This is a genomic window from Paraburkholderia graminis C4D1M, from assembly GCF_000172415.1.
In the GTDB taxonomy this organism is placed as follows: domain Bacteria; phylum Pseudomonadota; class Gammaproteobacteria; order Burkholderiales; family Burkholderiaceae; genus Paraburkholderia; species Paraburkholderia graminis.
Map to the genome: position 1 here is coordinate 1 of NZ_ABLD01000009.1, position 55,062 is coordinate 55,062.

Below are 55,062 nucleotides of genomic sequence, written 5' to 3' on the forward strand. Positions count from 1 at the left end.
TTCCGCCAGATTGCAGACAACGCGCGTTTCGTCCTTCGAGCCGAACACGGTTGCGTGAAACGCGGGCACGAGCGGCGCGCCCTGGCCGCCTGCGGCGACGTCGCGGCTGCGGAAATCGGCGATCACGTCGATATGCATCATTTCCGCGAGCAGCGCCGGGTTATTGATCTGCCGCGTATAGCCCTTTTCCGGCCGATGCCGCACCGTCTGCCCATGCACGCCGATCGCGCGTACCTCGGCGGCGGACACGTGGCAGCCGCGCAGCAGCTCGTGACAGCACACGGTATATCGCGTGGCGAGCGCGTTGGCGGCGAGCGCCTCGCGTTCGATCTCGTTTTCGCCCGGCTGTTGCAGCGCGAACAGCGCCTCGCGCAGGCCCGCCGCGAAACCGACGAACGCCTCGGCCAGCACCACGGGCGGCTTCCCGTCGGCGAACCGGACGGCCACGCCGTCCACGCCGTCCATGCTCGTGCCTGACATCAATCCAAAGTAGACGCCGTCTGCGGGCTCTTGCGCCACGTTGCTGCTCCTGTCGATGATGAGTTGCGGGTTCATTGCCGCCAGTCGGCCGCTGTTTCTGCCGCCTGTTGGCGAAGGTTGTAGCAGATTATCGGCGCAAGCGCGGTCGAAGATGAAGCGCGTCGCCATGCTTCGCTGGTCGTCCGGCTGCGAATGCCACGCGTATACAGGCGCTCGAGCCCGCTTCAGTGGGCGCGGCGGCGCGCATCTATGGGACAATCTGTTTTTTTCGCGACTTCAAGTTTCCAGCATGAGCACCGAGTCCAACAAGCCGAACCCCGCCGCCCCCGCTTTCCCGATCACCGACGAAGTCCGTCACGCGCTCGCCATTACCAAGCGCGGCGTCGACGAATTGCTGATCGAGGAAGAATTCGCGCAAAAACTCGCGAAGAGCGCGGCTACCGGCACGCCGCTGCGCATCAAGCTCGGGCTCGATCCGACCGCGCCGGACATCCACATCGGCCACACGGTCGTGCTGAACAAGATGCGCCAGTTGCAGGACCTCGGTCACACGGTGATTTTTCTGATCGGCGACTTCACGTCGCTGATCGGCGATCCGTCGGGCCGCAACGCCACGCGCCCGCCGCTCACGCGCGAGCAGATCGAATCGAACGCGAAGACGTATTTCGAGCAGGCTGCGCTCGTGCTCGATCGCGAGAAGACCGAGATCCGCTACAACAGCGAATGGTCGATGCCGCTCGGCGCCGACGGCATGATCAAGCTCGCGTCTCGCTACACGGTGGCGCGCATTCTCGAGCGAGAAGATTTCACCAAGCGTTTCCAGAGCGGCGTGCCGATTTCGATCCACGAATTCCTGTACCCGTTGATGCAGGGCTACGACTCGGTTGCGCTCAACGCCGACCTCGAACTCGGCGGCACCGATCAGAAGTTCAACCTGCTCGTTGGTCGCGAACTGCAGAAGCAGTACGGCCAGGAGCAGCAATGCATTCTGACGATGCCGCTGCTGGAAGGCCTCGACGGCGTCGAGAAAATGTCGAAGTCGAAGAACAACTACATCGGCATCAGCGAAAAGCCGACAGACATGTTCGGCAAGCTGATGAGCATTTCCGACACGCTGATGTGGCGTTACTTCGAACTGCTGTCGTTCCGTCCGATGGACGAGATCGCGGCGTTCAAGCGTGAAGCCGAGGCAGGCCGCAATCCGCGCGATTTCAAGGTCATGCTGGGCCAGGAAATCGTCGCGCGTTTTCATTCGCCGGCCGACGCCGAGCGCGCGCTCGAAGACTTCAACCACCGCGCGAAGGGCGGTGTGCCGGACGATATTCCGGCGGTCGCGCTCGCCGGCGCGCCGCTCGCGATCGGCCAGTTGCTCAAGCAGGCGAACCTCGTGCCGTCGACGAGCGAAGCGCTGCGCAATATCGAGCAGGGCGGCGTGAAAATCGACGGCGCGACCGTCTCGGACAAGGGCTTGAAAGTCGAGGCGGGCGAGTACGTCGTGCAGGTCGGCAAGCGCCGCTTTGCGCGCGTCACGCTGACCGCCTGACTATGACCGTGCGTGCGATGAATCGTAGCGCACAGCCGGAGCCCGTCCGATGATCGCGTTGATCCAACGGGTGCGGCGCGCCGAGGTGCGTGTCGTGGAGGGCGGCAACGAGCGCGTGACCGGCGCCATCGGCGCGGGCCTGCTCGCGCTTGTCTGCGCGGAGCGCGGCGACACGCAAGCCGCGGCCGACCGGCTGCTGGCGAAGGTGCTCGGCTACCGCGTGTTCAGCGACGCCGCCGGCAAGATGAATCTGTCAGTGCAAAACGTGGACGGCGCGGGGCGTGCGGGCGGCTTGCTGCTGGTGTCGCAGTTCACGCTGGCCGCGGACACGAACAGCGGGCTGCGTCCGAGCTTCACGCCCGCCGCGCCGCCGGACGAGGGCAAGCGTCTGTTCGACTATTTCGTGTCGGCGGCGCGCGCGAAACATCCCATCGTCGCGACCGGCGAATTTGGCGCGGACATGCAGGTGTCGCTCGTCAACGACGGCCCCGTCACCTTCTGGCTGCAAACCAACGCCTGAACGTCGCGCGGTTCTTGCGACAATAGCGGCCTGGCACAACCGGCGAACAGCGCCCACTTCGATCCCATGACCACGCAGATCCTGTTTATCCGGCACGGCGAGACCGACTGGAATCGCATCAAGCGCATTCAAGGGCATATCGACATTCCGCTCGCCGAAGCGGGTCTCGCACAGGCGCAGAAACTGGCTCGCCGTATCGCCGATGACGTGAAGCACGGCGCGCGGCTCGACGCGATTTATTCGAGCGATCTGCAACGCGCGCGGCAAACCGCGCAGCCTATCGCCGACGCGCTCGGCTTGCCCGTGCAGTTGCGCGAAGGCTTGCGTGAGCGTTCGTACGGCGCATTCCAGGGCCACGACAGCGACGAAATCGCCGCGCGTTTTCCCGACGAATACGCGCATTGGCAGACTCGCGATCCTGGCTTTGCGCCGCCCGAAGGCGAATCGCTGCGCGTGTTCTACCATCGCGTGTTGCATGCAATTGAGCCGCTTGTGGCCGCGCATCCGGGTGGCCGGATCGCCTGCGTCGCGCATGGCGGCGTGCTCGATTGCGTGCGCCGCTTCGCGTGCGGCTTGCCGCTCGATGCGCCGCGCGACTACCCGCTGTTGAACACGGGCGTGAACGTGGTCGATTACGACGACGGGCGCGCGACGGTGGTGTCGTGGGGCGATGTATCGCATCTCGACGCACCGAGCGCCGACGACAGTTTCAAGAAGGTGCCGGAACCGGGGCGGTAATCAGGCGTTGGATGCGTCGGGCGGTGCGCGTTGCGCCGCCTGCGCGCAGGGCCATGCCGCACGCTGAACTGAACTCAGCCCTCACGCGGCTAAGCCGCACATCAACTGAACTCCCACACCCAATCCGCACTCAACTCGCAGCCGAGTCCCACAAGCCAGGCAGCCCGCTCGACGCTTCCGGCGCCGCAAGCCCGAAGTGCCGGTAAGTGAGCAGTGTCGCCACGCGGCCGCGCGGCGTGCGCTGCAGGAAGCCTTGCTGGATCAGATACGGCTCGAGCACGTCTTCGATCGTGTCACGTTCCTCGCCGATCGCCGCCGCCAGGTTGTCGACGCCGACCGGTCCGCCGTCGAACTTGTGCAGGATCGCTTCGAGCAGCTTGCGGTCCATCAGATCGAAGCCGACCGCGTCGACGTCGAGCATGCGCAGCGCCGCGTCGGCCACTTCCGCGGTGATGTTGCCGTCGGCCTTGACCTCAGCGAAATCGCGCACGCGCCGCAGCAGCCGGTTGGCGATACGCGGCGTGCCGCGCGCGCGCTTCGCAATTTCAAATGCGCCGTCCGGATGAATCTGCGCATTCAGCAGCGAAGCCGAACGCGTGACGATGCGCGCAAGTTCCTCGGCGTTATAAAACTCGAGCCGCGCAACGATGCCGAAGCGATCGCGCAGCGGATTCGTCAGCATGCCCGCGCGGGTGGTCGCGCCGACCAGCGTGAACGGCTGCAAGTCCAGCTTCACGCTGCGCGCGGCTGGCCCTTCGCCGATCATGATGTCGATTTGATAATCCTCGAGCGCGGGGTACAGGATTTCCTCGACGACCGGCGAGAGCCGGTGAATTTCGTCGATGAACAGTACGTCGTTGGCTTCGAGATTGGTGAGCAGCGCGGCGAGGTCGCCCGCGCGTTCGAGCACTGGTCCGGACGTCTGCCGCAGATTCACGCCCATTTCGCGCGCGATGATATGCGCGAGCGTGGTTTTGCCAAGACCCGGCGGCCCGAACAGCAATACGTGATCGAGCGATTCCGAGCGGCGCTTCGCGGCCTCGATAAAGATTTCGAGCTGGCCGCGCACCTTTTCCTGCCCGACATATTCTTCGAGCTGACGAGGGCGCAACGCGCGTTCGAACGCTTCCTCGTTCGGCGAGACGGGCGTGGCCGCGATGATGCGCTCGGCGGCGAGTTTGTCGGTTTCGATCATCCGGTCATTGTACCGCGCGAGGAGCGCGGCGAAACCCGGCCGAATGGCCAGGGTGCGCGGCTTCGCAAACTGTGGAAAGCTTGCTGCATCGGTCGTGCGGCCCGCGCACTGTGAAAAAGCCTCAGGCCTTCGACAAGGCCTTCAACGCAAGCTTGATGCCTTCGGACACGCCCGTGCCGGCCGGCACGTTTTTGACTGCGGCGAGGGCTTCCTTCTCCGAGTAGCCCAACGCGAGCAGCGCATTGAGAATGTCCGACGCGTGACCGGATGCGGACACCGTGCCGGCCATCGCGCCCAGGTCGGCGCCGAGCTTGCCCTTCAACTCGAGCAGCAAGCGCTCGGCCGTCTTCTTGCCGATGCCCGGCACGCGCGTGAGGCGCGCGGCGTCCTGCAGCGTGACCGTCTGCGAGAGCTCGTGCACGCTCATGCCGGAGAGCACGGCGAGCGCCATGCGTGCGCCGATGCCGGAGATCTTCAGCAGCTCGCGGAAGGTCGAACGTTCCTCGGCGGTGCCGAAGCCGTACAACAGGTGCGCATCTTCGCGCACGATCATTTGCGTGAGCAGCACGACGCGCTCGCCAGTGGACGGCAGGTTGTAGAACGTGCTCATCGGCACGTCGACTTCATAACCGACGCCGTTGCAATCGACGAGCAGATGCGGCGGGTTTTTTTCCAGCAGAACGCCGGCAATGCGACCGATCATGGCGAGTTCGAACTTGTGAGAAAGGGCGAGTGTAGCGCAGCGCGTGCCGCGCACCTATCCCACCAGACGCCCGCGTCTGACCCGCAGCCCTTTCTTTGCAAGCGATGGCGCGATGCCGCCGAGCGTGCTCAACGTCGTGCCGCCGTGCGCGTGACAGATCGCCATGCCGAGCGCGTCGGCGGCGTCGGTGCCCGGCACGCCGGAAAGATTGAGCAGGCGCACGACCATCTGCTGCATCTGCTCCTTGGTCGCGCGGCCGTAGCCGACCACCGCCTGCTTCAACTGCAGCGCGGTGTATTCGGCAACCGGCACGCCGCCCGCGACGAGGCCGCAAATGGCCGCGCCGCGCGCCTGACCGAGCAGCAAGGTGGACTGCGGATTGACGTTGACGAACACTTTTTCGATCGCCGATTGATCCGGCGAGTGCTGGCGAATCAGCGTCGAAATGCCTTCGAAAATAGTGCCGAGGCGCGACGGCAGATCGGTGTCGGCGGTCTTGATAACGCCGCTCGCGACGTAGCTGAGCGTGTGTCCGCTTTGGTCGATCACGCCGAAGCCCGTCACGCGCAAGCCGGGGTCGATGCCAAGAATTCTCATGAAGTGCCGCACATGCGGTTAAAGCCAGGTGCCTGCGATACTACAACAGACGCGCCGCACGGCGGCCCGCAAAAGGCGGCGCGGGCGGAATAAAAACTGCTGCGTCTGTCGGAAGGAGGTGATCGGATATGCAGCGCTATGGAAACAGAAGCGGGACATCCGGCGTCGTGGCCTACGAAATCGGCGATAACTTTGTCGCTGCCCGCTTTAACTCGGGCACGACGTATTGGTACTCGAAAAAAAGCGTCGGCGTCAAACACGTCGCGGCGCTCAAGCGGCTCGCGAAACAGGGCGAGGGTCTCGGCACCTACATCAGTCAGCATCCGGAAGTGAGGGACGGCTACGAGCGCAAGGACCCACCGGACTGATCACCTATGACGCCTCACGAACGCCGACGGCCCAACGCTGACCGCCGCAGGAGCACCAAAACAAAACGGCCCGGCGGAAAATTCCACCGGGCCGTTCTATCGTCTCTTACCCTGGACACGGCAAAACAACACGCCGCCGCTCAAGCCAATATCAATGCCGGAAGTGACGCACGCCGGTCAGCACCATCGCGATGTTGTGCTCGTCCGCGGCGCTGACCACTTCGTCGTCGCGCATCGAGCCGCCCGGCTGGATCACGCACGTCGCGCCCGCTGCCACGACCACGTCGAGGCCGTCGCGGAACGGGAAGAACGCATCCGACGCCACCGCCGAACCGGTCAGGGCCAAGCCCGCGTTCTGCGCCTTGATGCTGGCGATGCGCGCCGAATCCACGCGGCTCATCTGACCCGCGCCGACGCCGAGCGTCATGCCGTTGCCGCAGAACACGATCGCGTTCGACTTCACGTACTTGGCGACGCGCCAGGCGAACAGCAGATCGTCCATCTCCTTCGGCGTGGGATGACGCTTCGTCACCACGCGCAATTCGCGCGGCTGCACGTTTTTCGAATCGAGCGATTGAACCAGCAGGCCGCCGCCCACGCGCTTCAGATCGAACGCGTTATGGCCTTCGCCCAGCGCGATTTCCAGCAGACGCACGTTCTGCTTCGCTGCGAAAACCTGGCGCGCTTCGGCGCTGAACGACGGCGCGATCAGCACTTCGACAAACTGCTTGGCCACTGCTTGCGCGGCGGTTTCGTCCACTTCGCGATTGAACGCGATGATGCCGCCGAACGCCGAAGTCGGATCGGTCTGGAACGCCTTCGAATACGCTTCGTTCGCGTCCGCGCCCACCGCCACGCCGCACGGATTCGCGTGCTTGACGATCACGCAGGCCGGCACGTCGAAGGTCTTCACGCATTCCCACGCCGCGTCCGAATCCGCGATGTTGTTGTACGACAGTTCCTTACCCTGCAACTGGTTGTAGTTCGCCAGCGCGCCGGCCGGCACCGACAGATCGCGATAGAACGCAGCGCTCTGATGCGGATTTTCGCCGTAGCGCAAGTCCTGCACCTTGTCGAAGGCGAGGTTGAACGTAGCCGGATAAGCGTTGCGCGACGAGTGTTGCAGTTCGTCGGTGAGGCTCGTCAGATAGTTGGTGATCGCGCCGTCGTATTGCGCGGTGTGCGCGAACACCTTGGTCGCGAGACGGAAGTTCGTCTTGTACGAGACCGCGTTGCTGTTCGCGCGCATTTCGTCGAGCACGACCGCGTAATCAGCGGGATCGACCACCACGGTCACGTCGCGATGATTCTTCGCGGCCGAGCGCAGCATGGTCGGTCCGCCGATGTCGATGTTTTCGATCGCGTCTTCCAGCGAGCACTCTTCCTTCGACACCGTCTGCACGAACGGGTACAGGTTCACGACCAGCAGGTCGATGGTCGGAATGTCGTGCTTCTCGAGCGCCGCCATGTGTTCCGGCAGATCGCGGCGCGCGAGAATGCCGCCGTGCACCTTCGGATGCAGCGTTTTCACGCGCCCGTCCAGCATTTCCGGGAAGCCCGTGTAGTCGGCGACTTCGGTGACGGACAGACCCGCGTCCGCGAGCAGTTTCGCGGTGCCGCCGGTCGACAGGATCTTGACGCCGAGGTCCGACAGCGACTTGGCGAAGTCGACAATGCCGGACTTGTCGGAAACGGAGATGAGCGCTTGCTTGATCATGATGAAGACGAAAAGCCGAAGGGAAACGTGGCAGGGCGCGAGAAAACTAGAACCCGCTACAACAGACCATGCTGTTGCAGCTTCTTGCGCAGCGTATTGCGGTTGATGCCGAGATACTCGGCGGCCAGCGACTGATTGCCGCCGGCCTGCTCGAGCACCACTTCGAGCAGGGGTTTTTCAACGCACGAAATCACCATGTCATAGACGTCGTGCGGATTCGAGCCGTCGAGATCCTGGAAGTAGATGCCCAGGCTGTCGCGGACAGATTGTTCGATATTGTTCTTGCTCATGCAGCTAGTCGGTCGGTGTGGTTCTCGCCCTGGTTGTCGAGCCCGGCATCGCCGGGTGATTCGTCGACGTAGACGAGGCGGTCGGAGATCGCCTTCTGCGCGTCGAAAAATTCGTTGACGGCGAGGAGTTGTTCGCGCGTGCTGTCCAGCGTATTCATGCGATGCCGGAACAGGTTGGCGCCGGAAAGGCCGCGAGTGTACCAGCCGATGTGCTTGCGCGCAGTGCGAACGCCCGTAAATTCGCCGTAGAAACCGTAGTGATCTTGCAGGTGCTCGTTCATGACCTGCTGGATTTCGTCGATGCGCGGCGGCGGCAGCAACTCGCCCGTTTGCAGGAAATGCTCGATCTCGCGGAACAGCCACGGACGCCCCTGCGCCGCGCGGCCGATCATGATCGCGTCGGCGCCCGTCACGGCGAGCACATGGCGCGCTTTTTCCGGCGACGAAATGTCGCCGTTGGCCACGACCGGAATGCGCACCGCCGCCTTGACCGCGGCGATGGTCTCGTACTCGGCGTCGCCGTGATACAGGTCGGCGCGCGTGCGGCCGTGCACGGTCAGCATGGAGATGCCGGCGGCCTCGGCGAGACGCGCGACGTTCAGCGCGTTTTTGTTCTCGCGATTCCAGCCCGTGCGGATTTTCAGCGTGACCGGCACCGCGTCGGGACCGACGCCCACTGCCGCGACCACCGCCTCGACGATGCGCTGCACGAGCGGCTCGTTTTGCAGCAGCGCCGAACCGGCCGCGACGTTGCAGACCTTCTTGGCCGGACAGCCCATGTTGATGTCGATGATCTGCGCGCCGTTCGCGACGTTGTAGCGGGCGGCTTCGGCCATCATGTCGGGGTCGGCGCCGGCGATCTGCACGGCGATCGGCTCGACTTCGCCCGCGTGGTTCGCGCGGCGCATGGTTTTCTCGCTCTTCCACAGTTGCGCGTTCGACGCGACCATTTCCGACACCGCATAGCCCGCGCCGAGCCGTTTGCAAAGCTGGCGGAACGGACGATCGGTGACGCCGGCCATGGGCGCGACGAACAGGTTGTTACGCAGATTGTGCGAGCCGATGGTGGGCATGACGTGGACGCGCGCGCCGCCGATTGTTCGATTCGTCAATCGGAGCATTCGCGAAATGCGAGGGAAAACCGCCATTTTAGCGTTAACAGATAGCCCGCACTTCAATTGCGGGCGTCGTAACCCATTAAATCTTCTATGAAAGTGGCCGGCGTCATAGAGTCGGCGCCGCTCGCGCGAGGGTTCGCGCGAGGGTTCTTGGTTAAGTGGCCCGCGCTTGTCAGCGGCGCTGTCCGAACATCATTTGACGCGCGAGCGCGGTCTTCACCGGCGGCACGAATTCCAACGCGGTGAGCGCAAGCCCGCGCATGATCGCGAGCGGCGCGAAGTCGACGGTGAAAAGGCGCGCGAGCGTGTCGGTGGCGCCGATCGTCAAGCGCCGGTCGAGCGCGCGACGCTGCGCGAAAGTGGCGAGCGCAAGCGTCGTCGGGCCTTCCGCCGACAATGCGTCGGCGAGCGCGTGCGCGTCGCGCAAACCCAGATTGAGCCCTTGGCCCGCAACCGGATGCAGCGTCTGCGCGGCATTGCCGATGGCGACGACCCGGCCGCTCACCTGCGTATCGACGGCGTTCAACCCGAGCGGGAACGACGCCCGTCCCTTGATGTGCGTGAAGCGTCCCATGCGTCCGCCGAATGCGGCGCCGAGTTCGCGCAGGAATTCGTCGTCGGGAAGCTGCGCGCGGCGCGCGGCTTCTTCGGGCGCGCAGCACCAGACGAGCGCGTAGTCGGCGCCGCGCACGCCGCCCATCGGCAGCAAGGCAATCGGGCCTTCCGGCGTGAAGCGTTCCCACGCGACATGCGGTTGCGGCGTCGACACGCTCACCGTGCCGACCAGCGCCGTTTGCCCGTAGTCGCGTGTGCCGGGTTTATCGGCGCCTTTGTCCGCGCCATTTGTGGCGCTGTCTCCCTCGCGCTTTCCAGCCTTCTGCGCACCCCGCTGATCACCGAACAAACCGCCTTCCGCGCTCACCAGAATGCGCGTGCGCAGCCGGCGCGTGACGCCCGCGGTTTCGATCGGCAGCGTGACGCCGTCGTGTTCCTGAACCGGCGCCGCGGCGGACGTCGAACGGAACCAGTGGACTCGCGTTGCATGCACCGCTTCGGCCAGGCCGTGCACGATCGAGCCGTAGCGCAGCACGTAGCCGAGCGCCGGCAGTCCGTGCTCGCCGTGATCGATCAGCGTGCGGCCGAAGTGTCCGCGCTGCGAGACATGGATGCGCTGGATCGCGGTTGCGTCGGCGGGCCAGCGCAGCGGTTCGAGGATCATGCGGCTGCCGTGCGAGACGGCGATCGCGCGCGGGTCCGCGATCGAATCTTCGGGCTCGCGTGCGTCGATCAGCGCGATCTTCAGCTCGCGCGTCGCGCTGCGGCGCGCGAGCCAGCCGGCAAGCGCGAGTCCGACCGGCCCCGCGCCGACGATCGTCACGTCGAAATCGAAATGCTGATTGAGCGCCGCGGGCTTCAGGATGACCGTGGACGGAGAAGCATCGTTCATGGCCGGTTACGTCCTTGTCTGCTGAGCCGCGCGGGCTTCCTGCATCAGCGCCTCGATTTCGTCGGCGGCCACCGGCACGTCGCGGGTAATCAGTTCGCAGCCCGTTGGCGTGACGATCGCGTCGTCCTCGATGCGGATGCCGATGTTCCAGTAGCGCTCGGGCACGCCTTCGGCCGGCCGGATGTACAGGCCGGGCTCGATAGTCAGCGTCATCGACGCCTGCAGTGTGCGCCACGGCAGCACGCCTGCCTCGTCGCGCGGCGCGCCGCGCTCGCGGTAGTCGCCGACATCGTGCACGTCCATGCCGAGCCAGTGGCCGGTGCGGTGCATGTAGAAGGGCGCGTAGGCGCGCTCGGCGATTACGTCGTCGACGGAAGCGAACTTCGCACGGTCGACGATGCCCGTGTCCAGCAAGCCTTGCGACAGCACGCGCACGGCCGCCTGATGCGGGTCGTCGAAGGTCGCGCCGGCGCGCGTCGCGTCGACGGCGGCCTGCTGCGCGGCCAGCACGATGTCATACAGCTCGCGCTGCGCCGGCGTGAAGCGGCCGCTCGCCGGGAAAGTGCGCGTGATGTCGGACGCGTAGCCGTCGAGTTCGCAGGCCGCGTCGATCAGAATCAGGTCGCCGTCCTGCGCAATCGCGTTGCCGGCCGGGTAGTGCAGCACGCACGCATTCGCGCCCGCGGCGACGATCGACGTGTAAGCGGGCGCCTGCGCGCCGAACTTGCGGAAGGTGTAGAGCAGCTCCGCTTCGAGTTCGTACTCGCGCACGCCGGGACGGCACGCGGCCATCGCCCGGCGGTGCGCCTGCGCGGAAATTTGTCCGGCGCGGCGCATGATGGCGAGCTCGTGGTCGTCCTTGATGAGCCGCATCTCGTCGAGTAACGGCAGCAGATCGCGCGCGGCCGTGGGCGCCGCGACGCCGCTGCGGCCCTGCGTCCGCACGGCTTCGAGCCAGCCGCGCACCTGGCCGTCGAGTTCGTCCGACATGCCGAGCGCGTAGTGCAGCGACGGCTTGTCCGCGAGAAGCCGCGGCAGGTGTGCGTCGATTTCGTCGAAGGGAAACGCGGCGTCAAACCCGAACGCGACACGCGCGCCGTCGGGCCCGAAACGGAAACCTTCCCAGATCTCGCGCTCGACGTTTTTCTCGCGGCAGAACAGGATCGACGCGGGCTCGCCGGGAGCGGCGCTTGCGTCGAGCACGAGCAGCGCCTCCGGTTCGGTGAAGCCGGTCAGGTAGTAGAAGTAGCTGTCGTGCCGGTAGGGGTAGTCGGCGTCCCGGTTGCGCAGCGCTTCGGGCGCGGTCGGCACGATGGCGACGCCGCCGCCCGCTGCACGCAGCGCGGCGAGTACGCGCTCGCGGCGCGTGCGGTAGACGTCGATGGCGATGGTGGGTTCGGTCGGCTGGTTCATCGTGCGATTGTAGCGCCCAATGCGCGGACGAATTTGCGCCGGCGCGTTGGGGCGGCGCGTTGCGCGGGCGCGCGGGATTGGTCGGGGCCAAACCGCCCCTTGGCCATTCAGCCAGCTAGACGGCGCGCGCGCGGCGCGGCAATGTTGCAATCCATCCACAGCGACTGAGCGTGCGGCTCGCGAAGCGGGCGCGGGGCGCTCGCGCACGCCGCTCAGCACTTATACTTTCGCCGGATTCAGAAAAAGGCAGATGGCAATGATGAAACTCATCGGTTCGCTCGCCAGCCCGTTCGTGCGCAAAGCGCGCATCGTGCTGGCCGACAAGAAGATCGACTACGAGCTGGTGCCCGAGAACGTCTGGGCGCCGGACACCCGCATTCATACCTTCAATCCGCTCGGCAAGGTGCCGTGCCTTGTGATGGAAGACGGCGAAGCGGTGTTCGACTCACGCGTGATCTGTGAGTACGTGGACACGCTGTCGCCGGTCGGCAAGCTGATTCCGCAATCGGGACGCGAGCGCATCGAGGTGCGCTGCTGGGAAGCGCTCGCCGACGGTCTCCTCGACGCCGCCGTGCTGATTCGCCTCGAAAGCACGCAGCGCACGCCGGAGCAGCGCGTCGACGCCTGGGTGGCGCGCCAGCAGCGCAAGATCGACGAAGCGCTCGTCGCGATGTCGCAAGGGCTCGCGGCCAAGCCGTGGTGCGCGGGCAATCACTACACGCTCGCCGATATTGCGGTGGGCTGCGCGTTGGGCTATCTGGATTTCCGCATGCCGGAGCTGAACTGGCGCGATGCGCATCCGAATCTCGACAAGCATTTTCAGAAGCTTTCGCTGCGCCAATCGTTTATCGATACTGCGCCGGCCAACTGAGCAGCTAAATAAAAGCGAAGTTGCTAACGGGTAAGGCAAGTTTGCAAAATTGCGTTAATCGTACTTTCAAAGTCATGAATTAAAGCTTTCAGTTGTGGTAAAAAAGCGCCTGCCCTCAGGCGCTTTTTTTCGTCTGTCGCGTGGGCAATGGTCATGCAGTCAACATATCCGGCGTTTTCGCGCCGATATGCGCCGTTGCAAATGGGCGGCGAGTCCATCGCGCCGTCGAACGAATAACACCACAAAGAGACTTTCATAATGAAACCGTATCGCCTTGTTATTGCCGCTTCCGTCTGCTCGCTGTTTGCCGCGTGTTCCAGCGTCAGCAACCTGGACCCGTCTTCGCTGATTCAGTCCGGCCAACTGGCCACGCAGGCCGCCACGCTGTCGGACGCCGACGTGCGCGCGCTCACCGACAAATCGTGCGCGCAACTCGACAGCGAAAACACAATTGCGCCGGCCAACAGCAAATACCAGAAGCGCCTGAACAAGATCGCCGCGCAACTGGGCGACAACATCAACGGCACGCCGGTGAATTACAAGGTGTATGTGACGAAGGACGTCAATGCCTGGGCGATGGCGAACGGCTGCGTGCGCGTCTACAGCGGCCTGATGGACATGATGAACGACAACGAAGTGCGCGGCGTGGTCGGCCATGAAATGGGCCACGTGGCGCTTGGCCACACGAAGAAGGCGATGCAGGTCGCGTATGCGACGTCGGCGGTGCGTTCGGTGGCGTCGTCGGCGGGTGGCGTTGCAGGCGCGCTGTCCGGCTCGCAATTGGGCGAGTTTTCGGAAAAGCTGATTAACGCGCAATTCTCGCAAACGCAGGAAAGCGCCGCCGACGATTATTCGTTCGATTTGCAGAAAAAGAAGAATCTCGATCCGTCGGGTCTCGTCACGGCGTTCAACAAACTCGCGCAAATGGACGGCGGTAAATCGAGCATGCTGAGTTCGCATCCGGCATCGCCGGCGCGTGCGCAGCATATTCAGCAGCGCATTGCGTCGAATCAGTAAGCCTGGTTTGAGCGGATGAAAAAACGCGCGCTGGCGGTTATGCCGCAGCGCGCGTTTTTTATTGCTGTGCTTTTTATGGCTCTTTTATCGCTTACTGCCCGCCATTTCCCGCGTCACCGTTTTTGCGACGCCTGATGCCCGGCCCGAACGCAAAGCCGAATGCCAGCAGCAATAACGAAACCGCGAGCACCGTGTTATTGCCGCTCGTCACATACGGCGTGCGGCCGGCTGTGCCTTGCACGGTGACGTCGAGCGAGCCGATCGTGTAGGGCGCGAGCTTGCCAAGCACCTTGCCGTTGGCGTCGATGGCGGCCGTCGTGCCGGTGTTGGTCGCGCGCAGCATCGGCCGGCCGGTTTCCAGCGAACGCATGCGCGCAATCTGCAGATGCTGCTCGAGCGCGATCGTGTCGCCGAACCACGCGAGATTCGTCGAGTTGATCAGCACGCCCGGCGGCGTATCGCTTTCGCGGATCGTCCGCGCAATCTCTTCGCCGAAAATGTCCTCGTAGCAGATGTCGACCGCGACCGGCTGGTTATGCACGACGAACGGCTTCTGCACGGGGCCGCCGCGCGCGAAATCGCCGAGTGGAATATTCATCAGATTGACGAACCAGCGAAAGCCCCACGGCACGAATTCGCCGAACGGCACGAGGTGATGCTTGTCGTAGCGGTAAATATCGCGCGTGCCGGGCGTGACGCCGAACAGGCTGTTCGTGTAGTCGACCACGCGGCCCTCGGGCGTGACCGAGCCGCCGACAGCGCCGAACAGGATCGCGCTGCCCGTCAAATCGGCGAAGCTGCGCACCGCCGACGCAAACGGCACCGGCAGTTGCTGCGCGAGCACCGGAATAGCGGTTTCCGGCGTGACGATCAGATCGGCCGGCTTCGAGGTGATCATCTGCTGATACTGGTCGATGGCGGCGCGCACACCCGCTTCCTCGAACTTCATGTCCTGCTTGACGTCGCCTTGCAGCAGACGCACGGTCAGCGGCGCGTTGGCCGGCACCGTCCACTTCGCGAGCGGCAGCAGCAGGCCGGCCGCGATCAACGCGACTGCGATACCGGCCGGCACCGCGACACTCGCCGCGTTTGCGCTGCCGCGCGTGTCGCCGCTGCTTGCCGACGTTTCGCGAGACGCCCGCGAACGGCGCAGCAACGCGAGCAACGCCTGCACGATCAGCGCGGCCACGAGTGCGAGCATCCAGCCGACGCCGTACACACCCGCGAGCGGCGCGAATCCGGCGAACGGGCCGTCGACTTGCGCATAGCCGCTCGCGAGCCACGGAAAGCCGGTGAACACCGTGCCGCGCAGCCATTCGCCGATAGCCCATGCACTCGCGAAGGCGAGCGCGCCATGCCACGTCGGCGAAAACGGCATGTCGACCGCGGACTTGCCGTTGCGCGCGTGACCCGCGCAAAACGACCAGACGCCCGCGGCAAGAGCGGGATACAGCGCGAGGTAGAGCGAAAACAGCACGAGCGCAGCGCCGGCGAGCGGCGCGGGCATGCCGCCGAAATCATGCATGCTGACGTAGAGCCACCACACGCCGCTCACGAAGTTGCCGAAGCCGAACGCGCCGCCCGTCAGCGCGGCGCTTTTCCAGCCGGTCGTGCGCGTCAGCCAGCCGAAGAGGAACACGAAGATTGCCAGTTCGAGCCAGCCGCCGTGCGGCGTCGGCGCGAACGACAACGTGTTGGCCGCGCCGGCCGCGAGCGCGACGAGGTAATGCCAGCGAGGCAGCGCACGCACGCCCGTCGGTCGCGCGGCGGTCGTGTTCACGCCGCGGCGCGAGGAGGAAGTGATCGGGTCGGCCATTGTTGCGCGGTCGGCGAGAGGAGTGACAAGTTGGAAAGGCTCGGGCGAAGGCCGAAGGTCGGCAGGCGGGCAGGACCGCTCAGGTCTGCACGTGCTGCGCTTCGCGCTCGCGCTGACCGGCAAGCGGATCGCGCCGCACGAGCAGCATGTGAATCTGGCGTGCGTCGCCGCGCAGAATTTCGAAGATCAGATCGTCGATGCGAACCTTCTCGCCCCGGTGCGGCACGCGCCCGAAATAATGCGTGACGAGCCCGCCGATCGTATCCACTTCTTCGTCTGAATAATGCGTGCCGAAGGCCTCGTTGAACTGCTCGATCTCGGTCAGCGCGCGCACGCGAAAGCGTCCGTCCGGCGACGCGATGATGTTGCCGCTTTCCTCGTCGAAATCGTATTCGTCCTCGATGTCGCCGACGATCTGCTCCAGCACGTCTTCAATCGTAATCAGGCCGGCCACGCCGCCGTATTCGTCGACGACCACCGCGAGGTGATTGCGATTCACGCGAAAGTCGTGGAGCAGCACATTCAACCGCTTCGATTCGGGGATGAACACCGCGGGCCGCAGCATGCCGCGCACGTCGAACTCTTCCTCGGCGTAGTAGCGCAGCAGGTCTTTTGCGAGCAGCACGCCGATCACGTTGTCGCGATTGCCTTCGTACACCGGATAGCGCGAGTGCGCTTTTTCCAGCACGTAAGGGATGAATTCGGCGGGGTTGTCCGCGATGTTGATCGCGTCCATCTGCGCGCGCGGCACCATGATGTCGCGTGCGCTCAGTTCGGAGACCTGGAATACGCCTTCGATCATCGACAGCGAGTCGGCGTCGATCAGGTTGCGCTCGTGCGCGTCCTGCAGGATTTCCAGAAGTTCGGCGCGCGAGTCGGGCTCGGGCGAGATGAAGTCGGTCAGACGCTCGAGCAGCGAGCGCTTTTCGTGCGGTTTGTCGGTTTGGCGTCGACTGGGATACGTGTCGTTCATGGTAGTGCGCCCGGCAAGACTGGGCGCGCTGTTGCAGAGCATTAAGGATACACCAGGCACATGGCAGGACCGTGTCCCACCCGGCCGGGCGATGAATGAAACCGGGCTGACAGGGTCCGACGCAAGCGGCGGGCCGTGGGTCAATCCTAACTGATTACGCGGTGAAAAGCGTCCTGGAGAAAAAACCCGGGCGCTTCACGGAACAATCGCGGAACATTCGCGAAACGAACGGCGGAGCGAAGGGCGCTTTCTTTCATGCGATTTCGCGCGTGCTCGTTTGCTCGTGATTGCGGCGAAAAGAGTGCATCGCAGGTTCGATGGCGCGGCTATTCGCCAGTTGCGGTCTGCGCGTTGCGTCCGCATGTGGCGCTTCGGCGTACGCGCTCACAGCTTCGTCTGCGGCTGTGTGCGAAGCTCGCCGCCGCTTGAGTCGCCGCTTGAGTCGCCGCTTGAGTCGCCGTTCGCCTCCGTCCCATCACTCGCAGCCTGGCAGCGCGCGAGCAGCGCTTCCAGCGCGCGATCCGGCATGCCGCTTTCGCGCAGCGCGTGAACCGTGCGGCTCACGTACTCGAGCGTCGTGCCGTAGCGGCCGCGCGCGCAGCCGAGCACCGTTTTGACGACCTCGTCGCCGAGCTTGCCGGTGTACGTCGGCACGTCGCGGCGCATCACGAACGCAAGTGCGTCGACGCGCCGGCCGTCGGCGAGCACACAGGGCAGCCACGCGGGCCGGTAGGAACCCATCGGCATTTCGCGGCGCCACAGCGCCTCGAGATGCGGCATCGCGCCTTCTGCCGCGAGACGAAACGCGATGCCCGTACACGAGCCGCCGCGATCGAGCGCGAGCACAAGCCCCGGCTGCTCCGGCGTGCCGCGATTCACGCGCGACCACAAATACAGCCCGCGGTGATAGCCGTGCACCTTCGAGCGCGTGGCTTCGACAGTGGGCAGTCCAGGGTTCCAGATCAGCGAGCCATAGCCGAAGAGCCACAAGTCGCTTTGCCGGTCCCAGTCACGCAGCGTGCATTCCAGCGACGCGCGCAGTTCTTCGTCGGTCAGCAGCCGCGACTCGCCGAGCGCGGGCGGATAGTCCGGGCAGGGCGGCCGGGCGTCAGTGTCGGCGTCGGAAGGAAAGGAACTCACGGTTCGGTTCGGGCAGCGTGCAGTGGTTAAAGGTTAGCGGCTAACAGTCAAGGGTCAACGGTCAACGGTAGGGGTCGGGAAAGCCGAGCTTGCCGAGAATCTCGGTTTCGAGCGCTTCCATTTCCTCGGCTTCTTCTTCGACTTCGTGGTCGTAGCCTTGCGCATGCAGCGTACCGTGCACGAGCAGATGCGCGTAATGGGCGACGAGCGGCTTGCCCTGCTCGGCGGCTTCCTTTTCGACAACCGGACAGCAGAGGATCAGATCGCCAGTGACGGGATCGTCCTCCGACTCCGCGTATGCAAACGTCAGCACGTTCGTCGAATAGTCCTTGCCGCGATACGTGCGATTCAGCGTGCGGCCTTCCTCGGCGTCGACGAAACGCACGGTCAGCTCGCCGTCGGCGAAAAGCGCGGCCTTGATCCAGCCGGCCACCGTCGCGCGCGGCAGCACGGCCTTGTGTTCGGGCCACGCCTTCGCGGCCGGGAATTGCAGATTCAGCGTCAGTTTCGGGGCGCGGCTCATGCTTGTTCGATGTCTTATCAGGCGAGGTGTTGCGCGCTGCGCTGTGCGTCGGGCCGCATCAACGCGAATCCGCGGGGCTGGCGGTCTTCTGCGAATGCGCGTCGTAGGCCTCGACGATTCGCGCGACGAGCGGATGGCGCACCACGTCCGCGCTGGTAAAGCGCGTGAGCGCAATGCCGCGCACGTCCGACAGCACCTGCTGCGCCTCGATGAGCCCGCTCTTGTGGCCGCGCGGCAAGTCGACCTGCGTCGTGTCGCCGGTCACCACGGCCTTCGAGCCGAAGCCGATCCGCGTGAGAAACATCTTCATCTGCTCGGGCGTGGTGTTCTGCGCCTCATCGAGAATGATGAACGCGTGATTCAGCGTGCGCCCGCGCATGTACGCGAGCGGCGCGATCTCGATCATCTGCCGCTCGAACATCTTCGCGGTCTTGTCGAAGCCGAGCAGATCGTACAGCGCGTCGTACAGCGGACGCAGGTACGGATCGACCTTCTGCGCGAGATCGCCCGGCAGAAAGCCGAGCCGCTCGCCGGCTTCGACGGCCGGCCGCGTCAGCACGATGCGCTTGACCTGATCGCGCTCGAGCGCGTCCACGGCGCAGGCCACCGCCAGATACGTCTTGCCGGTGCCCGCCGGGCCGATGCCGAAGGTGACGTCGTGCGAGACGATCTGCTTCAGATAGTCGCGCTGCGCCGGCGTGCGGCCGCGCAGATCGGCGCGCCGGGTGTAGAGCTTCGGACCGAGTTCCTCGGCGTCGTCTTCGAGAAGATCGGCGGGCTGGTCGAACGGATGGTCGGGGTTGCCCGGAAAGCCAGGCTCGCCGGCTTCGTCGCCATTGCCGTTGCCGTTCGTGCGATGCCGCGCCGGGTGGCGCACTTCGACGAGCGCGAGCTGGATGTCGTCGACCGACAGCGGATCGCGCGCGTTGTTGTAGAAGTTTTCGAGCGCGGTGAGCGCGAGTTTCGCGCCGCGCCCGCGGATCGTGATGCGGTGTCCGCGGCGTTGCAGCGTCACGTCGAGCGCCTGCTCGATCTGCCGCAGGTTTTCGTCGAGCGGTCCGCAGAGGTTGGCGAGCCGCGCGTTGTCGTCGCGCGGAGCGGTGAATTCCAGATGCGGCTGAGTGGTTTTCAAGGCGATGAGTCGATCCTGTCGGTTTCAGTACGCGGGCGGCGGCGGCCGGCTTGCAGTTTTACGTTCGCGTGGCGCCGCGCGCGTGGCGTCAATGGTCGGTCATTGGTCAGTCAATGGGTGGCGGCGCTCGCACCGTTTTCTGCATTGTCGTGCACCAGCACAAGCTCGCCACGCAGCGAATGTGGGTACGCTTTGACGATTTTCACGTCGACCATCTGACCGGTCAGCCGAGCATGCGAAGCCAGCGGCGCCGGGAAATTCACCACGCGGTTGTTCTCCGTGCGGCCCGCGAGCTCGTTCGGGTCCTTGCGCGCCGGACGCTCGACCAGAATACGCTCCACCTTGCCGACCATCGAATCGCTGATGCGCTGGACGTTTTCCTCGATCGTGGCTTGCAGGTGTTGCAGGCGCTTCAGCTTCACTTCGCGCGGCGTGTCGTCGTGCAGGTTCGCAGCCGGCGTGCCCGGACGCGGACTGTAGATGAATGAGAAGCTCGTGTCGTACTTCATCTCGTGCACGAGCGCCATCATCTTGTCGAAATCTTCTTCGGTCTCGCCGGGAAATCCGACGATCATGTCAGTGGACAGCGACAGGTCCGGGCGAATCGCCCGCAGCTTGCGGATCACCGACTTGTACTCGAGCACCGTGTAGCCGCGCTTCATCGCCATCAGAATGCGGTCCGAACCGTGTTGCACCGGCAGATGCAGGTGGCTCACGAGCTTCGGCACCTTCGCGTAGGTGTCGATCAGACGCTGCGTAAATTCCTTCGGGTGCGACGTGGTATAGCGAATCCGTTCGATGCCCGGAATATCGGCGACGTATTCGATCAGCGTCGCAAAGTCGGCGATTTCCGACGAGCCGACGGTCAGCGCGCCGCGATAGGCGTTCACGTTCTGACCCAGCAAAGTGACTTCGCGCACGCCCTGATCGGCGAGACCGGCAATTTCCGTCAGAACGTCGTCAAGCGGACGGGAGACTTCTTCGCCGCGCGTGTAGGGCACGACGCAGTAGCTGCAGTACTTGCTGCAACCCTCCATGATCGACACGAAAGCGCTCGGGCCTTCCACGCGCGCGGGCGGCAGATGGTCGAACTTTTCGATTTCGGGAAACGAGATGTCGACCTGCGCGCGGCCGCTTTCGCGGCGCTTGTCGATCATTTGCGGCAGACGGTGCAGCGTTTGCGGGCCGAACACCAGATCGACATAAGGCGCGCGCGCGACGATGGACGCGCCTTCCTGGCTCGCCACGCAGCCGCCCACGCCGATGATCAGGTTGGGATTGGCTTCCTTCAGCTCGCGTACGCGGCCGAGGTCGGAGAACACTTTTTCCTGGGCTTTTTCGCGCACCGAGCAGGTGTTGAACAGAATCACGTCGGCGTCTTCGGGCGTGTCGGTCTTGACGAGGCCCTCAGCCGCGCCGAGTACGTCGACCATCTTGTCGGAGTCGTACTCGTTCATCTGGCAGCCAAAGGTCTTTACATAAACTTTCTTGGTCATCGAATTTCGCCGGTCGCAGTGGTTAACCTGGGGGCGCTGTATAAAGGGTCGAGGAGAGGCGAAAACGTGCGCGATGTCCGTGGGACGGGGCTTCTGGTCGCCGTCGGCTGGGCTTTAGCCGCAGCCCGCGCGCGCTTGCCGCGTAACGCAATATTATAGCCCTTCGCCGGATAGGGCCTCGCGGCTGATATCGGTCTCCGGCGCCTCCAGCGCTGCGGGCGGCAAGCCGAGCAGGCCTTCCAGTTCGTCCGATACCTGCGCGAAGCGCTCGCTCAGAAAATCCAGCAGCACGCGCACGCGCGGCGCCATGAAGCGGTTGCGGTGGTAGAGCGCGTGCAGCGGCGCGTCCGGATAGCGCCATTCGGGCAGCAGGATTTTCAGGCCGTCCGCGCGCAGATCCGCTTCCACGTCCCACATCGACTTGATCACGATGCCGTAGCCGCGCAGCGCCCATTCGCGGGCGACGGCGCCGTCGTTGGTCTCGCGCGCGGTTTCGAGCGGCACCGTGTAGTTCTGCACTTCGTCACCGCGCGTGAACCGCCATTCGTTGGCCGGCCCCGAGCCGGTGTTGAGTACGATGCAGTCGAAATTGGCGAGATCGTGCGGATCTTCGGGCTCGCCTTTGCGCGAGATGTATTCCGGCGACGCGCACAGCACGCGCCGGTTCGGCGCGAGCTTGCGGGCGACGAGCGAGCTGTCTTGCGGCACGCCGAAGCGGATCGCGAGGTCGATGTCCTCCTGCACGAGATTCGACAGCGAGTCCGACAGCGTGAGCGCGAACGTCACTTCAGGGTAGAGCGCGTTGAATTCGTCGAGCCAATGCATCAGCAGATTGCGGCCGAAGTCCGAAGTCGCCGACACGCGCACCTTGCCGCGCACCACGCCTTGTCCAGCCTGGAGCGCGGCTTTCGCGTCGTCCAGCGATTGCAGCGCCTGGCGGCAGCAGTTCAGATAGAGACGGCCTTCGTCGGTGAGCCTCAACTGGCGGGTCGTGCGTTCGAAAAGCCGCGCCTTCAGGCCGGCTTCGAGCTTGGCGAGGCGCGCGCTCGCGGCGGCGGGCGTGAGACCCATTTTGCGGCCCGCCGCGGACAAGCTGCCTTGCTGCGCGGCCTCGACAAAGAGGCGAATGTCGCCGAGATTATCCATCGCTCGCTTCAAATGGCGTTTGAAAATGCTTCAAATGCTACGCCAATTATCAAATGGCCGCCGCGCGCCGACAATTCGTTTCTCGAAAACTCATGTGGCGCTGAGCGCCGCCGGAAATCATGCAACTGGATCACGCGACCATCGTCACGGCCGATCTCGACGCGGCCCGCCGTTTCTTCGTCGATATTGCCGGCTTGACGCAAGGCGCGCGTCCGCCGTTTTCCGTCGACGGCTACTGGCTCTACGCCGACGGCCGGCCGGTCGTGCATCTGGTCGAGGCGAGCGCACCGGACCCGTCGCTACGCGCGGCGCCGCGCATCGACCATATCGCCTTCCGTCTGGAAAGCGCCGCCGAATGGCAGGCGCTGCTCGCGCGCCTGCGCGCATCCGGCGTCGTCTATCGGACGGCGCAAGTCCCGCCGATGGCCCCGCAAGAAGCCGCCATGCAGATTTTCGTGGCGCTCGCGCCGGGCGTCGCCATCGAGTTCGTGACGGCGCTGCATCACGCTCAACCGTAAAACCAACCGTAAAACTTCGAACCTGCAAGCTGGAGAACAACAATGCCGATTCCACTACTCGCGCTGGCGATCAGCGCCTTCGCGATCGGGACCACCGAGTTCGTCATCATGGGCCTGCTGCCCGAAGTCGCGCGCGATCTTGCCGTGTCGATTCCATCGGCGGGACTGCTCGTGAGCGGCTATGCGCTCGGCGTCGCCGTGGGCGCGCCGCTGCTTGCGGTCGTCACGAGCAGAATGCCGCGCAAGCTCGCGCTGCAGTTGCTGATGGGCGTGTTTATCGTCGGCAATACACTGTGCGCGATTGCGTCGAGCTATTCGGTGCTGATGATCGCGCGCGTCGTGACCTCGTTCGCGCACGGCTCGTTCTTCGGCATCGGCGCGGTGGTGGCGGCGTCGCTCGTGCCGTCGGAAAAGCGCGCGAGCGCGATTGCGCTGATGTTCACCGGCCTCACGCTCGCGAACGTGCTCGGCGTGCCGTTCGGCACGTTCGTCGGCCAGGAGTTCGGCTGGCGCGTCGCCTTCTGGATTGTCAGCGCGTTCGGCGTGCTGTCGCTGGCGGGCGTGACGGCGCTCGTGCCGAATCGCCACGATTCCGCCCCGGCCGGTCTCGGCCATGAAGTGCGCGTGCTGAAGGACCCGCAAGTCTGGACCGCGCTCGCGATGACCGTGCTCGGCTTCGGCGGCGTGTTCGTCGTGTTCACGTACATCGCGCCGATTCTCGAGCAGGTGAGCGGCTTCTCGCCGCGCGCCGTCACGCTGATTCTCGTGCTGTTCGGCGTGGGATTGACGATCGGCAACACCGTGGGCGGCAAGCTAGCGGACCGCGCGCTGATGCCTTCGCTGATGGCCATTCTCGCGGCGCTTGCCGTCGTGATGGCGCTGTTCGCCCGCACCAGCCATTCGCAGGTGGCCGCGGCGGTCACCGTGTTCGTGTGGGGCATCGCCGCGTTCGCGACCGTGCCGCCGTTGCAGATGCGCGTGGTCGAGAAGGCGGCCAAGGCGCCGAATCTCGCGTCGACGCTGAACATCGGCGCGTTCAACGTCGGCAATGCGGGCGGCGCGTGGCTCGGCGGTCTCGTGATCGACCACGGCCATTCGCTCGATACGTTGCCGTGGGTCGCGGCGGCGGTGAGCTTGAGTGCGTTGCTGCTGACGTGGTTCGCATCGCGCATGGACACGCCGGCATCCGATGAAGCGCGAAGCGGCGTGCAGGTGCGCGAGCGGGCGTGAGTCCTGGCGAGGCGTGCACGCGGAGGCCGTTGCACGCCATCACAGCCGCAATCGCAATCGCGACCACAACCAAACGCGCACTGCGCTCCGCATATGAAAAATGCGCACAAGCTTTGCGAAAAGCGTCCTCCGCAATACTGATAACAGTGTGAAGATAACTTCGTTGGGCGCTGCGGGGCGCGATGCTATCTTGCTTCCACTAACTGTTTGCCCGCCGCCCGGCGGCGCTTCTGGAGGCAATCATGCATTCCCCGCTTGCTCTGGTCCGCGATCCCACGGCCGATACCGATGCGCCGCCGCGTGCCGCTGAACCTTTCGACGCGCTCGAACATCTCGTCGGCGTGAATCTCGCGCGTTTGCGCGCGGAACGTCAGTTGTCGCTCGACGCATTGGCCCGCGCGTCCGGCGTATCGCGCGCGATGCTCGCGCAAATCGAATCGGCGCGCAGCGTGCCGTCCATCAAGGTGCTGTGCAAGGTGGCCGCCGCGTTGAAGGTGTCGGTCGCGGCCTTCCTGCGACGTCACGCGACGAACGGTTTCGAGCACTTGCCGGCGGAGCGTTCGTCGCGCATCGTCAGTTCCAACGGACGCTATTCGGCTCGCCCGCTCTATCCCGACAACGAGCCGACCGCCGCCGAATTTCACGAGCTGCGCATCGCGCCGTTGCACACGGAAGCGGGCGTGCGCCGCGCGCCTGGCACGACGGTCAATCTCGTCGTCAGCGAGGGCACGCTCGAGGTCAGCGTGCACGATCAGCGCCAGTTGCTGGCAACGGGCGACGCGATCGTGTTCGACGCCGATCAGCCGCATAGTCTGCGCAATCCCGGCGACACCGAAGCGCGCGCGTTTCGAGTGACGCTGAAGGCCGAGACGCCGCCGCGCTGGGACGTGCCGGCGCAGCACGACACGTCGCGCGAGGCTGCGCCCGTTTGATCGAATGCGCCGCATAGGCGCCGCCCGGGCGCGAAACCCGTCCGGGCAGTAGGGGTTGCGCTGCGGTTCGCGCGCGACTGTTGTATGCTTGGCCCGCCGGTTCGTCCGGCAATCAGTGCGTCTTCAGGGCGGGGCGAAATTCCCCACCGGCGGTATGCCGGCAGCGCGAAAGCGCAGGCCGGCGAGCCCGCGAGCGCCCGCAATAGCGCGGTTTTCAATCGACCGAAAGCCGCCGCGGGGTCAGCAGATCTGGTGAGAAGCCAGAGCCGACGGTCACAGTCCGGATGGAAGAAGATGTGCAGATAGTCATGTTCGTTTCCGTGGCGCCGCTCGCATGTCGGAGTGGTGCGCGAACGCCGCCTGCATCGTGAGGCGGCGCTGCACGGCGCGTCTTTGTCTGTTTGCAATGCCCTGAAACGTTTCTCGCCCAACTTTTGCGATGAGCGTTTCAACCATGTCCTTTGCTACTTTTCCCGCTCCTTCGACGCTTGCGCACGACGCATTCGCCGATCTCCCGCTGCTCTCCACCGAAGCCGTTCCGCCGCGTATCGCCGCCGCCTTGCAAGCCATGCGCGAAGGCCGCGCCGTCGTGCTGCAAGACGACGACGACCGCGAGAACGAGGCCGATCTGATCGTCTCCGCCGAGCGTCTTTCCGTCGAAACCATGGCGCTGCTGATTCGCGAATGCAGCGGCATCGTGTGCCTGTGTCTGACCGACGACAAGGTCCGCGCGCTCGAACTTCCGCCGATGGCCGTCAATAACGAAAGCCGTCACGGCACCGCGTTCACGGTGTCGATCGAAGCGCGCGAGGGCGTGACGACCGGCGTGTCGGCACTCGACCGGCTGACGACGATCTGCGCGGCGATTGCCGATAACGCGAAGCCTGCCGACATCGTGAGCCCCGGCCATGTGTTCCCCTTGCGCGCGATGCCGGGCGGCGTCCTCGCGCGTCGCGGACATACCGAAGGCACCGTGGACCTCGCGATTCTGGCGGGGCTCAAGCCCGCTGGCGTGCTCTGTGAATTGATGAACGCCGACGGCACGATGACGCGCGGCGCCGACGTCGAACGCTTTGCCGCAAAACACAATCTGCCGATGCTGACGATTGCGGAGCTGGCCGAGTTTCGCCTGGCGCTGACGCAGGCGCGCGAATGCGTCGAAGAGGCTTGAATTCAAGGTGAATTCAAGGCGGTGAGCGGCGTGGCGCGTGAAGTGGGCGGTTCTCTGAACCGCTACGACTGCACGTCGCCGAACTCGCCGCGCACACCTGCGTCGATTAACGCCGGCAATTCGTCCATGTGCTGCATGATCCGCGTGATGCCCATGTTGCGCAGCGCGTCCGCGTAGCCGTCGGGAATATGGCTCGCGCCGACAAACGCGATCGTCTTCATTCCCGCCGCGCGCGCCGCGTTCAAGCCCGCCACGCTGTCTTCCACGACGATGCATCGCGATGGATCGACGCCGAGCGTCTGCGCGGCGAACAGGTACACGTCAGGGAACGGCTTCGGCCGCGCGACCTGTTCCGCGCTGAACACGCGATCGCCGAAAATCTGCTGCAATCCGGCGCGCCGCAGCGATGCGGCGACGCGCGACATGCGGCTGTTCGACACCACGGCGGCCGGCAGCGTCACACGCTGCAGCGCGTCGCGCACACCGTTGATCGGACTAAGCGACGCAGCGAGCGCGAGTTCGACGTTGTGCTCGATCGTGTTCAGAAAATCGGCCGGCAGCGTGATGCCGAACGTGGTCTCGATGCCTTCGAGAAAGCGCGAGGTTTGCTGGCCAAACGCCGTCTTGACGATAGGCTCGAAGTCGAGGCCCGGAAACGTAGTCGAGAGCGTCTCGTACATGACGCGGTCGGCGATGACTTCACTGTCGACGAGTACGCCGTCGCAGTCGCAGATAAGGTGGTCGATCATGCGTGGAGGAACCGGAAAGCGGTGGCGCGCGCAGACGCCATAGCCACGAATAGCCGGCTCATGCGCGCGGTGTGAAAGCGCCATGATACGTGCTTCGGCGGCGCTTTCACTCCATCGCATCGCATTGCGTTGCTCGCGATTCGCGAGCGCGCCGCGCTCAACGCGCGTGCAGATACAGATAAAGCCCCGCCGCGACCGCGCCGCCGACGAGCGGACCGCACACGGGAATCCACGCGTAGCGCCAGTCGCTGTCGCGCTTGCCGGGGATCGGCAGCAGCGCATGCATCAGACGCGGCGACAGATCGCGCGCGGGACTCATCGCGTAACCCGTCGGTCCGCCGAGAGAAATGCCGATGCCGAGCACGAGCAGTCCGACCGGCAGCGCGTCCAGCGCGCCGAGCCCGACTTGCGGCGAAGCGAGATACAGCACGCCGAGAATCAGCACGAACGTGGCGATCATCTCTGTCAGCAGGTTGTGCGGCACGCTGCGAATCGCGGGCGCGGTGCAGAACACGCCGAGCTTGACGTCGGCGTCGCCTTCCTTCGCGAAGTGCTGCCGATACGCGACCCACACGAGCAGTGCGCCCGCCATGCCGCCGAGCATTTGCGCGGCCACATAACCGGGCACCTTGGCCCACGCGAACTTGCCCGCGAGCGCGAGGCTGATCGTCACGACCGGATTCAGGTGCGCGCCGCTGTACGAGGCCGTCACGTAGACCGCGATGAACACGGCCATCGCCCAGCCCATGACGATCACGATCAGGTCCGCGCCTTTGCCCTTGGTGCGTGCAAGCAGCACGTTGGCGACAGCGCCGTCGCCGAGCAGCACGACCAGTGCCGTGCCGATGAATTCCGCAATGTAAGGAGACATCGTTGGTTATCCGAAATATTGTTGTTAGGGAAGCCGCGAGGCGGGCGGCTTCGTTGCGGCTTTATCTCAGGTTGGCGTTAGCCCTGCAGAACGTTCACTCGTGAATAGCGCCGCGCGCAAGCTCAGGAGCTGGAGGGCGCATCGGCCCAGGCTTTGGCGGCGCGAATCGCGCGCTGCCAGCCGTCGAGGCATTCCTTCACGTCCTCTTTGCCGAGCGCGGGCGTAAAGCGTCGATCGAGCTTCCACTGGCTTTGCAGTTCGCCGACATCTTTCCAGTAGCCGACGGCGAGCCCCGCGAGATACGCGGCGCCGAGCGCCGTGGTTTCCGACACCTTGGGACGCACCGCGTCGACGCCGAGAATGTCGGCCTGGAATTGCATCAGCAGATTGTTCGCGCATGCGCCGCCGTCCACGCGCAATTCGCCGATGCGAATGCCGGAGTCGGCCTCCATCGCCTTCAGCACGTCGAGCGATTGATACGCAATCGAATCGAGCGCCGCGCGCGCGATATGCGCGGACGTCGTGCCGCGCGTCACGCCGAACAGCGTGCCGCGAGCCCGCGCATTCCAGTGCGGCGCACCCAGGCCGGCGAACGCGGGCACCAGATACACGCCGTCGCAATGCGGCACGCCGCGCGCGAGCGTTTCGATTTCAGCCGCGTTCTTGATGATGCCGAGACCGTCGCGCAGCCATTGCACGACCGCGCCGCCGATGAAGATGCTGCCTTCGAGCGCGTAGTTGATCTGATCGCCGATCTGCCACGCAATCGTCGTGACGAGATTGTTCTTCGATTCGATTGGCTTGTCGCCGGTGTTCATCACGAGAAAGCAGCCGGTGCCGTAGGTGTTTTTCACCATGCCCGACTCCGTGCACATCTGGCCGAACAGCGCCGCATGCTGGTCGCCGGCGATGCCCGCGAGCGGAATCTTCGACGCGAACACCGTGGTCTTGGTCGGCCCATACACTTCCGACGAAGGACGCACTTCCGGCAGCATGCTGCGCGGAATGTCGAGCGCGTCGAGCAATTCGTCGTCCCATTTCAGCGTGTGGATATTGAAGAGCATGGTGCGCGATGCATTCGTCACGTCGGTGACGTGCAGGCCGCCCTTGGTGAAATTCCACACGAGCCAGCTATCCACCGTGCCGAATGCGAGGCGGCCTTGCTTCGCCTTGTCGCGCGCGCCTTCCACGTTGTCGAGAATCCAGCGAATCTTGGTCGCCGAGAAATACGAGTCGATCGGCAACCCGGTCTTCGCACGCACGCGGGCTTCGAGTCCCTGCTCCTTGAGCTGGTCGCAGAAGTCGGCGGTGCGGCGGTCCTGCCAGACGATCGCGTTGTAGATCGGATGCCCGGTTTCGCGGTCCCACACGATCGTCGTTTCGCGCTGATTCGTGATGCCGATGGCGGCAATCGACGTGCCGTTCATGCCGGCGCGCGTGACGGCTTCGGCGGCGACGCCCGCCTGCGTCGACCAGATTTCCTGCGGATCGTGCTCGACCCAGCCCGGCCGCGGATATATCTGCTCAAACTCCTTTTGCGCCGTCGACACGACATTGCCGAGGCGGTCGAACAGCATCGCACGCGAACTGGTGGTGCCCTGGTCAAGCGCGAGGATGTACTGATCCTGCATTGTCTCTTCTCCATGCATTTTATGAGTCGCCGTGACAGCTCGAATAGCTTAAGCGGTTCAAGCAGCTCGAGCAGTTCAGGCTGCGTGCCGGCGACGGGAACGGCTTGTCGTTTCCAGCGCGCCGCAACGGAGTCCGCGCGTGCGCGTGGCCGAACGAGCCGAAGGGTAAAGCGGTTGTGTTCGGTCTTGTTCGGTTTTCTTGTTACGCGCGCTGTCGCTCGGGTTCGTGTGCGAACCATGCGTCGATGTCGCGCGTGATCGCGTCGAGCGTGCCCGGCTCGACGTGAAGGCCGAGTTTCGAGCGGCGCCAGAGAACGTCCTGCGCGCTGCGCGCCCATTCGACGTCGCGCAGATAAGACAGCTCGGCCTCGTAAAGACCCGGCGCGAACGCGTGGCCGAGATCGGCGAGCGAATGCGCATGGCCGATCACCTTCGTCACACGCGTGCCGTAAGCGCGCGCGAGGCGATGCGCGAGATCGTCGGGCAACCATGCGTAATGCTGCTTCAGCTCGGCGAGGAAGCGCTCGAAGTTCGCGTGCGCAATATCGCCGCCTGGCAACGACGCGCCGGCCGTCCACGACGGCGCACCTTTGCCGAGCGCGGCCGCGAGTTTGTCGACGGCTTCTTCCGCGAGCTTGCGGAACGTCGTGATCTTGCCGCCGAACACCGATAGCAGCGGCGCTTCGCCCGCGGGCGCGTCGAGTTCGAGCGAGTAGTCGCGCGTGACGGCCGACGGATTGTCGGCGCCTTCTTCTTCGAGTAGCGGCCGCACGCCCGAGTAAGTCCAGCGCACATCGGCCGGCGAGATCTTCTGCCTGAAATAGCGATTGATCGAGTCGCACAGGTACTGCGTCTCGTCGGCGGTGATCGCGACCTGCGCGGGGTCGCCGCGATATTCGATGTCGGTCGTGCCGATCAGCGTGTAGTCGTGCTCGTACGGGATCGCGAAGATGATCCGCTTGTCCGGGTTCTGGAAAATGTACGCGTGGTCGTGCTCGAACAGCCGCCGCGTGACGATGTGGCTGCCTTTGACGAGCCGCACGCTGTGCGACGCCGCGCGGCCCAGCGCGCCTTGCAGCAGTTCGCCGACCCACGGGCCGGCGGCGTTGGCGATCGACGCGGCACGCACGTCGAGGGTCGTGCCGTCCGCGCGCCTGAGTTGCGCGCGCCATTCGCCGCCGGCGCGCACCGCGCTCAGCAGCTTCGTGCGCGTGAGAATCTTCGCGCCGTGCTCGGCAGCGTCGAGCGCGTTGAGCACGACGAGGCGCGCGTCGTTGACCCAGCCGTCCGAGTACACGAAGCCGCGCTTGATCGATTCGACGAGCGGCGCGCCGGCCGGATGATCGCGCATCACGATGCCGCGCGAGCCGGGAAGCAGCTCGCGCCGTGCGAGGTGATCGTAAAGAAAGAGGCCCGCGCGGATCAGCCAAGCCGGGCGCAGATCGGGCATGTGCGGCATCACGAAGCGCAGCGGCCACATGATGTGCGGCGCGGCGCGCAGCAAGGTCTCGCGTTCCTGCAATGCTTTGCGCACGAGCCCGAACTCGCGGTACTCGAGGTAGCGCAAGCCGCCGTGAATCAGCTTGGTGCTCGCGGACGATGTATGCGCCGCCAGGTCGTCCTGTTCGCAAAGCAGCACGGACAGTCCGCGGCCGGACGCGTCGCGCGCGATGCCCGCGCCGTTGATCCCGCCGCCCACGACGAGCAAATCGTATTTCGTGCCTTGCGTCACCTGCTGCGTCTCCTGCGGCGTATGGGAAGCGGTCTGAAAATCGACCGAACGGCTCGTGTTCGTTTTCGAACTTTAATGAACATATTCGAAAAAGTAAAGTTCGTGGTGCCTGAGCGCGACTCTATCGAATGGCTAGGGTAGTGGCGCGACGCGCGGCCACGGACGATACTCTTGGCACTGGCCATTTCTGGGTGAATTTCATGCGTGGACTTTTCATGGCGGGCGCCGCTGCGTTGCTCGCAGGGTGCGTCGCTTCGCCGAGCCTCACTGGAACGATGGGCGCACCGTCGTTCGTTTCATTGCAGCAGATGTGCAGCGCGCAGACTGTCGATTACGGCAACGACGCGCAGGGCGTGTATGCGACGCTGTTCGATGCGTATGTGGCGAACCGGCGTGGGCGCTTGTCGAAGGACGATTACTGCGCGTTCCAGGCGTCGATTGCGCAGCGCTACACGAGCCAGGGCGCAAGTGCGGACCCGCAGCTTCGTAATCAGTGGGTCGCGTTCTTTACCGAGCAGCGCGCGCGAGCGATCAGTTGGCGCGCGGCGGTGGACCCGACTTTGCGGAGTGGTTGAAGGCGCGGTGGGTCGCGTTGGGTTGTGTTGCGTTAGCGAACCAGGGCCGCAGGGCGCAAGTTTTGAAGCGTGCCAAATCGAAGCGGGCGCCGTTAAAGGCGCCCGCGTGGACACAAGCATAAAAGACGAAAGCGCTCGGCGGTCAGCCGCCGCGGCATTGCGTTGCCGCCAGCCGCGCGCGGCGATCGCCGTTCACCGTTCGGCCACAACCGGCGTCGAGCCCGACGATGCGCGGGTCGTTTTCAGGAAAGTCGTTTAATCGCTCGAAGTGCGCTATCGCCGGATTCCGTTACACGCCATTGTTCATTGCCCGAGGCGAGCCGCTCCAGTTGCACGAGCTGGCGTTCGAGGAGGGCGTCGAGTTCTTCTCGCTCCATGTCGACTTGATTGGGAGCGTCCTTGACGAGCAACAACGTGGCGAATTCGTGCGGACTCAGCATCGTTTCTCTCCATGTCAAGCAAACGCGGACAGCCTCGACGGCGACTGGCATCGAATGGCAGGGCCATTGCCAGGTGGTCCGCAAAAAATCGGGCGGGAGGTACGGCTTACGACAGTTTTGACTTCGCACCGGCGGCACGCGAGAGCGCAACGAACGCCGGGAACTGGAGTGTAGTCAAGCGAACGTTAAACACCAAACCGGCCCCTGCAAATTTTCCCTTTGACAATCAGGCGTCGCAGAGGCGGTTCGCGGCGGCGGGCAGATCCATGATTTCACTTGAAGTTCGGCGTGCACTGCAACATGCCGGCCAGCGCCGGGTCACGCGGCCACATACACCTGGCAATTGGCCGTATTGAGCGTTTCGACCATGTCGGCGGGCGGCGCGGCATCGGTGAAAAGTGCGTCGATCTGGTCGAGATGGCCCTGACGGACCAGCGCCGGGCGGCCGAACTTGGAGCTGTCGGCGGCCAGAAATACGGTGCGCGCGTGCTGGATGATGGCTTCGGCGACGCGCACTTCGCGGGTGTCGAAATCGCGCAAGGTGCCGTCGGTCTCGATGCTCGAGGTGCCGATGATCGCGAAGTCGACCTTGAACTGACGGATGAAGTCGATCGCCAGTTCGCCGACGATGCCCTTGTCCCACGGTCGCACGATGCCGCCCGTGACGAGCACTTCGCAATCGGGATAGCCGCTCATCATGCTGGCGACGTTCAGATTGTTAGTGATCACGCGCAGGCCGCGGTGCCGGTTGAGCGCGCGCGCGACTTCCTCTGTGGTCGTGCCGAGATTGATGAAGAGCGACGCCTGATCGGGAATGTGCGTGGCGACTAACGCGGCGATGCGCCGTTTCTCGTCGTGGAACATGCGCTGACGCGCGGTGTACGAGACGTTCTCGGAACTGGTCGGCAAACTCGCGCCGCCGTGATAGCGGCGCAGCAGGTTCATGTCGGCGAGCCAGTTGACGTCGCGGCGGATCGTCTGCGGCGTCACGTCGAAGTGGGACGCGAGGTCGTCCACGGTCACGAAGCCGTCGCGTTGCACCCACTCCAGCAGTTCCTGTTGCCGGGCGTTCAGCGTGAGGCGGGGATCTCGGGTCATGGTCTCGGGTCGTGAGTTTGTTATGGCGTCTGCCCGCGGCGGCGCGGGCAGGGCGGGAACGAGCGTGCGCGTATTGTAAGACCATCGCGGGGCGCGTCCGCCAACTCAGAGGATCGTCGCTATCTCCACGCCGTCATTCGCGAGCCGCCGTTACTCGCATTTCGCGAAGCAAGGCGAGCTTGCCGAGCCGGCTTTTTTGCCGGGCGCTGCAATCGCGCTTGCCTCACTGAAACTTTCGTCTATCGTGGAATTGGAACTGCGGCCAATCGGCACGGTCTGTGCTGGGTTGTCTGCAGACTTGCGAAACAGAGGCTAAGATGCAGACACAAGGGGTTAACTCTAATTCACGGCGCTGTATCCGACACGGCGAACCGCAACGCGAGGCAGCGCAATAGCAGCGGTTGCGAGCATGCTCCACGAGTCGATACAGCTTTCGGAGCAAGACACGATGCACACAGAGCTGAACCATGTCATGCCCTGGCGAATCGAGGACATCGACCTCACTCGGATCGACCGCCAGAAAGCCGTCGCAAATGAAGACCTGTTGTTGCTGCTGTGCGCCGCTTCGTTTATTGAAAGCGGTACTGATCTTTACACCAGTAATCTCAGCCAGTTCTTTAACGACGATCCCGAAGTTTCCGCGTGGCTCAACAACGAATGGGAGCCCGAGGAAATGCAGCACGGCCGCGCGCTCAAGACGTATATCGCGTACGTGTGGCCCGAATACGACTGGGACACCGCGTTCCGCAACTTCATGGACGAGTATTCGCTGACCTGTTCCGTCGAAGATTTCGAAAAGACTCGCGCGCTGGAAATGGTGGCGCGCTGCGTCGTTGAAACAGGCACCGCGACGCTGTATCGCGCGATCGGCGAGTGTTCGGACGAACCGGTTCTCAAGCAGATCACGGACAACATTCGCACGGACGAAGTCCGCCATTACAAGCACTTTTTCAAGTACTTCAAGAAGTACAACAAGATCGAGGGCAATGGCCGGCTCGCGGTGCTCGGCGCACTAATGCGCCGCGTGATGGAGATCAAGAACGAAGATTCGGAGATCGCCTTGCGTCACGTGTTCGCGATTCGTTATCCGGAACGCGTGCGCGATCAGGCGTATAACCGCGAGCGCGCCGCGCGCATCAACGCGCTCGTGCGGCGCAATCTGTCGGCGGACATGTGCGTGAAGATGCTGCTCAAACCGCTCGATTTGCCCGCGAAGATTCAACCCGGCGTGCACTATCCGCTCGCGAAGATCACGCAGCATGTGTTCTTTCGGTGAGGGCGTAGCAGGTTAGTGACGCATTGCTTAGGTCACGCGCGCAAACGCGCCGTCAAAGAAATGGCCCGCTCGATGCGGGCCATCTGCTTTTCGAGGCATGATGACGAATGCTTGCCTCTTAACCGGACCTTTGCGATGAGCGATTCCTCTCAGCCACAGCGCGCACTCGATCAGACTGCATTCGACGAATGGCCCGACTCGATTCGCGCGCTCTTCGACGGCTCGTCGCTCGCGAGCAAGACCGGCTTCACCGCGTCGCTCCTGACCGTCGACGTGAATCAGCACATTCGCACGTCACTGCTCGGCATCGGCGAGTTATACGCGCCCGATTCGCGCACGCTGTGCATCGCGCTGTGGCCGCAGGCGCGGGCGGCGCGCGCGATCGCACGGAGCGGGCGCGCGGCCTTGAGCTTCGTCTTCGACGACGTGTTCTACCAGGTGCAGTTGCTCGCCGCACCACTGCCTTCCGCGGACGGCGACGACAGCGGTCTCGTCTATATGAACTGCTCTATCGAGTCGGCGGAAACGCAAAGCGTGCAGTATGCGCGCCTGACGAGCGGCATCACGTTCGAGCTGGATGTTGGGAGAGAGAAGGTGCTCGACCGATGGGAACGGCAGGTCGAGCATTTGAAGCGAGCCGCGTCGTCGGGTGGGTGACTTGCGGCTCGCGTTCGTGTTGCGGCTGGGTTGTGGCTAAGCTTGGTTAGCGACCGCGCTGACCGCTGCGCGCCGGATTGCCACCGCGCGGCGAGTCGTTGCGTGACTTTGCGCCGCCGAGCAATGCGCCCGGACTGCCACCCTGAGGTTTGCGCGGCGCGTGCTGCGCGGCGCTACCTTCATGAGCAATCGCGCGCGGACGATCGTCCTGACGCTGACCGTCGCGGCGCGGCTGGCCGCCGTTGCCGGCCGGCTTCGCGCCTTGCGGCTTCGGCTGCTGCTGAGCGTTCGCCGGACGTTGCCCCGAGCGTTGCGCTGGCTTTGCCGCGCCGCCGTTGCCGCCCTTCGGCGCGCCTTGACCCTGGCGCGGCGAACGTCCGCCGCCACCGCCGCCGCCTTGGCCGCGGCGCAGAATCGGCTCCGGCTTCGCAGTCGGGTCCGGTTCGAAACCGGCGATCACTTCCTGCGGCACCGGACGCTTGATCAGCTTCTCGATGTCCTTCAGCAACTGCAATTCGTCGACGCACACGAGCGACACCGCTTCGCCCGTCGCGCCCGCGCGGCCCGTACGGCCGATGCGGTGCACGTAATCTTCCGGCACATTCGGCAAGTCGAAATTGACGACGTGCGGCAACTGATCGATGTCGATGCCGCGCGCGGCGATGTCGGTCGCCACCAGAACCTGCAGCGTGCCGTCCTTGAACTCGGCCAACGCGCGCGTGCGCGCCGACTGGCTCTTGTTGCCGTGAATGGCGAGCGCGCTGATGCCGTCCTTCGTCAACTGCTCGGCAAGGCGATTCGCGCCGTGCTTGGTGCGCGTGAACACCAGCACCTGAAACCAGTTGTGCTGCTTGATCAGGTGCGTGAGCAACTCGCGCTTCTTGTCGCGATCCACCGGGTGGATTTTTTGCGCGACGGTTTCCGCCGTCGTATTGCGGCGCGCGACTTCGATCAGCGCCGGCGAGTCGAGCAGGTTGTCGGCGAGCGTCTTGATCTCGTCGGAGAACGTGGCCGAGAACAGCAGGTTCTGCCGCTTCGGAGGCAGCTTCGCGAGCACGCGCTTGATATCGTGGATGAAGCCCATGTCGAGCATGCGGTCCGCTTCGTCGAGCACGAGAATCTCGAGATGCGACAGGTCGATGGTCTTCTGCTGCATGTGGTCGAGCAAACGGCCCGGCGTTGCGACGACGATGTCCACGCCGCTTCTCAATGCACCGATCTGCGGATTAATGCCGACGCCACCGAACATCACGGTCGACTTCAGCTTCAGATATTTGCCATAGGCACGCACGCTTTCTTCAACCTGCGCGGCGAGTTCGCGCGTGGGCGTGAGAATGAGCGCGCGCACGGCGCGCTTGCCCGACGCCGACGTGTTCGCCGGCATGGAGTTCAGACGCTGAAGGATCGGCAGCGTAAAGCCGGCCGTCTTGCCGGTGCCGGTTTGCGCGCCGGCCAGCAGATCGCCGCCGTTGAGCACAGCCGGAATCGCCTGAGTCTGGATAGGAGTCGGAGTGGTGTAGCCGAGTTCGTGTACAGCGCGGACCAACGGTTCGGACAAGCCGAGGGAATCAAAAGACATAAATGCTCTTTGCAATGCAGTTTCGCGAACGGCGCATGTGAGCGCCGGCGGGGCACGAATGCGGCTTCAATGCCGCACGTACGCGCCGCCTGGCGTGATCGAGATCAAGGCCGAGGCCCAGTTCCGTTCGCAGGGAAATCGGCGGCACGCTCGAGATGCGTGCCGGATGCTTCAACGCGCTATGCAGACACGTTGACTGGCCTTAAGTTGCATTTCGCCGCCGTGGACGTCACGCGACATAGCGCGCGACGCTGACGAATTGACACAGACTGCCCGCCAGTACGAACAGGTGCCAGATACCATGTCCGTGCCGGATGCGCTCGTCGTTGATGAAGAAGTAGATACCGGCGCTGTAGATGACCCCGCCGGCCACGAGCCAGGCAGTGCCCGCAGCCGGTAATGCTTCCAGCAGCGGGCGGACGGCAACGAGCGCGAGCCATCCCATCAGGACATACAGCACCATCGAAACGCTGCGGGTGCGTCGCCCGAGCGTCAGTTCCTGCACGATGCCAAGAGCGGCAAGCCCCCAGCTCACGCCGAACAGCGACCAGCCCCACGGCCCACGCAACGTGACAAGCGTGAACGGAGTATAGCTTCCGGCGATCAGCAGATAGATCGCCGAGTGGTCGCATTTCTGCAGCACCGCCTTGACGCGCGGGTTGCGCACGCTGTGGTAGAGCGTCGAGATAGCATACAGCACGAACAGCATCGCACCGTACACGCTGAAGCTGACCACCTTGTACGCGTCGCCTTCGACCGCGCCCATCGTCACGAGCGTCACCAGCCCCGCCACCGACAGCACGGCGCCGACGAGGTGGGTAATGCTGTTCAAACGCTCACCGACATGCACGGTCTTTTCTCCTGCACGGTTTCATTGGGGCAAAAGTTGCCGCGGTAACTACCCCATGATACCGGTCATCAAAAAACGAAGGGCGCGGCCGCGAATCTCGCAGGCCGCGCCCTTGATGCTACAAACGCTGCTTAGTCGAGCGGCGCCGAACGCAGATCGGACACTTGCTGCGGCGACACGGCCGTGCCGTGGTTGCCCCACGACATACGGATGTACGTCACGACCGCTGCGACTTCCTGATTCGACAGCGACTGTGCGAACGGCGGCATGCCGTACGGATGCGGGTTCGCGTCCGTGCTCGGCGGATAACCGCCGTTCAGCACCATGCGGATCGGGTTGACCGCCGACGGCATCTGGATCGACTGGTTGTTCGCGAGCGGCGGGAAGGCCGGCGGCATGCCGAGACCATTGTCCGCGTGGCACTTCGCGCAGTTGTCAGCGTAGATCTTCTGACCTTGCTTCAACAGTTCGCCGCCGAACTTTTCGGACGTTTCGAGCTGCATCGGCTCAGGTGCTTCGCTCTTCTGCGGAATCGTCTTCAGGTACGTGGCCATTGCGTTGATGTCCGCATCGCTCATGTACTGCAGGCTGTTGTGGACCACTTCCGCCATCGGGCCGAACACTGCGCCGCGGTTCGACACGCCGGTTTTCAGCAGATCGGCGATGTCTTTCGTTTCCCAGTCGCCGAGACCCGCTTCCTTGTTCGACGTGAGCGACGGCGCGTACCAGTTCTGCAGCGGGATCAGACCGCCGGCGAAAGCCGCCGAGCTGACCGGGCCGCCCATTGCGTTGATCGACGTGTGGCACATGCCGCAATGGCCGAGACCTTCGATCAGATACGCGCCGCGGTTCCACTCGACCGACTTGGTCGGGTCCGGCTTGTACTCGCCTTCACGGAAGAACAGCGTGCGCCAGCCGATCAGCATGTTGCGCTGGTTGAACGGGAACTTGAGTTCGTGCGGACGGCTCGGCACGGCAACCGGCGGCACCGAACGCAGATACGCGTAGATCGCGTCCGAGTCGGCGCGCGTGACCTTCGTGTAGCTCGTGAACGGGAAGCCCGGATAGAGCAGGCTGCCGTCTTTCGAGCGGCCCGTGTGCATGGCGCGATAGAAGTCGTCCTGCGTCCACTTGCCGATGCCGTACTGGTCGTCAGGCGTGATGTTCGGCGTGAACATCGTGCCGAACGGCGTGGCCATGGGCAGACCGCCCGCGAATTGCTTGCCGCCGCGCACCGTGTGGCAGGCGATACAGTCGCCGGCGCGGGCGAGGTACTCGCCCTTCTTGACGAGCGCGGCCTGGTCGGCCGGCGTTGCCGCCACGGCCGAGCCGTTATGCAGATTGTCGCCGCCCGACCACAGGACGGGGACGAGTGCAGCAGCCGCGACAACGACAACTGCCGAGAGGGCGAACAAAGACTTGCGTTTCATTTGAGTGTCTCTCCCGGTGCCTTATTGCGGTTCGCTGCCGCAGGCAAGCGGAGTCTTCATCGAGCGGGCCGGAGCCGGCACGGGGTTTTGTGGAGCCTGTTGCGTGGAAAGCCACGCAGCGACCGCGTTGACGTCTTCGTCGGTGAGACGCGTGGCGATGGTGTGCATGCAATCAGGTGCGATTGCGTGGCGCGTGCCCGAACGCCATGCGCCGAGCTGCGCGCTGATGTAGTCGGAGTGCAGACCGACCAGACCCGGAATGGCCGGCTCCATGCCGGTCAGGCTCTTGCCGTGGCAAGCCGCGCAAGCCGGAATCTGCTTCGACGCGTCGCCGTTCAGCACGATCTGCTGGCCGCGCGCGAGCGTGGTGGACGAAACCGTCGGCTTGGCCGGCGCCGGATACGGCGGGCGCTGCTTCGAGAAGTACGTGGCGATCTGATGCAGATAGTCGTCGGAGAGATACGTGACGAGGTAGTTCATGGGCGGATACTTGCGGCGCCCTTCGCGGAAATTCTGCAACTGGTTGTACAGATAGTCGGCCGGCTTGCCCGCGAGGCGCGGGAAGTAGTCGTTGTCCGTGCCTTGACCGTGTGTGCCGTGGCAGGCCGTGCAACCTTGCACGCGCGCTTCCATCGTATCGGGGGCCTTCGGTTGAGTCTGCGCTTTCGCAGCGCTATAGACACCCGCGGAGCCGATCAGCAGAAGGGCAAGCAACGGGCGGAAAATGCGTCTTGAAGACACGCGTAACTCCATCAAAATCGGGGACCTGACCGAACTTCGAGCGGCTCGGTGTGAAGGGCAGCCGGCGCTGCGGCGACGCAGCATTCTATCATCGAAGGGTGATGATGACTATTTGCCGCACGCGCGACGCTTGCGGGTGTCACAGGCGTGCGACAGTTTGACGCGCATTGCCGGGCCCGAGCATGTTCATGCACGCCTTCCGACTTTTTACTGCGTCGTCCACGGTTGCAAGCGCTGTACCCGGCGAACTTTTACGCGCGATGTTGAACCCACGCGCACGCGGACCATCGAAGCGTACACTTCCGGGCGCGCCGGGCTGCGCGTTCGATCTGTTCGCGCGGCGCGAGCGGTCTGCTGCATTCCGCTCCAGCCCTGCCGGCCACTGCCGTTTTCCTGTTCACCGCTATCGGCCTTACATGAAGCTAATCCATCTTATTCGTCCGGCGCGGCTTTCATTCGCGTTCGGCGCCGCGGCGCTCTTGCTGACGTCCACGGCATTCGCGCATGCGCATCTCGTTTCCAGCGAGCCGGCTGCCAACGCCGAAGTCGCCGCACCCGCCGAGGTCACGCTGCACTTTACGGAGCCGCTCGAACCGGCGTTCAGCAAGATCGCGCTCGCCGATGCCAATGGCAAGCCGGCCGCATCGGCTGCGTCGCAAGTCGATAAACAGGATGCGCGCGTCATGCATCTGCCGCTGCCGCAGTTGGGCGCGGGCCACTACGCGGTGCATTGGACCGCGGTTGCCACCGACGGTCATCGCACGCAAGGCGACTTTGCGTTCACTGTCAAATGAGCATCGACGGACTGTGGATCGGGCAGGTCGCGATGGCCGCGCTCATGAATGTCGCGTTTGCGTTTGCCGTCGGTTCGGCGTTGCTCGGCGCGTGGCTGGCGGACGATGCCAAGGCGAAGATCTCGCCCGCGCAACCCGCGTGGTTGCGCGCGCAACGGTCGTTGCTGACGGCGAGCGTCGTGCTGGTGCTCGCGGATCTCGGCTGGCTGCTGTATCAGGCGGCGTCGATGAGCGGCGTGGCATTGCCCGCCGCGTTCGGCATGGTGCCGACCGTGCTTTCGCAAACGCATGTCGGCTATGGCTGGAGCGTTGCCTTCGCCGGCGCGCTGATTTTGCTCGGCACGGCCATGACGAGTCACGGCGGCATGCTGCGCAATGCGCTGCTGTGGCTCGCGGTGATCGTTATCGCGGCGGGCAAGGCGTCGCTCGGACATGCGGCGGACGCCGGCCTCGCGTCGGCGGCCATCGCGATGCAAACGCTGCACGTGCTCGTGACGACCGTCTGGGGCGGCCTCGCGATCACGGCCGGGCTTGTCGCGTTGCCGGCGCTGGGCGCGTCGACGGCGCGCGGCGTGCTGATCCGCACGGCGACGCAGGTGTCGAATGTGTCGCTGGTCGCGGTCGGGTTTGTCATCCTGTCCGGCATCTTCAATGCGGTGCGGGGTTCGGGCGGGTCGTTGCTGGCGATCGAGTCGAGCTCGTGGGGCCATGTGCTGATTCTCAAGCTCACGCTCGTCGGACTGGCGCTGGTGCTTGGCGGACTGAACCGCTTCCTCGCGCTGCCGCGCTTGCGCCGCACGGCATCGACGATGGACGCGCATACCTTCGTCAACGTGCTTTACCTGGAAGCACTTGCGTTGATCGGCGTTCTTGTCGCGGCCGCCGTGCTGTCGCATAGCGTGCCGGCGTTTGCGGCGCTTGGGTGAGGGGTGGTTGGGTGGGTTTGGATGGGGCAAGGCGGCGGTGACTGTGCGCCTTGCCGCGTCACCTCGGGCGACGCGTAGTTCGCACGCGTCGCGTAGACAAGCGGCGGTGCGCCTTGCCGCGTCACCTCAGACAACGCGCAGTCCACACGCGTCGCGTAAAAAACGCCGCGCAGTTTTGACGCGCGGCGCAGTAGACACGGCCGCTCATCTCAGCAAGCGAATCCGCTAGTACCCGCCAATCCGCTACTGCCCCGCAGCCGACAACCGCCTCTCCACTTGCGCCGGCTCCAGCGTTTCCTCGGGAAACATCTCCTGCATCAGTTCGCCCGTATCGGTGAACCATTGGCAGATCAGCCAGTTGCCTGACGCGAACAGCACGGGACCGCTCCATGTGACGGTCATCGGCGATCCGCCCGATTTCAGCCTCAGCACATCGCCGACGCCGTACACCGGCCTGGTGAGCCGGGCCGTTCTGGCGATGCGCGTCGATAGCATGTTCAGCATGTGGCCGCCCGATCGATTCATTCGAGGCCCAGCCGATGCCCGACGATCGGCGCGCTAAAGAGCGCGATCGCGCAGCCTGCCGCTTTTCCTTCGAGTTCGGCTGCGGCCGCGTGCGCGCCGTAGACATGCGCCAGCACGTCGAAAAGCTGCGGAATGCAATAGATGACGGCGGCGGCGATGAACCATTTTTCGAGCGCCGCGATGCGCCAGCCGCGTTCATACGCGACGGCCGCGCCGATGATGCGCAGCACGCCGAACAGCGCGAGCGCGCCGACGGCCGCCTGTTCGCGCAGCAGATAGTCCGGAATGAATTCGCCCATGAAAGCCCCCGATGCATTTTGTTGTCGAGTGCATTTGAGCAAGGACCACGCCATGTGACTGTCTGATGCCGAACAAAGGGCGCGAGCGCCTTTGTCGACGGGGCTTTGCGGGGCGCAGAGGCAAGCGGCGCGAGCGTCTTGCGAGCGCTGCTGGAGCCGGTTTGGTCCCGGACGTTACGTTACTGAGACGGCCGCGCGTCACGTCGCCGTAACGTGTGGCTGCATCGCGCGAATCGCCCGGCTGTCGACGCACAAAAGAGAGCGCCGCCCGCAGGCGGCGCTAGTCAGTTAGTCAGTTAGTCAGCAAACCGGCTCAGTCAGCAAAGCTCCGCTCACCACTCCGCGACGCTGCCGTCCGCGTGACGCCAGACCGGATTGCGCCAGCGATGCCCGACCTTCGCCATCTCGCGCACCTTCTCTTCGTTCACCTCGATACCGAGACCCGGACCTTGCGGAATCGACACGAAGCCGTCTTCGTATTTGAAGACTTCCGGGTTCCTGATGTAGTCGAGCAGGTCATTGCCCTGGTTGTAGTGAATGCCGAGGCTCTGTTCCTGGATGAACGCGTTGTAGCTCACCGCGTCGATCTGCAGGCAGGTGGCGAGCGCGATCGGACCGAGCGGGCAGTGCAGCGCGAGCGCGACGTCGTAGGCTTCCGCCATCGACGCGATCTTGCGGCACTCCGTGATCCCGCCCGCGTGCGAGGCGTCCGGCTGGATGATGTCGACGTAGCCGCCCGACAGGATGTGCTTGAAGTCCCAGCGCGAATACAGACGCTCGCCCAATGCAATCGGCGTGTTGGTCTGGTTGACGATGTCGCGCAGCGCTTCCGCGTTTTCCGACAGCACCGGCTCTTCGATGAAGAGCAGCTTGTACGGGTCGAGCTCTTTCGCGAGCACTTTGGCCATCGGCTTGTGCACGCGGCCGTGGAAATCCACGCCGATGCCAATGTCCGGTCCCACCGCCTCGCGCACCGCGGCCACGTTGTTGATGACGCCTTGCACCTTGTCGAAGGTGTCGATGATCTGCAGTTCTTCCGAGCCGTTCATCTTCACGGCCTTGAAGCCGCGCTCGACCACGGCGCGCGCGTTGTTCGCAACGTCGCTCGGACGGTCGCCGCCGATCCACGAATACACCTTGATCCTGTCGCGCACCTGGCCGCCGAGCAGCGCGTGAATCGGCACGCCATGATGCTTGCCCTTGATGTCCCACAGCGCCTGATCGACGCCGGCGATCGCGCTCATCGTGATCGGACCGCCGCGATAAAAGCCCGCGCGGTACATGACCTGCCAGTGGTCTTCGATCAGAAGCGGGTCTTTGCCGATCAGATAGTCCGACAGTTCTTCGACGGCCGCGGCCACCGTATGCGCGCGGCCCTCGACCACCGGCTCGCCCCAGCCGACGATGCCTTCGTCCGTCTCGATCTTGAGGAAGCACCAGCGCGGCGGAACGATGAACGTTTCAAGCTTGGTGATTTTCATGGCGTGCGTCTCCACTCATTGCGAAATATTCGAGGGTTTCCATGCTACCGCACAATCGCGCTAAAGTACTATTAATAGTACTATTCGCCACATATTGAGCGGCGCCGCCGCCGGGAGAAAGCTATTCAGCACGATCTGCATGGGCGCGTCGCGCATTTGCTGGGCACGGCGATTTTGCGTGGCGACTACGCGCCCGAATCGATCCTGCCGCGCGAGGCGGAGTTAATGGGCACTTTGGGCGTGAGTCGCACTGTGTTGCGCGAGGCGCTGCGCACGCTGACGTCGAAAGGGCTGATCGAATCGCGGCCGCGCGTGGGCACGCGCGTGCGGCCGAGGCACGCGTGGAATCTGCTCGATGTCGATGTGCTCGACTGGTATTCGCGCGTCGCCGAGCCGATGCAATTCGCGCTCAAGCTGCAGGAAATGCGCGAGATGATCGAGCCGTATGCCGCCGGTCTCGCGGCGGCTTCGCACGCGGATGACACGTTCGGCGCGCTGGCCGCCGCCCACGCGGCGATGGCCGCGGCGCGCAATGTCGACGAATGGGTAAGGGCGGATCTGCAGTTTCACCTGAGCGTGCTGATCGCGTGCAGCAACGAATTGCTGATTCCGCTCGGCACACTGATCGAACGTACGCTCGAGGCGCAGCTTCGGCTGAATGCGAAGCGCGCGGAGGTTTTCAATGCGTCGCTCGCGGAACATACGGCCGTGTTCGAGGCGATTCGCGAGCGCGACGCCGCCGCCGCGCGCGACGCGATGGCGCGCCTGCTCGGCGTGACGCGCGGGCGCATCGAGGCGTGATCGCGCCGGTTCCCGGATGGCTCGCTTACTTGGCTTCCGGGCCCGTCGTGGCCGCGCCCGACGACGGCGCCAGTTCATAACAGCCCGGCACTTTCTTGCTCGCCTCGGAGGCTTGCGAATCGATGCACTTGAAGGCGCTCTGGTCGCGCTGCACGAAGATCGTATCGGCCGGGCCGCCGTCGGCGCGAGGCGTATTGACGACGGCGACGATCCTGTAGCCGTTCTGCAGAAGCGTCGACAAGGTGGTCTGGCTTGCGCGCCACTGGTTGTCGGTCGGAGTTTGCGCCTGAGCCGCGCTCACGGAAGCGGCGCCCCAAAGCGCGATCGATGCGATGGCCACGGCGCGCGCGGCGGTGCGGAACGTCATCAACAATCCTCCTTGAAGTTGCGAGTGTCGGTGCCTGAATGAAAAATAGACAGCCAGAAACGAAAAAGCCGCTGGACCTTGTGGGTCAGCGGCTTTTTCTTGCAACTGGTGGCGAATCAGGGACTCGAACCCCGGACCTGCGGATTATGATTCCGTCGCTCTAACCAACTGAGCTAATTCGCCGAAAGAAGCGAGATTATGAGGATAGCGCCTGGGGCTGTCAACCCCCGGCGCGCAACTTTTTAAACTGCCGCCTCATGAGCCCGCAAGCGCGGGCCTGCGGGGCGGCGGGTCCCGGTCAATCCTTCGCGTAAATGTCCGAGTCTTTCGTTTCGCGGACGAACAGCATGCCGATCACAAACGTGATGAGCGCGATCACGATCGGATACCACAAGCCCGAGTAGATGTTGCCCTTCGCCGCGACGATCGCGAACGCGGTGGCCGGCAGGAAGCCGCCGAACCAGCCATTGCCGATGTGATACGGCAGCGACATCGACGTATAGCGGATACGCGTCGGGAACATCTCCACCAGCATTGCCGCGATCGGTCCGTAGACCATCGTCACGTAGATCACGAGGATCGTCAGGATCACCACGCTCATCGGCCAGTTGATCTGCGACGAGTCGGCCTTCGGCGGATAGCCCGCGGACTTCAGCGTCGTGGCGAGCGTCTTGTCGAACGTCTTGCCCTGTTCCTTGGCGTCGGCGGCCTTGCCGTCATACGTGTTCACCACCGTATCGCCGACCTTGATCTGCGCCGCCGTGCCCGCCGGCGCCGCGACGTTCTCGTAGTTCAGGCCGGCCTTCGAAAGCGCACTCTTCGCGATGTCGCAGGAACTCGTGAACTTCGACGTGCCGACCGGGTTGAACTGGAACGAGCATTCGTCGGGATTCGCGATCACGACGATCGGCGCCTTGGCCGTAGCCGTTTCCAGCGCCGGGTTCACGTAGTGCGTGAGCGCCTTGAAGAGCGGGAAGTACGTCAGCGCGGCGATCAGCAGCCCGGCCATGATGATCGGCTTGCGGCCGATGCGGTCCGACAGCGAGCCGAAGAACAGGAAGAACGGCGTGCCGATCAGCAGCGCGATGGCGATCATGATGTTGGCCGTTGCGCCGTCGACCTTCAGCGTCTGCGTCAGGAAGAACAGGCTGTAGAACTGGCCCGTGTACCACACCACGGCCTGGCCGGCGGTCAGGCCGATCAGCGCGAGAATCACGATCTTCAGGTTCTTCCACTGGCCGAACGCTTCGGTAAGCGGCGCCTTCGACGTCTTGCCTTCGGCCTTGATGCGCTCGAACACCGGCGATTCATGCAGTTGCAGGCGAATCCACACCGAAATGGCCAGCAGCACGATCGACGCGATGAACGGAATGCGCCAGCCCCATGCGCCGAACGCGTCTTCGCCCATCGCCGTACGCACGCCGAGAATCACGAGCAACGAGAGGAAGAGGCCGAGCGTGGCCGTCGTCTGAATCCAGGCAGTGTAGAAGCCGCGGCGTCCCGGCGGCGCATGTTCCGCCACGTAGGTCGCGGCGCCGCCGTACTCGCCGCCGAGCGCCAGGCCCTGCAGCATCCGCATCGCGATGAAGATGACCGGCGATGCGATGCCGATCGCCGCATAGCCGGGCAAGAAGCCGACGAGGAACGTCGACACGCCCATGATCACGATCGTGACGAGGAACGTGTACTTGCGGCCGACCATATCGCCGAGCCGCCCGAACACCACCGCGCCGAACGGCCGGACCGCGAAACCCGCGGCGAAGCTGAGCAGCGTGAAAATGAAGCCGGCAGTCGGATTGACGCCGGAGAAAAAGCTCTTGCTGATGAAGGCGGCCAGCGAGCCGGCCAGATAAAAGTCGTACCACTCGAAAACCGTACCTAGCGACGATGCGAAGATCACCCGCTTCTCATCGCGCGTCATGGGCACGGGCGAAATGTGTCCGCCTACGGTAGCCATATGTCGTCTCCAATATTGATATGCACGCGGTGCGCCGGCCCGCGGCGTTCCGTGCAACCGATTATTGGAGTGAAAACTTACGGCCTACTGACGTGAATGGTTGCGCCGATGGCTTGCTGACCCGCGACGAAGGTTCGTGAAAATAGGTCAATTCTGGTTCAACGCCGTGCAATATGCTGTGAACGCCGGACAACTTGGCTTTGGCGGCTTGTGGCTGTCAGCCCGCGTTAGGGTAAGTCCTGCCCCGCTCGAGCACATGCAAACTGACACGCACCAGCGTTCCCGCGAGCCGCGGCGCGGTTTGATAGACGTTGTCGTCGATCGTCAGCTCGCCGCCGTGCATCGTCGCGATTTCGCGGACGATCGCAAGCCCGAGGCCGCTGCCGTCGCCTTCGCGGCCGAGAATCCGGTAAAAGCGCTCGACGACCCGCGAACGTTCGGCGGCTGGAATGCCGATGCCAGTGTCTTCCACTTCGAGATGCACGAGCCGCGCGGCGGCGTCGCGCCTCACTCTCACGGTGATGCGGCCGCCCTCCGGCGTGTAGCGGATCGCGTTGTCGATCAGGTTCGACAACATCTCGCGCAGCATTACCGGATTGCCGTCGACCTCGATGGGTTCTTCCGGCGCCTCGTAGCCCAAATCCATCTGCTTGGCGAGCGCGGCCTGCACCCAGTCGCGCACGGCATTGCGCGCGACTTCCGTCACTTCCACCGGCGTGAAGATCTGTCCGGACATGCGGTTTTCGGCGCGCGCGAGCGCAAGCAGTTGCGTGACGAGCCGCGCCGCGTGCTCCGAGCTTGTCGCGATCTGCTCGAGCGAGCGATGCACTTCCGCCGACGCGTCTTGCCGCAGCGCGAGCTCAGCCTGAGTGCGCAGGCCGGCGAGCGGCGTTTTCATCTGATGCGCGGCGTCGGCGATAAAGCGCTTTTGCAATTCCATGTTCTGCTCAAGACGCGTCAGCAGATCATTGAACGACGTGACGAGCGGCTCGATCTCCGGCGGCGCGCGACGCGCCTCGAGCGGCGACAGATCGTCGGGCCGACGCGCGCGGATGTGCGCCTGCAGCGCGTGCAGCGGCGCGAGGCCGCGCGAAAGGCCGAACCACACGAGCAGGATCGCGAGCGGCAGGATCACGAACTGCGGCAGGATCACGCCTTTGATGATGTCGTTGGCGAGCTGGCTGCGTTTGTCGAGCGTCTCGGCGACCTGCACGAGCACCGGCTCTGCGCCGGGCGTCTGCGGGAATTCGACCGTCGTATAGGCCACGCGGATGTCGTTGCCGCGCAGCATGTCGTCCCGGAAAGCGACAAGGCCCGGTTGCGGCCGGTCGTCTTCGTGCGGCAGCGGCATGTCGCGCTCGCCCGCCACCAGCTCGCCCCGCGTGCCGAGCACCTGATAGAAAACACTGTCGACGTTGTCCGTCCGCAAAAAGTCGCGCGTGGAATCGGGCAGCGTCAGCTCGGCCACGCCGTTGACCGGATGAATCTGCCGAGCGAGCACGTAGGCGTCGGTTTCCAGCGCGCGGTCGAACGGCCCGTTCGCGATCGACTTGGCGACCAGATAAGTGACGGCCAGGCTCATCGGCCAGAGCAGCAGCAAAGGCGCGAGCATCCAGTCGAGAATTTCGCCGAATAGCGAGCGCGGGCGCGCCTCGGCGGCGGCTTCGGTTTCGTCGGGCGGGGCGAACGGATTGGCGTAGCGCTCGTCGCGCGCCTCGTCGAGGTCCGCCGGGCGGGCCGTCGCGCGATCTGCGCGTGCGGACATGATGTGCTCTATTTGTAGTGGTGACTCGCCGGCATTCCGCCGGCCGGCGTTGACGGCGATGGTGCCGGTTCGGGCGCGGCGGGTGTGGTTGCCGCCGCATTCGCGCCGGCATTCGCACTCGCATTCGCACTGGCATTCGCGGGCGCGACCGCTTTCTCGAGGCAGTAGCCGAGCCCTCGCACGGTGATGATGCGCACGCCGCTCGGCTCGATTTTCTTGCGCAGCCGGTGCACGTAGACCTCGATTGCGTTGTTGCTGACTTCCTCGCCCCATTCGCAAAGATGGTCGACGAGCTGTTCCTTCGAAACCAGCCGGCCGATCCGTTGCAGCAGCACTTCGAGAAGACCCAGCTCGCGCGCCGACAGGTCGATCACCTGATCGTTGATATAGGCGATCCGGCCCACCTGATCGAAGCCCAGCGAACCGTGCCGCACGATCGTCGGACCGCCGCCCGCGCCGCGCCGCGTGAGCGCGCGCACACGCGCTTCGAGTTCGTTGAGGGCAAACGGTTTGGCCATGTAGTCGTCGGCGCCGAGGTCGAGGCCCTTGACGCGCTCGTCGACGCTGTCCGCGGCAGTCAGAATCAGCACCGGCAGGTTCGAATTGCGCGCGCGCAGGCGGCGCAGCACCTCGAGCCCGGACATGCGCGGCAGGCCGAGATCGAGAATCAGCAGGTCGAAACTTTGCATCGACAGCGCGGTGTCGGCCTCGACGCCGCTCTTCACGTGATCCACGGCATAGGCCGATTGGCGGAGTGATCGAACCAGACCGTCCGCGAGTATGCTGTCGTCTTCGGCAATCAGAATTCGCATGATGCGCCAGCTCAGGGCCTTGGCCGGCACCTCGGGTGTCCCCGCGGCGCGCAGCGGTCTCCGAATCATTGTGGGTGGTTGGGCGGCGCGACAGTAAAAATGCGCGTTCGCATCAGAATCACGCTTGCCAAAACCACTGTTTTTTTATACAGTGTCTGAGTTTCGTGTGCTGTCCTTCAAAACTGGACGACACATCTGCCTCAGACGCCGTTCATCATAGCAAAGGACGATTCATGGAAGAAAGCAAGAAAGGCTCGGCTGGACTGACTGCTGAAAAGAGCAAGGCACTCGCTGCCGCCCTCGCGCAGATCGAAAAGCAGTTCGGCAAAGGGTCGGTCATGCGGCTCGGCGCAGGTGAGGTAGTCGAAGACATCCAGGTCGTTTCCACCGGATCGCTCGGCCTCGACATCGCGTTGGGCGTCGGCGGTTTGCCGCGTGGCCGCGTGGTCGAAATCTATGGTCCGGAGTCGTCGGGTAAGACCACGCTGACGCTGCAAGTCATCGCCGAAATGCAGAAGATCGGCGGCACGGCAGCGTTTATCGACGCGGAACACGCGCTGGACATTCAATACGCGGGCAAGCTCGGCGTGAACGTGAACGACCTGCTGGTGTCGCAGCCGGACACGGGCGAGCAGGCGCTGGAAATCGCCGACGCACTGGTGCGCTCGGGCTCGATCGACATGATCGTGATCGACTCGGTCGCGGCGCTCGTGCCGAAGGCTGAAATCGAAGGCGAAATGGGCGACTCGCTGCCGGGTCTGCAAGCGCGTCTTATGTCGCAAGCGCTGCGCAAGCTCACCGGCACGATCAAGCGCACCAACTGCCTCGTGATCTTCATCAACCAGATCCGCATGAAGATCGGCGTGATGTTCGGCAATCCGGAAACCACCACCGGCGGTAATGCGCTCAAGTTCTATGCGTCGGTGCGTCTCGACATTCGCCGCATTGGCTCGATCAAGAAGAACGACGAAGTGATCGGCAATGAAACGCGCGTCAAGGTGGTCAAGAACAAGGTTTCGCCACCGTTCCGCGAAGCGATCTTCGACATTCTGTACGGCGAGGGTATTTCGCGTCAGGGCGAAATTATCGACTTGGGCGTGCAGGCCAAAATCGTCGACAAGGCCGGTGCGTGGTACAGCTATAGCGGTGAGCGTATCGGCCAGGGCAAGGACAATGCGCGTGAATTCCTGCGCGAAAATCCGGATATCGCTCGTGAGATCGAGAACCGCATCCGCGAATCGCTGGGTGTGAATGCAATGGCCGAGGCAGTGACCGGCGCAGGCGCAGAAGTCGCGGACGAAGAGTAACCACTACGTGATACGCAAGGGCCGGCCATTGTCCAATTCTGGACGCAACGTGGGCGGCCCGCGTAATGACGGGAGCGATTCGCCCGAACGTTCGGCGCATGCGGATCTATCCGAAACATCGGATCGCTTTGATCCGTTCGATCGGCCTGAACCGTTCGACGCACACGATCGCGCCGCAGGCCGTGGCCTGCGGCGCGCGCTGTTGCCAGGTCAGCCCGACCAGTCCGCTGAGGCTACCTACACGCGCTCGAGTGAGTCGCGCGGCTCACGCAACTCGCGTAACAACTCACGCAGCTCGCTTCGTTCGCATGGGTCAAGCGGCTCACGCAGCACATCTGCCTCAGACCAAACACCCGGCGACGCAGATCCCGCCCCAAGCGAAGCAAAAAAATCCCAACGCCCAGCACGTTCGCTCAAAGGACGCGCGCTCGGCTACCTATCGCGCCGCGAATATAGCCGCAGTGAACTTGCACGCAAGCTGAAGCCCTTCGTCGAAGAAAGCGATTCGCTCGATACGCTGCTCGACACGCTCGAATCCGAAAACTGGCTATCCGATTCCCGCTTCGCCGAAAGCCTGATTCATCGTCGTTCGTCGCGACTGGGTGCGAGCCGCATCGTTGGCGAATTGAAGCAGCACGCGGTGGATCGCACGCTCGTCGACGAAGCGAGCGCTCAATTACGCGAAACGGAACTGGCGCGCGCCCAAGCCGTATGGCGCAAGAAGTTCGGTCAGCTTCCGGAGACCGCGGCTGAGCGCGCGAAGCAGGCGCGCTTTCTCGCGTCACGCGGCTTTTCTGGCGCGACGATCGGCAAAATCCTCAAAGGTATCGACGAAGAATGGAGCGGTGAATAACGGCGAAGGCGGCGACTAGCAGCGAAGGGCGCGAAATGACGCGAAACGGCGGAAAGTGCCGCGAAGCGCCAGAAGCAGGACAAGCACCACAAGTCCCACCAAACCGCATCACCCACACTAACGCTTCAACCCAACCTTCCCCCCACCAACTCCAGCCATAACCCCACCCATAACCGGCCAGCAGGCCGTCCCCGCCGCATTCCGGGCTGTCCCGAATACCCAGTATGCTAAAATTCACGCGTTTTCCAATTCGGCCTTTCCTTTCCGCATGCCGCTTTCCTCGTCAGTGCCCCGTCAATTGCGCCATCGTCGCGCAATCCGGGCGGAAGCTTATGAACGAGCCGATGGCCTGTGGGATGTGGAAGCGTGCTTGACCGACGAAAAGCCACGCGACGTGGTCCTTGCGTCGGGCGTCCGGCCCAATGGTCAACCGATCCATGAACTCTGGCTTCGCATCACCATCGATCGCAAGCTCAATGTCGTCGACGCCGAGGCGTCGTCCGACTGGGTGCCCTATCCTGGGCTCTGCCAAGCCAGCAATCCCGCCTATCGTGCCCTCATCGGGCTCAATCTGTTCCACAACTTCCGTCGCGATGCTGCCCGTTTGCTGGCCGGCACGGCGGGTTGCACGCATCTCACCGAGCTGTGCGCGATCCTGCCGACCGCAGCGATCCAGGCGTTCGCCGGCGACGTATGGAACACCGGTGACAGCACGCCAGGCGCGAGTGCAAGTTCAGAAAGCGAGTCGACCGACGGCACCGCCGAACGTCTAAACGAAAAACCGCCATTCCAGTTGGGACGCTGCCACGCGCTGCGTTTCGACGGGGAGGCAGTGCAGCAGTTTTACCCGCGCTGGTATGGCCATGCGCCACGCCCAGCAGACCGCCCGGCATCGCCAGACAACGGGGCGGCCCGCCACGAAGGCAGGGGCAATGCGCCCGGCATGTTGGACGGTAGCGGAAGCGATGTTTAATCCAACTCTCAGACTGAAGGGAATCACGCATGAAGATTCACGAGTACCAGGGTAAGGAAATCCTGCGGAAATTCGGCGTCGCGGTACCGCGCGGCAAGCCGGTCTTCTCGGTGGATGATGCGGTCAAGGCCGCGGAAGAGCTCGGCGGCCCGGTGTGGGTCGTGAAGGCTCAGATCCATGCGGGTGGCCGTGGCAAGGGTGGCGGCGTGAAGGTTGCCAAGTCGCTGGATCAGGTTCGCGAGTACTCGAACCAGATCCTCGGCATGCAGCTTGTCACACACCAGACTGGTCCGGAAGGCCAGAAGGTGAACCGCCTGTTGATCGAGGAAGGCGCGGACATCAAGAAGGAACTGTATGTCGGCCTCGTGATCGATCGTGTTTCGCAGAAGATCGTCGTGATGGCGTCGAGCGAAGGCGGCATGGACGTCGAGGAAGTCGCGGAAAAGACGCCCGAGCTGATCCACAAGGTTGCCGTCGATCCGTCGACCGGCCTGAAGGACGCCGAAGCAGACGACCTCGCGAAGAAGATCGGCGTGCCCGACGCGTCGATCCCGCAAGCACGCGCGATCCTGCAAGGCCTCTACAAGGCGTTCTGGGAAACCGACGCATCACTCGCCGAAATCAACCCGCTGATCCTGACGGGCGACGGCAAGGTCATCGCACTCGACGCCAAGTTCAACTTCGATTCGAACGCACTGTTCCGTCATCCGGAAATCGTCGCGTATCGCGATCTGGACGAAGAAGATCCGGCTGAAGTCGAAGCGTCGAAGTTCGACCTCGCGTACATCTCGCTCGACGGCAACATCGGCTGTCTGGTGAACGGCGCGGGCCTCGCAATGGCGACGATGGACACCATCAAGCTGTTCGGCGGCGAACCGGCGAACTTCCTCGACGTGGGCGGTGGCGCCACGACGGAGAAGGTCACGGAAGCGTTCAAGATCATGCTGAAGAACCCGAACCTGACCGCGATTCTGGTCAACATCTTCGGCGGCATCATGCGCTGCGACGTGATCGCGGAAGGCGTGATCGCGGCGTCGAAGGCCGTGTCGCTGAAGGTGCCGCTCGTGGTCCGCATGAAGGGCACGAACGAAGACCTGGGCAAGAAGATGCTCGCCGATTCCGGTCTGCCGATCATCTCGGCTGACAGCATGGAAGAAGCGGCTCAGAAGGTCGTCGCGGCTGCCGCGGGCAAGGCGTAATCAGCCTCCCACGGCGTTTACCAGGATTACGAATGGCGGCGCACGGTAGCGCACGGGCAACGCGGGCGAGAACGTTCCGCCTCGTTGCTCGTCGCGCCATCGTGTGACGCCAAACGAACAGAGGTCAATACATGTCGATTCTGATTAACAAAGACACCAAGGTCATCACGCAGGGCATCACCGGCAAGACCGGTCAGTTCCATACGCGTGCTTGCCGTGAATACGCAAACGGCCGCGAAGCGTACGTCGCAGGCGTGAACCCGAAGAAGGCCGGCGAAGATTTCGAAGGCATTCCTATCTACGCAAGCGTCGCTGAAGCCAAGGCTGAAACGGGCGCGACCGTGTCGGTGATTTACGTTCCGCCGGCAGGCGCTGCTGCTGCAATCTGGGAAGCAGTCGAAGCCGACCTGGATCTCGCGATCTGCATCACGGAAGGCATTCCCGTCCGTGACATGATCGAGATCAAGGACCGCATGCGTCGCGAAAACCGCAAGACGCTGCTGCTCGGACCGAACTGCCCCGGCACGATCACGCCGGACGAACTGAAGATCGGCATCATGCCGGGTCACATCCACCGCAAGGGCCGCATCGGCGTCGTGTCGCGTTCGGGCACGCTGACGTATGAAGCAGTCGGCCAGTTGACGGCGATCGGCCTCGGCCAGTCGTCGGCAGTCGGTATCGGCGGCGATCCGATCAACGGTCTGAAGCACATCGACGTGATGAAGATGTTCAACGACGATCCGGATACGGACGCCGTCATCATGATCGGCGAGATCGGCGGTCCGGACGAAGCGAACGCGGCTGAGTGGATCAAGGGCAACATGAAGAAGCCGGTGGTCGGCTTCATCGCCGGCGTCACGGCGCCTCCGGGCAAGCGCATGGGCCACGCCGGCGCGCTGATCTCGGGCGGTGCGGATACGGCCGAAGCGAAGCTGGAAATCATGGACGCCTGCGGCATCAAGGTCACGAAGAACCCGTCGGAAATGGCGCGTCTTCTGAAGGCAATGCTGTAAATCGAAACTGGCGCCCAGTTCGAGCGCCTTTTTTGATACGCTTACGAGATCCTTTCGTAGCGTGCGTTCTCAAAAGCGGGGGAGTTAAACACTCCTCCGCTTTTTTATTGGCCGCGCGTCCGCTTCCTTCTTATTCTTTTGCTCATGCTCGAGTTCCTCGCCACGCTCCATTGGGGCGCAGTCATTCAGATCATCGTCATCGACATTCTGCTCGGTGGCGACAATGCCGTCGTGATCGCGCTGGCCTGCCGCAACCTGCCGCCCGCG

General features: G+C 64.1%; 55 protein-coding genes, 1 tRNA gene and 1 riboswitch (1 of these 57 only partly in view). Of the genes, 22 read left to right on the forward strand and 34 right to left on the reverse strand.

The features are described from left to right. Positions 1-519, reverse strand: a 519-nt coding sequence (locus BGRAMDRAFT_RS16395; RefSeq protein WP_044021261.1) for an anhydro-N-acetylmuramic acid kinase, incomplete at its 3' end; no start/stop codon positions are given. Between the two features lie 250 nt (positions 520-769). On the opposite strand from BGRAMDRAFT_RS16395, the gene tyrS reads away from it, so the two are divergent. From tyrS to BGRAMDRAFT_RS16410, 3 genes are all read left to right on the forward strand, one after another. Further along, positions 770-2,023 (forward strand): tyrosine--tRNA ligase, encoded by a 1,254-nt coding sequence (tyrS, locus tag BGRAMDRAFT_RS16400; protein ID WP_006049907.1) that lies wholly within the window; start codon positions 770-772, stop codon positions 2,021-2,023. A gap of 49 nt (positions 2,024-2,072) precedes the next feature. Next, entirely contained in the window at positions 2,073-2,543 is a 471-nt protein-coding gene (dtd, locus tag BGRAMDRAFT_RS16405) for a D-aminoacyl-tRNA deacylase (RefSeq protein ID WP_006049908.1), read from the forward strand. Positions 2,544-2,609: 66 nt separating this feature from the next. Further along, positions 2,610-3,281, forward strand: a complete 672-nt coding sequence (locus tag BGRAMDRAFT_RS16410; RefSeq protein ID WP_006049909.1) for a histidine phosphatase family protein — start codon at positions 2,610-2,612, stop codon at positions 3,279-3,281. Positions 3,282-3,411: 130 nt separating this feature from the next. Here the strand turns inward: BGRAMDRAFT_RS16410 and ruvB are convergent, their stop codons facing one another. The 3 genes from ruvB to ruvC form a co-directional block, all read right to left on the reverse strand. Continuing rightward, the gene (gene ruvB / locus BGRAMDRAFT_RS16415) at positions 3,412-4,476 is read right to left on the reverse strand and encodes a Holliday junction branch migration DNA helicase RuvB (protein ID WP_006049910.1); all 1,065 of its coding nucleotides are present in this window, start codon (positions 4,474-4,476) and stop codon (positions 3,412-3,414) included. 121 nt (positions 4,477-4,597) lie between these two features. Then, the gene (gene ruvA, locus BGRAMDRAFT_RS16420) at positions 4,598-5,179 is read right to left on the reverse strand and encodes a Holliday junction branch migration protein RuvA (RefSeq protein ID WP_006049911.1); all 582 of its coding nucleotides are present in this window, start codon (positions 5,177-5,179) and stop codon (positions 4,598-4,600) included. Positions 5,180-5,233: 54 nt separating this feature from the next. Next, a complete protein-coding gene (gene ruvC, locus BGRAMDRAFT_RS16425; protein WP_006049912.1) occupies positions 5,234-5,776 on the reverse strand; it encodes a crossover junction endodeoxyribonuclease RuvC in 543 nt (180 codons plus the stop codon). A 128-nt stretch (positions 5,777-5,904) separates the two neighbouring features. Between ruvC and BGRAMDRAFT_RS16430 the strand changes: the two genes are divergently transcribed. Beyond that, on the forward strand, positions 5,905-6,144 hold the full coding sequence (locus BGRAMDRAFT_RS16430) for a hypothetical protein (RefSeq protein ID WP_006049913.1): 240 nt from the start codon (positions 5,905-5,907) through the stop codon (positions 6,142-6,144). A gap of 151 nt (positions 6,145-6,295) precedes the next feature. Here BGRAMDRAFT_RS16430 and purH read toward each other — a convergent pair whose 3' ends face one another. The 5 genes from purH to BGRAMDRAFT_RS16455 form a co-directional block, all read right to left on the reverse strand. Beyond that, positions 6,296-7,861, reverse strand: a complete 1,566-nt coding sequence (gene purH, locus BGRAMDRAFT_RS16435) for a bifunctional phosphoribosylaminoimidazolecarboxamide formyltransferase/IMP cyclohydrolase (protein WP_006049914.1) — start codon at positions 7,859-7,861, stop codon at positions 6,296-6,298. Between the two features lie 56 nt (positions 7,862-7,917). After that, positions 7,918-8,151, reverse strand: a complete 234-nt coding sequence (locus BGRAMDRAFT_RS16440; protein WP_006049915.1) for a Fis family transcriptional regulator — start codon at positions 8,149-8,151, stop codon at positions 7,918-7,920. Then, positions 8,148-9,224: a tRNA dihydrouridine synthase DusB gene (gene dusB, locus BGRAMDRAFT_RS16445; RefSeq protein WP_044021263.1), complete on the reverse strand. Its 1,077-nt coding sequence runs from the start codon at positions 9,222-9,224 to the stop codon at positions 8,148-8,150. Before dusB ends, BGRAMDRAFT_RS16440 begins: the two co-directional genes overlap by 4 nt. 217 nt (positions 9,225-9,441) lie before the next feature. Beyond that, positions 9,442-10,716: a UbiH/UbiF/VisC/COQ6 family ubiquinone biosynthesis hydroxylase gene (locus BGRAMDRAFT_RS16450; protein ID WP_006049917.1), complete on the reverse strand. Its 1,275-nt coding sequence runs from the start codon at positions 10,714-10,716 to the stop codon at positions 9,442-9,444. Positions 10,717-10,722: 6 nt separating this feature from the next. After that, positions 10,723-12,129 (reverse strand): aminopeptidase P N-terminal domain-containing protein, encoded by a 1,407-nt coding sequence (locus BGRAMDRAFT_RS16455; protein WP_006049918.1) that lies wholly within the window; start codon positions 12,127-12,129, stop codon positions 10,723-10,725. Positions 12,130-12,385: 256 nt separating this feature from the next. On the opposite strand from BGRAMDRAFT_RS16455, the gene BGRAMDRAFT_RS16460 reads away from it, so the two are divergent. Together BGRAMDRAFT_RS16460 and loiP are read left to right on the forward strand one after the other, a co-directional pair. After that, on the forward strand, positions 12,386-13,000 hold the full coding sequence (locus BGRAMDRAFT_RS16460) for a glutathione S-transferase C-terminal domain-containing protein (RefSeq protein ID WP_006049919.1): 615 nt from the start codon (positions 12,386-12,388) through the stop codon (positions 12,998-13,000). A gap of 258 nt (positions 13,001-13,258) precedes the next feature. After that, positions 13,259-14,017, forward strand: coding sequence for a metalloprotease LoiP (loiP, locus tag BGRAMDRAFT_RS16465; protein ID WP_006049920.1), 759 nt, complete (start codon positions 13,259-13,261; stop codon positions 14,015-14,017). A 91-nt stretch (positions 14,018-14,108) separates the two neighbouring features. Here loiP and lnt read toward each other — a convergent pair whose 3' ends face one another. The 7 genes from lnt to BGRAMDRAFT_RS16500 all read right to left on the reverse strand — a co-directional run bounded on the left by lnt (position 14,109) and on the right by BGRAMDRAFT_RS16500 (position 22,243). Further along, complete coding sequence (gene lnt / locus BGRAMDRAFT_RS16470; RefSeq protein WP_006049921.1) at positions 14,109-15,833, reverse strand: apolipoprotein N-acyltransferase; 1,725 nt, start codon at positions 15,831-15,833, stop codon at positions 14,109-14,111. Between the two features lie 79 nt (positions 15,834-15,912). After that, positions 15,913-16,806 carry an HlyC/CorC family transporter gene (locus BGRAMDRAFT_RS16475; protein WP_006049922.1) on the reverse strand — a complete coding sequence of 298 codons (894 nt, stop codon included), beginning with the start codon at positions 16,804-16,806 and terminating at the stop codon, positions 15,913-15,915. Positions 16,807-17,190: 384 nt separating this feature from the next. After that, a complete protein-coding gene (locus BGRAMDRAFT_RS16480) occupies positions 17,191-17,946 on the reverse strand; it encodes a gamma-glutamylcyclotransferase (RefSeq protein ID WP_006049923.1) in 756 nt (251 codons plus the stop codon). Positions 17,947-18,007: 61 nt separating this feature from the next. Beyond that, positions 18,008-18,469: an rRNA maturation RNase YbeY gene (ybeY, locus tag BGRAMDRAFT_RS16485; RefSeq protein ID WP_006049924.1), complete on the reverse strand. Its 462-nt coding sequence runs from the start codon at positions 18,467-18,469 to the stop codon at positions 18,008-18,010. A gap of 58 nt (positions 18,470-18,527) precedes the next feature. Next, the gene (locus BGRAMDRAFT_RS16490; RefSeq protein WP_006049925.1) at positions 18,528-19,601 is read right to left on the reverse strand and encodes a PhoH family protein; all 1,074 of its coding nucleotides are present in this window, start codon (positions 19,599-19,601) and stop codon (positions 18,528-18,530) included. Between the two features lie 110 nt (positions 19,602-19,711). Further along, entirely contained in the window at positions 19,712-21,097 is a 1,386-nt protein-coding gene (gene miaB, locus BGRAMDRAFT_RS16495) for a tRNA (N6-isopentenyl adenosine(37)-C2)-methylthiotransferase MiaB (protein WP_006049926.1), read from the reverse strand. A 153-nt stretch (positions 21,098-21,250) separates the two neighbouring features. Further along, positions 21,251-22,243, reverse strand: coding sequence for a LysR family transcriptional regulator (locus BGRAMDRAFT_RS16500; protein WP_006049927.1), 993 nt, complete (start codon positions 22,241-22,243; stop codon positions 21,251-21,253). Positions 22,244-22,362: 119 nt separating this feature from the next. On the opposite strand from BGRAMDRAFT_RS16500, the gene BGRAMDRAFT_RS16505 reads away from it, so the two are divergent. The 4 genes from BGRAMDRAFT_RS16505 to ribB all read left to right on the forward strand — a co-directional run bounded on the left by BGRAMDRAFT_RS16505 (position 22,363) and on the right by ribB (position 26,094). Then, positions 22,363-22,761: a VOC family protein gene (locus BGRAMDRAFT_RS16505; RefSeq protein ID WP_006049928.1), complete on the forward strand. Its 399-nt coding sequence runs from the start codon at positions 22,363-22,365 to the stop codon at positions 22,759-22,761. 42 nt (positions 22,762-22,803) lie between these two features. Beyond that, the gene (locus tag BGRAMDRAFT_RS16510) at positions 22,804-23,991 is read left to right on the forward strand and encodes an MFS transporter (RefSeq protein ID WP_006049929.1); all 1,188 of its coding nucleotides are present in this window, start codon (positions 22,804-22,806) and stop codon (positions 23,989-23,991) included. A gap of 242 nt (positions 23,992-24,233) precedes the next feature. After that, on the forward strand, positions 24,234-24,923 hold the full coding sequence (locus tag BGRAMDRAFT_RS16515) for a helix-turn-helix domain-containing protein (protein WP_006049930.1): 690 nt from the start codon (positions 24,234-24,236) through the stop codon (positions 24,921-24,923). 115 nt (positions 24,924-25,038) lie between these two features. After that, positions 25,039-25,223, forward strand: a riboswitch (FMN riboswitch). A 154-nt stretch (positions 25,224-25,377) separates the two neighbouring features. Next, positions 25,378-26,094 (forward strand): 3,4-dihydroxy-2-butanone-4-phosphate synthase, encoded by a 717-nt coding sequence (gene ribB, locus BGRAMDRAFT_RS16520; protein WP_006049932.1) that lies wholly within the window; start codon positions 25,378-25,380, stop codon positions 26,092-26,094. 62 nt (positions 26,095-26,156) lie between these two features. On the opposite strand, the gene BGRAMDRAFT_RS16525 is transcribed toward ribB, so the two are convergent. From BGRAMDRAFT_RS16525 to glpD, 4 genes are all read right to left on the reverse strand, one after another. Continuing rightward, entirely contained in the window at positions 26,157-26,843 is a 687-nt protein-coding gene (locus tag BGRAMDRAFT_RS16525) for an HAD family hydrolase (protein ID WP_006049933.1), read from the reverse strand. A 157-nt stretch (positions 26,844-27,000) separates the two neighbouring features. Next, positions 27,001-27,714, reverse strand: a complete 714-nt coding sequence (locus tag BGRAMDRAFT_RS16530) for an MIP/aquaporin family protein (RefSeq protein WP_006049934.1) — start codon at positions 27,712-27,714, stop codon at positions 27,001-27,003. A gap of 122 nt (positions 27,715-27,836) precedes the next feature. Next, entirely contained in the window at positions 27,837-29,345 is a 1,509-nt protein-coding gene (gene glpK, locus BGRAMDRAFT_RS16535; protein WP_006049935.1) for a glycerol kinase GlpK, read from the reverse strand. A 202-nt stretch (positions 29,346-29,547) separates the two neighbouring features. Beyond that, the gene (glpD, locus tag BGRAMDRAFT_RS16540; protein ID WP_006049936.1) at positions 29,548-31,077 is read right to left on the reverse strand and encodes a glycerol-3-phosphate dehydrogenase; all 1,530 of its coding nucleotides are present in this window, start codon (positions 31,075-31,077) and stop codon (positions 29,548-29,550) included. Between the two features lie 200 nt (positions 31,078-31,277). On the opposite strand from glpD, the gene BGRAMDRAFT_RS16545 reads away from it, so the two are divergent. Then, the gene (locus BGRAMDRAFT_RS16545; RefSeq protein WP_175130891.1) at positions 31,278-31,652 is read left to right on the forward strand and encodes a hypothetical protein; all 375 of its coding nucleotides are present in this window, start codon (positions 31,278-31,280) and stop codon (positions 31,650-31,652) included. A gap of 242 nt (positions 31,653-31,894) precedes the next feature. On the opposite strand, the gene BGRAMDRAFT_RS16550 is transcribed toward BGRAMDRAFT_RS16545, so the two are convergent. Then, a complete protein-coding gene (locus BGRAMDRAFT_RS16550) occupies positions 31,895-32,092 on the reverse strand; it encodes a hypothetical protein (RefSeq protein WP_006049938.1) in 198 nt (65 codons plus the stop codon). 318 nt (positions 32,093-32,410) lie between these two features. Further along, positions 32,411-33,190: a DeoR/GlpR family DNA-binding transcription regulator gene (locus BGRAMDRAFT_RS16555; RefSeq protein ID WP_006049939.1), complete on the reverse strand. Its 780-nt coding sequence runs from the start codon at positions 33,188-33,190 to the stop codon at positions 32,411-32,413. 448 nt (positions 33,191-33,638) lie between these two features. On the opposite strand from BGRAMDRAFT_RS16555, the gene BGRAMDRAFT_RS16560 reads away from it, so the two are divergent. Together BGRAMDRAFT_RS16560 and BGRAMDRAFT_RS16565 are read left to right on the forward strand one after the other, a co-directional pair. Then, a complete protein-coding gene (locus BGRAMDRAFT_RS16560) occupies positions 33,639-34,466 on the forward strand; it encodes a ferritin-like domain-containing protein (RefSeq protein ID WP_006049940.1) in 828 nt (275 codons plus the stop codon). Positions 34,467-34,601: 135 nt separating this feature from the next. Next, entirely contained in the window at positions 34,602-35,123 is a 522-nt protein-coding gene (locus BGRAMDRAFT_RS16565) for a hypothetical protein (RefSeq protein WP_006049941.1), read from the forward strand. Positions 35,124-35,169: 46 nt separating this feature from the next. On the opposite strand, the gene BGRAMDRAFT_RS16570 is transcribed toward BGRAMDRAFT_RS16565, so the two are convergent. From BGRAMDRAFT_RS16570 to BGRAMDRAFT_RS16585, 4 genes are all read right to left on the reverse strand, one after another. After that, positions 35,170-36,702: a DEAD/DEAH box helicase gene (locus BGRAMDRAFT_RS16570; protein ID WP_006049942.1), complete on the reverse strand. Its 1,533-nt coding sequence runs from the start codon at positions 36,700-36,702 to the stop codon at positions 35,170-35,172. 229 nt (positions 36,703-36,931) lie between these two features. Then, positions 36,932-37,552: a PAQR family membrane homeostasis protein TrhA gene (gene trhA / locus BGRAMDRAFT_RS16575; protein ID WP_006049943.1), complete on the reverse strand. Its 621-nt coding sequence runs from the start codon at positions 37,550-37,552 to the stop codon at positions 36,932-36,934. 131 nt (positions 37,553-37,683) lie between these two features. Further along, the gene (locus BGRAMDRAFT_RS16580) at positions 37,684-38,982 is read right to left on the reverse strand and encodes a c-type cytochrome (protein WP_006049944.1); all 1,299 of its coding nucleotides are present in this window, start codon (positions 38,980-38,982) and stop codon (positions 37,684-37,686) included. A gap of 21 nt (positions 38,983-39,003) precedes the next feature. Next, the gene (locus BGRAMDRAFT_RS16585) at positions 39,004-39,735 is read right to left on the reverse strand and encodes a c-type cytochrome (protein ID WP_029968196.1); all 732 of its coding nucleotides are present in this window, start codon (positions 39,733-39,735) and stop codon (positions 39,004-39,006) included. A gap of 404 nt (positions 39,736-40,139) precedes the next feature. On the opposite strand from BGRAMDRAFT_RS16585, the gene copC reads away from it, so the two are divergent. Beyond that, positions 40,140-40,517 carry a copper homeostasis periplasmic binding protein CopC gene (gene copC, locus BGRAMDRAFT_RS16590; protein ID WP_006049946.1) on the forward strand — a complete coding sequence of 126 codons (378 nt, stop codon included), beginning with the start codon at positions 40,140-40,142 and terminating at the stop codon, positions 40,515-40,517. Continuing rightward, a complete protein-coding gene (locus tag BGRAMDRAFT_RS16595; RefSeq protein ID WP_006049947.1) occupies positions 40,514-41,443 on the forward strand; it encodes a CopD family protein in 930 nt (309 codons plus the stop codon). Before copC ends, BGRAMDRAFT_RS16595 begins: the two co-directional genes overlap by 4 nt. Positions 41,444-41,686: 243 nt before the next feature. Here BGRAMDRAFT_RS16595 and BGRAMDRAFT_RS16600 read toward each other — a convergent pair whose 3' ends face one another. The 3 genes from BGRAMDRAFT_RS16600 to dgoD all read right to left on the reverse strand — a co-directional run bounded on the left by BGRAMDRAFT_RS16600 (position 41,687) and on the right by dgoD (position 43,748). Beyond that, positions 41,687-41,947, reverse strand: coding sequence for a YodC family protein (locus tag BGRAMDRAFT_RS16600; RefSeq protein ID WP_232292287.1), 261 nt, complete (start codon positions 41,945-41,947; stop codon positions 41,687-41,689). A gap of 17 nt (positions 41,948-41,964) precedes the next feature. Further along, the gene (locus tag BGRAMDRAFT_RS16605; RefSeq protein ID WP_006049949.1) at positions 41,965-42,267 is read right to left on the reverse strand and encodes a hypothetical protein; all 303 of its coding nucleotides are present in this window, start codon (positions 42,265-42,267) and stop codon (positions 41,965-41,967) included. 332 nt (positions 42,268-42,599) lie between these two features. Beyond that, positions 42,600-43,748: a galactonate dehydratase gene (dgoD, locus tag BGRAMDRAFT_RS16610; protein WP_006049950.1), complete on the reverse strand. Its 1,149-nt coding sequence runs from the start codon at positions 43,746-43,748 to the stop codon at positions 42,600-42,602. A gap of 93 nt (positions 43,749-43,841) precedes the next feature. Between dgoD and BGRAMDRAFT_RS16615 the strand changes: the two genes are divergently transcribed. Then, on the forward strand, positions 43,842-44,549 hold the full coding sequence (locus BGRAMDRAFT_RS16615; RefSeq protein WP_044021245.1) for a FadR/GntR family transcriptional regulator: 708 nt from the start codon (positions 43,842-43,844) through the stop codon (positions 44,547-44,549). A 25-nt stretch (positions 44,550-44,574) separates the two neighbouring features. Here BGRAMDRAFT_RS16615 and BGRAMDRAFT_RS16620 read toward each other — a convergent pair whose 3' ends face one another. The 5 genes from BGRAMDRAFT_RS16620 to BGRAMDRAFT_RS16640 form a co-directional block, all read right to left on the reverse strand. Further along, on the reverse strand, positions 44,575-44,916 hold the full coding sequence (locus BGRAMDRAFT_RS16620; RefSeq protein ID WP_006049952.1) for a hypothetical protein: 342 nt from the start codon (positions 44,914-44,916) through the stop codon (positions 44,575-44,577). A gap of 106 nt (positions 44,917-45,022) precedes the next feature. Then, positions 45,023-45,099: transfer RNA gene (locus BGRAMDRAFT_RS16625), tRNA-Met, on the reverse strand. A gap of 115 nt (positions 45,100-45,214) precedes the next feature. Next, positions 45,215-46,873: an MFS transporter gene (locus tag BGRAMDRAFT_RS16630; protein WP_006049953.1), complete on the reverse strand. Its 1,659-nt coding sequence runs from the start codon at positions 46,871-46,873 to the stop codon at positions 45,215-45,217. Between the two features lie 217 nt (positions 46,874-47,090). After that, complete coding sequence (locus BGRAMDRAFT_RS16635; protein WP_006049954.1) at positions 47,091-48,638, reverse strand: sensor histidine kinase; 1,548 nt, start codon at positions 48,636-48,638, stop codon at positions 47,091-47,093. 8 nt (positions 48,639-48,646) lie between these two features. After that, positions 48,647-49,450 carry a response regulator transcription factor gene (locus BGRAMDRAFT_RS16640; protein ID WP_044021267.1) on the reverse strand — a complete coding sequence of 268 codons (804 nt, stop codon included), beginning with the start codon at positions 49,448-49,450 and terminating at the stop codon, positions 48,647-48,649. Between the two features lie 233 nt (positions 49,451-49,683). Between BGRAMDRAFT_RS16640 and recA the strand changes: the two genes are divergently transcribed. The 6 genes from recA to BGRAMDRAFT_RS16670 all read left to right on the forward strand — a co-directional run. Further along, positions 49,684-50,757, forward strand: a complete 1,074-nt coding sequence (gene recA / locus BGRAMDRAFT_RS16645) for a recombinase RecA (RefSeq protein ID WP_006049956.1) — start codon at positions 49,684-49,686, stop codon at positions 50,755-50,757. Positions 50,758-50,764: 7 nt separating this feature from the next. Beyond that, positions 50,765-51,610 (forward strand): recombination regulator RecX, encoded by an 846-nt coding sequence (gene recX, locus BGRAMDRAFT_RS16650; RefSeq protein WP_044021247.1) that lies wholly within the window; start codon positions 50,765-50,767, stop codon positions 51,608-51,610. A 268-nt stretch (positions 51,611-51,878) separates the two neighbouring features. Continuing rightward, positions 51,879-52,583, forward strand: a complete 705-nt coding sequence (locus tag BGRAMDRAFT_RS16655) for a DUF2889 domain-containing protein (protein WP_006049958.1) — start codon at positions 51,879-51,881, stop codon at positions 52,581-52,583. A gap of 29 nt (positions 52,584-52,612) precedes the next feature. Further along, positions 52,613-53,782 carry an ADP-forming succinate--CoA ligase subunit beta gene (gene sucC / locus BGRAMDRAFT_RS16660; RefSeq protein WP_006049959.1) on the forward strand — a complete coding sequence of 390 codons (1,170 nt, stop codon included), beginning with the start codon at positions 52,613-52,615 and terminating at the stop codon, positions 53,780-53,782. Positions 53,783-53,913: 131 nt separating this feature from the next. Then, positions 53,914-54,795 (forward strand): succinate--CoA ligase subunit alpha, encoded by an 882-nt coding sequence (sucD, locus tag BGRAMDRAFT_RS16665; RefSeq protein WP_006049960.1) that lies wholly within the window; start codon positions 53,914-53,916, stop codon positions 54,793-54,795. Positions 54,796-54,939: 144 nt separating this feature from the next. After that, a protein-coding gene (locus BGRAMDRAFT_RS16670; protein WP_006049961.1) for a TerC family protein crosses the window boundary here: on the forward strand, positions 54,940-55,062 show its beginning. Its footprint extends 582 nt past the window's final position; only the first 123 of its 705 coding nucleotides appear in the window; it begins with the start codon at positions 54,940-54,942; its stop codon lies off the right edge, out of view.

Coding starts and splice junctions, on each gene's coding strand:
- tyrS (WP_006049907.1), top strand. CDS start 770: ATGAGCACCGAGTCCAACAAGCCGAACCCCGCCGCCCCCGCTTTCCCG.
- BGRAMDRAFT_RS16580 (WP_006049944.1), bottom strand. CDS start 38,982: ATGAAACGCAAGTCTTTGTTCGCCCTCTCGGCAGTTGTCGTTGTCGCG.
- sucC (WP_006049959.1), top strand. CDS start 52,613: ATGAAGATTCACGAGTACCAGGGTAAGGAAATCCTGCGGAAATTCGGC.
- ybeY (WP_006049924.1), bottom strand. CDS start 18,469: ATGAGCCGCGCCCCGAAACTGACGCTGAATCTGCAATTCCCGGCCGCG.
- BGRAMDRAFT_RS16620 (WP_006049952.1), bottom strand. CDS start 44,916: ATGACGTTCCGCACCGCCGCGCGCGCCGTGGCCATCGCATCGATCGCG.
- BGRAMDRAFT_RS16410 (WP_006049909.1), top strand. CDS start 2,610: ATGACCACGCAGATCCTGTTTATCCGGCACGGCGAGACCGACTGGAAT.
- lnt (WP_006049921.1), bottom strand. CDS start 15,833: ATGGCCGACCCGATCACTTCCTCCTCGCGCCGCGGCGTGAACACGACC.
- BGRAMDRAFT_RS16545 (WP_175130891.1), top strand. CDS start 31,278: ATGCGTGGACTTTTCATGGCGGGCGCCGCTGCGTTGCTCGCAGGGTGC.
- BGRAMDRAFT_RS16505 (WP_006049928.1), top strand. CDS start 22,363: ATGCAACTGGATCACGCGACCATCGTCACGGCCGATCTCGACGCGGCC.
- BGRAMDRAFT_RS16585 (WP_029968196.1), bottom strand. CDS start 39,735: ATGGAGTTACGCGTGTCTTCAAGACGCATTTTCCGCCCGTTGCTTGCC.
- BGRAMDRAFT_RS16450 (WP_006049917.1), bottom strand. CDS start 10,716: ATGAACGATGCTTCTCCGTCCACGGTCATCCTGAAGCCCGCGGCGCTC.
- BGRAMDRAFT_RS16595 (WP_006049947.1), top strand. CDS start 40,514: ATGAGCATCGACGGACTGTGGATCGGGCAGGTCGCGATGGCCGCGCTC.
- BGRAMDRAFT_RS16635 (WP_006049954.1), bottom strand. CDS start 48,638: ATGTCCGCACGCGCAGATCGCGCGACGGCCCGCCCGGCGGACCTCGAC.
- recA (WP_006049956.1), top strand. CDS start 49,684: ATGGAAGAAAGCAAGAAAGGCTCGGCTGGACTGACTGCTGAAAAGAGC.
- ruvC (WP_006049912.1), bottom strand. CDS start 5,776: ATGAGAATTCTTGGCATCGACCCCGGCTTGCGCGTGACGGGCTTCGGC.
- BGRAMDRAFT_RS16515 (WP_006049930.1), top strand. CDS start 24,234: ATGCATTCCCCGCTTGCTCTGGTCCGCGATCCCACGGCCGATACCGAT.
- BGRAMDRAFT_RS16475 (WP_006049922.1), bottom strand. CDS start 16,806: ATGAACGACACGTATCCCAGTCGACGCCAAACCGACAAACCGCACGAA.
- dusB (WP_044021263.1), bottom strand. CDS start 9,224: ATGCCCACCATCGGCTCGCACAATCTGCGTAACAACCTGTTCGTCGCG.
- BGRAMDRAFT_RS16560 (WP_006049940.1), top strand. CDS start 33,639: ATGCACACAGAGCTGAACCATGTCATGCCCTGGCGAATCGAGGACATC.
- dgoD (WP_006049950.1), bottom strand. CDS start 43,748: ATGAAAATCACCAAGCTTGAAACGTTCATCGTTCCGCCGCGCTGGTGC.
- purH (WP_006049914.1), bottom strand. CDS start 7,861: ATGATCAAGCAAGCGCTCATCTCCGTTTCCGACAAGTCCGGCATTGTC.
- BGRAMDRAFT_RS16525 (WP_006049933.1), bottom strand. CDS start 26,843: ATGATCGACCACCTTATCTGCGACTGCGACGGCGTACTCGTCGACAGT.
- BGRAMDRAFT_RS16605 (WP_006049949.1), bottom strand. CDS start 42,267: ATGGGCGAATTCATTCCGGACTATCTGCTGCGCGAACAGGCGGCCGTC.
- BGRAMDRAFT_RS16630 (WP_006049953.1), bottom strand. CDS start 46,873: ATGGCTACCGTAGGCGGACACATTTCGCCCGTGCCCATGACGCGCGAT.
- ruvB (WP_006049910.1), bottom strand. CDS start 4,476: ATGATCGAAACCGACAAACTCGCCGCCGAGCGCATCATCGCGGCCACG.
- BGRAMDRAFT_RS16510 (WP_006049929.1), top strand. CDS start 22,804: ATGCCGATTCCACTACTCGCGCTGGCGATCAGCGCCTTCGCGATCGGG.
- BGRAMDRAFT_RS16640 (WP_044021267.1), bottom strand. CDS start 49,450: ATGCGAATTCTGATTGCCGAAGACGACAGCATACTCGCGGACGGTCTG.
- BGRAMDRAFT_RS16455 (WP_006049918.1), bottom strand. CDS start 12,129: ATGAACCAGCCGACCGAACCCACCATCGCCATCGACGTCTACCGCACG.
- BGRAMDRAFT_RS16600 (WP_232292287.1), bottom strand. CDS start 41,947: ATGCTGAACATGCTATCGACGCGCATCGCCAGAACGGCCCGGCTCACC.
- BGRAMDRAFT_RS16565 (WP_006049941.1), top strand. CDS start 34,602: ATGAGCGATTCCTCTCAGCCACAGCGCGCACTCGATCAGACTGCATTC.
- loiP (WP_006049920.1), top strand. CDS start 13,259: ATGAAACCGTATCGCCTTGTTATTGCCGCTTCCGTCTGCTCGCTGTTT.
- BGRAMDRAFT_RS16430 (WP_006049913.1), top strand. CDS start 5,905: ATGCAGCGCTATGGAAACAGAAGCGGGACATCCGGCGTCGTGGCCTAC.
- glpK (WP_006049935.1), bottom strand. CDS start 29,345: ATGCAGGATCAGTACATCCTCGCGCTTGACCAGGGCACCACCAGTTCG.
- ruvA (WP_006049911.1), bottom strand. CDS start 5,179: ATGATCGGTCGCATTGCCGGCGTTCTGCTGGAAAAAAACCCGCCGCAT.
- BGRAMDRAFT_RS16570 (WP_006049942.1), bottom strand. CDS start 36,702: ATGTCTTTTGATTCCCTCGGCTTGTCCGAACCGTTGGTCCGCGCTGTA.
- dtd (WP_006049908.1), top strand. CDS start 2,073: ATGATCGCGTTGATCCAACGGGTGCGGCGCGCCGAGGTGCGTGTCGTG.
- ribB (WP_006049932.1), top strand. CDS start 25,378: ATGTCCTTTGCTACTTTTCCCGCTCCTTCGACGCTTGCGCACGACGCA.
- BGRAMDRAFT_RS16550 (WP_006049938.1), bottom strand. CDS start 32,092: ATGCTGAGTCCGCACGAATTCGCCACGTTGTTGCTCGTCAAGGACGCT.
- BGRAMDRAFT_RS16500 (WP_006049927.1), bottom strand. CDS start 22,243: ATGGATAATCTCGGCGACATTCGCCTCTTTGTCGAGGCCGCGCAGCAA.
- BGRAMDRAFT_RS16655 (WP_006049958.1), top strand. CDS start 51,879: ATGCCGCTTTCCTCGTCAGTGCCCCGTCAATTGCGCCATCGTCGCGCA.
- copC (WP_006049946.1), top strand. CDS start 40,140: ATGAAGCTAATCCATCTTATTCGTCCGGCGCGGCTTTCATTCGCGTTC.
- BGRAMDRAFT_RS16555 (WP_006049939.1), bottom strand. CDS start 33,190: ATGACCCGAGATCCCCGCCTCACGCTGAACGCCCGGCAACAGGAACTG.
- BGRAMDRAFT_RS16460 (WP_006049919.1), top strand. CDS start 12,386: ATGATGAAACTCATCGGTTCGCTCGCCAGCCCGTTCGTGCGCAAAGCG.
- BGRAMDRAFT_RS16530 (WP_006049934.1), bottom strand. CDS start 27,714: ATGTCTCCTTACATTGCGGAATTCATCGGCACGGCACTGGTCGTGCTG.
- BGRAMDRAFT_RS16440 (WP_006049915.1), bottom strand. CDS start 8,151: ATGAGCAAGAACAATATCGAACAATCTGTCCGCGACAGCCTGGGCATC.
- sucD (WP_006049960.1), top strand. CDS start 53,914: ATGTCGATTCTGATTAACAAAGACACCAAGGTCATCACGCAGGGCATC.
- miaB (WP_006049926.1), bottom strand. CDS start 21,097: ATGACCAAGAAAGTTTATGTAAAGACCTTTGGCTGCCAGATGAACGAG.